Origin of the sequence: Streptomyces sp. DH12 (genome assembly GCF_020873895.1) — a bacterium.
GTDB lineage: Bacteria > Actinomycetota > Actinomycetes > Streptomycetales > Streptomycetaceae > Streptomyces.
Genome location: NZ_JAHWGT010000029.1, coordinates 1 through 57,272 on the forward strand (window position 1 = coordinate 1; position 57,272 = coordinate 57,272).

Annotated in this window: 62 protein-coding genes and 2 pseudogenes (1 of these 64 running past the window's edge); 56 read left to right on the top strand and 8 right to left on the bottom strand. The window is 72.6% G+C overall.

What is annotated here, in order from left to right; translation table 11 throughout:
• Positions 1–167 precede the first annotated feature (167 nt).
• From LPA54_RS23875 to LPA54_RS23895, 5 genes are all read right to left on the bottom strand, one after another.
• A complete protein-coding gene (locus LPA54_RS23875) occupies positions 168–1,748 on the bottom strand; it encodes a hypothetical protein (protein ID WP_228981201.1) in 1,581 nt (526 codons plus the stop codon).
• A gap of 217 nt (positions 1,749–1,965) precedes the next feature.
• The gene (locus LPA54_RS23880) at positions 1,966–2,256 is read right to left on the bottom strand and encodes a hypothetical protein (protein WP_228981204.1); all 291 of its coding nucleotides are present in this window, start codon (positions 2,254–2,256) and stop codon (positions 1,966–1,968) included.
• 197 nt (positions 2,257–2,453) lie between these two features.
• Entirely contained in the window at positions 2,454–3,659 is a 1,206-nt protein-coding gene (locus LPA54_RS23885; RefSeq protein WP_228981206.1) for a helix-turn-helix transcriptional regulator, read from the bottom strand.
• A 204-nt stretch (positions 3,660–3,863) separates the two neighbouring features.
• Positions 3,864–4,211 (bottom strand): GIY-YIG nuclease family protein, encoded by a 348-nt coding sequence (locus LPA54_RS23890; RefSeq protein ID WP_228981208.1) that lies wholly within the window; start codon positions 4,209–4,211, stop codon positions 3,864–3,866.
• A 23-nt stretch (positions 4,212–4,234) separates the two neighbouring features.
• Complete coding sequence (locus LPA54_RS23895; RefSeq protein WP_228981210.1) at positions 4,235–4,471, bottom strand: hypothetical protein; 237 nt, start codon at positions 4,469–4,471, stop codon at positions 4,235–4,237.
• 210 nt (positions 4,472–4,681) lie between these two features.
• Between LPA54_RS23895 and LPA54_RS23900 the strand changes: the two genes are divergently transcribed.
• The 14 genes from LPA54_RS23900 to LPA54_RS23965 all read left to right on the top strand — a co-directional run bounded on the left by LPA54_RS23900 (position 4,682) and on the right by LPA54_RS23965 (position 15,339).
• The gene (locus tag LPA54_RS23900) at positions 4,682–4,975 is read left to right on the top strand and encodes a hypothetical protein (RefSeq protein WP_228981212.1); all 294 of its coding nucleotides are present in this window, start codon (positions 4,682–4,684) and stop codon (positions 4,973–4,975) included.
• Positions 4,975–5,475 carry a hypothetical protein gene (locus tag LPA54_RS23905; RefSeq protein WP_228981459.1) on the top strand — a complete coding sequence of 167 codons (501 nt, stop codon included), beginning with the start codon at positions 4,975–4,977 and terminating at the stop codon, positions 5,473–5,475. The genes LPA54_RS23900 and LPA54_RS23905 overlap by 1 nt, the downstream gene beginning before the upstream one ends.
• A complete protein-coding gene (locus tag LPA54_RS23910) occupies positions 5,475–5,876 on the top strand; it encodes a hypothetical protein (RefSeq protein ID WP_228981214.1) in 402 nt (133 codons plus the stop codon). The genes LPA54_RS23905 and LPA54_RS23910 overlap by 1 nt, the downstream gene beginning before the upstream one ends.
• Positions 5,877–5,968: 92 nt before the next feature.
• Complete coding sequence (locus LPA54_RS23915) at positions 5,969–6,205, top strand: hypothetical protein (protein ID WP_228981216.1); 237 nt, start codon at positions 5,969–5,971, stop codon at positions 6,203–6,205.
• Between the two features lie 100 nt (positions 6,206–6,305).
• Positions 6,306–7,055, top strand: a complete 750-nt coding sequence (locus LPA54_RS23920; RefSeq protein WP_228981221.1) for a hypothetical protein — start codon at positions 6,306–6,308, stop codon at positions 7,053–7,055.
• Positions 7,056–7,089: 34 nt separating this feature from the next.
• Positions 7,090–7,542, top strand: coding sequence for a hypothetical protein (locus LPA54_RS23925; RefSeq protein ID WP_228981224.1), 453 nt, complete (start codon positions 7,090–7,092; stop codon positions 7,540–7,542).
• Complete coding sequence (locus LPA54_RS23930; RefSeq protein ID WP_228981226.1) at positions 7,539–7,799, top strand: hypothetical protein; 261 nt, start codon at positions 7,539–7,541, stop codon at positions 7,797–7,799. Before LPA54_RS23925 ends, LPA54_RS23930 begins: the two co-directional genes overlap by 4 nt.
• Before the next feature lie 37 nt (positions 7,800–7,836).
• A complete protein-coding gene (locus LPA54_RS23935; RefSeq protein ID WP_228981228.1) occupies positions 7,837–8,076 on the top strand; it encodes a hypothetical protein in 240 nt (79 codons plus the stop codon).
• A gap of 43 nt (positions 8,077–8,119) precedes the next feature.
• Complete coding sequence (locus tag LPA54_RS23940; RefSeq protein ID WP_228981231.1) at positions 8,120–9,412, top strand: hypothetical protein; 1,293 nt, start codon at positions 8,120–8,122, stop codon at positions 9,410–9,412.
• A gap of 368 nt (positions 9,413–9,780) precedes the next feature.
• The gene (locus LPA54_RS23945; RefSeq protein ID WP_228981233.1) at positions 9,781–11,742 is read left to right on the top strand and encodes a hypothetical protein; all 1,962 of its coding nucleotides are present in this window, start codon (positions 9,781–9,783) and stop codon (positions 11,740–11,742) included.
• A gap of 80 nt (positions 11,743–11,822) precedes the next feature.
• Positions 11,823–14,261 (top strand): DNA translocase FtsK, encoded by a 2,439-nt coding sequence (locus LPA54_RS42920; protein WP_308112892.1) that lies wholly within the window; start codon positions 11,823–11,825, stop codon positions 14,259–14,261.
• Between the two features lie 33 nt (positions 14,262–14,294).
• Positions 14,295–14,447 carry a hypothetical protein gene (locus LPA54_RS23955; RefSeq protein ID WP_228981239.1) on the top strand — a complete coding sequence of 51 codons (153 nt, stop codon included), beginning with the start codon at positions 14,295–14,297 and terminating at the stop codon, positions 14,445–14,447.
• Positions 14,444–14,836, top strand: coding sequence for an HIT family protein (locus LPA54_RS23960; RefSeq protein ID WP_228981241.1), 393 nt, complete (start codon positions 14,444–14,446; stop codon positions 14,834–14,836). The genes LPA54_RS23955 and LPA54_RS23960 overlap by 4 nt, the downstream gene beginning before the upstream one ends.
• A 20-nt stretch (positions 14,837–14,856) precedes the next feature.
• A complete protein-coding gene (locus tag LPA54_RS23965) occupies positions 14,857–15,339 on the top strand; it encodes a nucleoside 2-deoxyribosyltransferase domain-containing protein (RefSeq protein WP_267487557.1) in 483 nt (160 codons plus the stop codon).
• A gap of 168 nt (positions 15,340–15,507) precedes the next feature.
• Here LPA54_RS23965 and LPA54_RS42450 read toward each other — a convergent pair whose 3' ends face one another.
• Positions 15,508–16,272, bottom strand: coding sequence for a hypothetical protein (locus LPA54_RS42450; protein ID WP_267487550.1), 765 nt, complete (start codon positions 16,270–16,272; stop codon positions 15,508–15,510).
• Positions 16,273–16,377: 105 nt separating this feature from the next.
• On the opposite strand from LPA54_RS42450, the gene LPA54_RS23975 reads away from it, so the two are divergent.
• The 33 genes and pseudogenes from LPA54_RS23975 (at position 16,378) to LPA54_RS42465 (ending at position 48,176) form a co-directional block, all read left to right on the top strand.
• Positions 16,378–16,944, top strand: coding sequence for a hypothetical protein (locus tag LPA54_RS23975; RefSeq protein ID WP_228981246.1), 567 nt, complete (start codon positions 16,378–16,380; stop codon positions 16,942–16,944).
• The gene (locus LPA54_RS23980; protein WP_228981251.1) at positions 16,934–18,532 is read left to right on the top strand and encodes a terminase family protein; all 1,599 of its coding nucleotides are present in this window, start codon (positions 16,934–16,936) and stop codon (positions 18,530–18,532) included. The genes LPA54_RS23975 and LPA54_RS23980 overlap by 11 nt, the downstream gene beginning before the upstream one ends.
• 771 nt (positions 18,533–19,303) lie before the next feature.
• A complete protein-coding gene (locus LPA54_RS23985) occupies positions 19,304–21,211 on the top strand; it encodes a hypothetical protein (protein WP_228981253.1) in 1,908 nt (635 codons plus the stop codon).
• A gap of 65 nt (positions 21,212–21,276) precedes the next feature.
• On the top strand, positions 21,277–22,104 hold the full coding sequence (locus tag LPA54_RS23990; RefSeq protein WP_228981255.1) for a hypothetical protein: 828 nt from the start codon (positions 21,277–21,279) through the stop codon (positions 22,102–22,104).
• 111 nt (positions 22,105–22,215) lie between these two features.
• The gene (locus LPA54_RS23995; RefSeq protein WP_228981256.1) at positions 22,216–22,950 is read left to right on the top strand and encodes a hypothetical protein; all 735 of its coding nucleotides are present in this window, start codon (positions 22,216–22,218) and stop codon (positions 22,948–22,950) included.
• Positions 22,951–22,966: 16 nt separating this feature from the next.
• On the top strand, positions 22,967–24,031 hold the full coding sequence (locus LPA54_RS24000) for a major capsid protein (RefSeq protein WP_228981261.1): 1,065 nt from the start codon (positions 22,967–22,969) through the stop codon (positions 24,029–24,031).
• 3 nt (positions 24,032–24,034) lie between these two features.
• The gene (locus LPA54_RS24005; protein ID WP_228981264.1) at positions 24,035–24,394 is read left to right on the top strand and encodes a hypothetical protein; all 360 of its coding nucleotides are present in this window, start codon (positions 24,035–24,037) and stop codon (positions 24,392–24,394) included.
• Positions 24,395–24,490: 96 nt separating this feature from the next.
• Positions 24,491–24,832, top strand: a complete 342-nt coding sequence (locus LPA54_RS24010) for a hypothetical protein (RefSeq protein WP_228981265.1) — start codon at positions 24,491–24,493, stop codon at positions 24,830–24,832.
• On the top strand, positions 24,829–25,656 hold the full coding sequence (locus LPA54_RS24015; RefSeq protein ID WP_228981267.1) for a hypothetical protein: 828 nt from the start codon (positions 24,829–24,831) through the stop codon (positions 25,654–25,656). Before LPA54_RS24010 ends, LPA54_RS24015 begins: the two co-directional genes overlap by 4 nt.
• Positions 25,656–25,892: a hypothetical protein gene (locus tag LPA54_RS24020; protein WP_228981270.1), complete on the top strand. Its 237-nt coding sequence runs from the start codon at positions 25,656–25,658 to the stop codon at positions 25,890–25,892. Before LPA54_RS24015 ends, LPA54_RS24020 begins: the two co-directional genes overlap by 1 nt.
• A complete protein-coding gene (locus tag LPA54_RS24025) occupies positions 25,889–26,272 on the top strand; it encodes a hypothetical protein (protein WP_228981271.1) in 384 nt (127 codons plus the stop codon). The genes LPA54_RS24020 and LPA54_RS24025 overlap by 4 nt, the downstream gene beginning before the upstream one ends.
• Positions 26,269–26,706, top strand: a complete 438-nt coding sequence (locus LPA54_RS24030) for a DUF6093 family protein (protein ID WP_228981272.1) — start codon at positions 26,269–26,271, stop codon at positions 26,704–26,706. Before LPA54_RS24025 ends, LPA54_RS24030 begins: the two co-directional genes overlap by 4 nt.
• A complete protein-coding gene (locus tag LPA54_RS24035; RefSeq protein WP_228981273.1) occupies positions 26,703–27,092 on the top strand; it encodes an HK97 gp10 family phage protein in 390 nt (129 codons plus the stop codon). The genes LPA54_RS24030 and LPA54_RS24035 overlap by 4 nt, the downstream gene beginning before the upstream one ends.
• Positions 27,089–27,556 carry a hypothetical protein gene (locus tag LPA54_RS24040; protein ID WP_228981275.1) on the top strand — a complete coding sequence of 156 codons (468 nt, stop codon included), beginning with the start codon at positions 27,089–27,091 and terminating at the stop codon, positions 27,554–27,556. The genes LPA54_RS24035 and LPA54_RS24040 overlap by 4 nt, the downstream gene beginning before the upstream one ends.
• A gap of 100 nt (positions 27,557–27,656) precedes the next feature.
• Positions 27,657–28,130, top strand: coding sequence for a hypothetical protein (locus LPA54_RS24045; RefSeq protein ID WP_228981278.1), 474 nt, complete (start codon positions 27,657–27,659; stop codon positions 28,128–28,130).
• A 101-nt stretch (positions 28,131–28,231) separates the two neighbouring features.
• Entirely contained in the window at positions 28,232–28,798 is a 567-nt protein-coding gene (locus LPA54_RS24050; RefSeq protein WP_228981280.1) for a hypothetical protein, read from the top strand.
• A gap of 143 nt (positions 28,799–28,941) precedes the next feature.
• Positions 28,942–29,208, top strand: a complete 267-nt coding sequence (locus tag LPA54_RS24055; RefSeq protein WP_228981282.1) for a hypothetical protein — start codon at positions 28,942–28,944, stop codon at positions 29,206–29,208.
• 12 nt (positions 29,209–29,220) lie between these two features.
• Entirely contained in the window at positions 29,221–33,882 is a 4,662-nt protein-coding gene (locus LPA54_RS24060; protein WP_228981283.1) for a hypothetical protein, read from the top strand.
• Positions 33,872–34,777 carry a phage tail domain-containing protein gene (locus LPA54_RS42925; RefSeq protein WP_228981286.1) on the top strand — a complete coding sequence of 302 codons (906 nt, stop codon included), beginning with the start codon at positions 33,872–33,874 and terminating at the stop codon, positions 34,775–34,777. The genes LPA54_RS24060 and LPA54_RS42925 overlap by 11 nt, the downstream gene beginning before the upstream one ends.
• A gap of 10 nt (positions 34,778–34,787) precedes the next feature.
• Positions 34,788–35,726: a hypothetical protein gene (locus LPA54_RS24070; RefSeq protein ID WP_228981287.1), complete on the top strand. Its 939-nt coding sequence runs from the start codon at positions 34,788–34,790 to the stop codon at positions 35,724–35,726.
• A complete protein-coding gene (locus LPA54_RS24075; protein WP_228981289.1) occupies positions 35,723–36,823 on the top strand; it encodes a hypothetical protein in 1,101 nt (366 codons plus the stop codon). The genes LPA54_RS24070 and LPA54_RS24075 overlap by 4 nt, the downstream gene beginning before the upstream one ends.
• Positions 36,820–38,559, top strand: coding sequence for a hypothetical protein (locus LPA54_RS24080; protein WP_228981290.1), 1,740 nt, complete (start codon positions 36,820–36,822; stop codon positions 38,557–38,559). Before LPA54_RS24075 ends, LPA54_RS24080 begins: the two co-directional genes overlap by 4 nt.
• Before the next feature lie 175 nt (positions 38,560–38,734).
• Positions 38,735–39,550, top strand: a complete 816-nt coding sequence (locus LPA54_RS24085) for a hypothetical protein (protein ID WP_228981291.1) — start codon at positions 38,735–38,737, stop codon at positions 39,548–39,550.
• Between the two features lie 362 nt (positions 39,551–39,912).
• Positions 39,913–40,581: pseudogene (locus LPA54_RS24090) on the top strand (LysM domain-containing protein); the annotation flags it as partial.
• Between the two features lie 18 nt (positions 40,582–40,599).
• Positions 40,600–40,863, top strand: a pseudogene (locus LPA54_RS24095) (peptidoglycan-binding protein); the annotation flags it as partial.
• Positions 40,864–40,905: 42 nt separating this feature from the next.
• Positions 40,906–41,268, top strand: coding sequence for a hypothetical protein (locus LPA54_RS24100; protein WP_228981293.1), 363 nt, complete (start codon positions 40,906–40,908; stop codon positions 41,266–41,268).
• A gap of 39 nt (positions 41,269–41,307) precedes the next feature.
• The gene (locus LPA54_RS24105; protein WP_228981300.1) at positions 41,308–41,601 is read left to right on the top strand and encodes a hypothetical protein; all 294 of its coding nucleotides are present in this window, start codon (positions 41,308–41,310) and stop codon (positions 41,599–41,601) included.
• Entirely contained in the window at positions 41,598–42,320 is a 723-nt protein-coding gene (locus LPA54_RS24110) for a collagen-like protein (RefSeq protein ID WP_228981307.1), read from the top strand. The genes LPA54_RS24105 and LPA54_RS24110 overlap by 4 nt, the downstream gene beginning before the upstream one ends.
• 9 nt (positions 42,321–42,329) lie before the next feature.
• A complete protein-coding gene (locus tag LPA54_RS42930) occupies positions 42,330–44,348 on the top strand; it encodes a GDSL-type esterase/lipase family protein (protein ID WP_228981309.1) in 2,019 nt (672 codons plus the stop codon).
• Positions 44,349–44,892: 544 nt separating this feature from the next.
• Positions 44,893–45,522, top strand: a complete 630-nt coding sequence (locus LPA54_RS24120; protein ID WP_228981310.1) for a helix-turn-helix domain-containing protein — start codon at positions 44,893–44,895, stop codon at positions 45,520–45,522.
• A 97-nt stretch (positions 45,523–45,619) separates the two neighbouring features.
• The gene (locus LPA54_RS24125; RefSeq protein ID WP_228981312.1) at positions 45,620–45,871 is read left to right on the top strand and encodes a hypothetical protein; all 252 of its coding nucleotides are present in this window, start codon (positions 45,620–45,622) and stop codon (positions 45,869–45,871) included.
• Positions 45,868–47,043, top strand: a complete 1,176-nt coding sequence (locus LPA54_RS24130) for an integrase (protein ID WP_228981314.1) — start codon at positions 45,868–45,870, stop codon at positions 47,041–47,043. The genes LPA54_RS24125 and LPA54_RS24130 overlap by 4 nt, the downstream gene beginning before the upstream one ends.
• Positions 47,040–48,176, top strand: coding sequence for a hypothetical protein (locus tag LPA54_RS42465; protein ID WP_267487551.1), 1,137 nt, complete (start codon positions 47,040–47,042; stop codon positions 48,174–48,176). The genes LPA54_RS24130 and LPA54_RS42465 overlap by 4 nt, the downstream gene beginning before the upstream one ends.
• 536 nt (positions 48,177–48,712) lie before the next feature.
• On the opposite strand, the gene LPA54_RS24140 is transcribed toward LPA54_RS42465, so the two are convergent.
• Both LPA54_RS24140 and LPA54_RS42935 read right to left on the bottom strand, forming a co-directional pair.
• Entirely contained in the window at positions 48,713–48,907 is a 195-nt protein-coding gene (locus LPA54_RS24140; RefSeq protein ID WP_228981328.1) for a DUF6011 domain-containing protein, read from the bottom strand.
• A gap of 131 nt (positions 48,908–49,038) precedes the next feature.
• Complete coding sequence (locus LPA54_RS42935; protein ID WP_228981331.1) at positions 49,039–49,443, bottom strand: WYL domain-containing protein; 405 nt, start codon at positions 49,441–49,443, stop codon at positions 49,039–49,041.
• Positions 49,444–49,659: 216 nt separating this feature from the next.
• Between LPA54_RS42935 and LPA54_RS42940 the strand changes: the two genes are divergently transcribed.
• The 9 genes from LPA54_RS42940 to LPA54_RS24190 all read left to right on the top strand — a co-directional run.
• Entirely contained in the window at positions 49,660–50,193 is a 534-nt protein-coding gene (locus LPA54_RS42940; protein ID WP_228981333.1) for a hypothetical protein, read from the top strand.
• An 83-nt stretch (positions 50,194–50,276) separates the two neighbouring features.
• A complete protein-coding gene (locus LPA54_RS24155; protein ID WP_228981336.1) occupies positions 50,277–51,197 on the top strand; it encodes a Rad52/Rad22 family DNA repair protein in 921 nt (306 codons plus the stop codon).
• Positions 51,197–52,939: a DNA cytosine methyltransferase gene (locus LPA54_RS24160; RefSeq protein WP_228981338.1), complete on the top strand. Its 1,743-nt coding sequence runs from the start codon at positions 51,197–51,199 to the stop codon at positions 52,937–52,939. The genes LPA54_RS24155 and LPA54_RS24160 overlap by 1 nt, the downstream gene beginning before the upstream one ends.
• A 77-nt stretch (positions 52,940–53,016) precedes the next feature.
• Positions 53,017–53,844: a hypothetical protein gene (locus tag LPA54_RS24165; protein WP_228981340.1), complete on the top strand. Its 828-nt coding sequence runs from the start codon at positions 53,017–53,019 to the stop codon at positions 53,842–53,844.
• 46 nt (positions 53,845–53,890) lie between these two features.
• Positions 53,891–54,181, top strand: coding sequence for a hypothetical protein (locus LPA54_RS24170; protein ID WP_228981342.1), 291 nt, complete (start codon positions 53,891–53,893; stop codon positions 54,179–54,181).
• The gene (locus LPA54_RS24175) at positions 54,178–55,023 is read left to right on the top strand and encodes a WhiB family transcriptional regulator (protein ID WP_228981344.1); all 846 of its coding nucleotides are present in this window, start codon (positions 54,178–54,180) and stop codon (positions 55,021–55,023) included. The genes LPA54_RS24170 and LPA54_RS24175 overlap by 4 nt, the downstream gene beginning before the upstream one ends.
• Positions 55,020–55,448 carry a hypothetical protein gene (locus tag LPA54_RS24180; protein ID WP_228981345.1) on the top strand — a complete coding sequence of 143 codons (429 nt, stop codon included), beginning with the start codon at positions 55,020–55,022 and terminating at the stop codon, positions 55,446–55,448. Before LPA54_RS24175 ends, LPA54_RS24180 begins: the two co-directional genes overlap by 4 nt.
• The gene (locus LPA54_RS24185; protein ID WP_228981347.1) at positions 55,445–55,864 is read left to right on the top strand and encodes a hypothetical protein; all 420 of its coding nucleotides are present in this window, start codon (positions 55,445–55,447) and stop codon (positions 55,862–55,864) included. Before LPA54_RS24180 ends, LPA54_RS24185 begins: the two co-directional genes overlap by 4 nt.
• A 947-nt stretch (positions 55,865–56,811) precedes the next feature.
• A protein-coding gene (locus LPA54_RS24190; RefSeq protein WP_228981349.1) for a helix-turn-helix domain-containing protein crosses the window boundary here: on the top strand, positions 56,812–57,272 show its 5' portion. It continues 934 nt past the right edge of the window; 461 of the gene's 1,395 nt are visible here — the first part of the coding sequence; its start codon is at positions 56,812–56,814; its stop codon lies beyond the right edge, outside the window.

A 57,272-nucleotide genomic window follows, 5' to 3' on the forward strand; every position in this document is an offset into this window, starting at 1 on the left:
GCTGTATCCCTGCGGCCTTCTGCTTCGCTCGCTGCCTCTTGCGCCGCTGGTCACGCTTCCCCATAGCGTCCCCTCCTGCCGAGTGGCCGACAGGATATCGGCGCGTGCGGACAGTTGGGGCGGCTCGGCGGTACTCCGCGGAGGGGGCGCGGAGTACCGCCGGCCGGTCAGAACGGCGGCTCGCCGCAGTACGCCTCCACCTGCTCCGGCGTCCCGTACTGACGGGCGAGCTGCTCGCGCAGCTGGCGGTCCTTCTCCGCCTCATCAGCGCCTCGGCGGCAGCGCGGGCACAGGGTGTCGTCGCTGTCCTTCGGGATCGGCTCCCGGCACGGGCACTCCCGCAGCGGCCGGTGCTCCCGCTGAGCCGGAACCTGGTCGGCCGCGGCCGGGGCTCCGGCGGGCTGCTGGCGGCGGGCGGCCTTCCGCGCGGCGATCCGCTCCGGGCACACCAGGCAGGGCGTACCGGTGTCGACGTCTTTCCCGGCGTCGCACCGCGGGTTCGCGCACCCGTACCGGTCGCTGCCCTTCAGCGGCCGCACCATGTCGATCGCCGCTCCGACGAGGCTGGTGATGTCGCCGGCGTAGAACCGTGACGCCCAGCCGTGGTCGTTCCACCGCTGCTGGATGCGGGCGCCGAGCTGCTCGACGGTCCGGTCCGCGGCCGAAACGTCCCCGGAGAGCGCGTCCAGGATCGCCTGCGACAGGGTCGGCACGTCCGGCAGCGGCCCGTACGACACCGTGCCGTCGGGGGAGGTCCAGCCGTGCAGCAGGTGCGCGGGGAAGTGGGCTCGTACGGCCCGTACGCGGTCGAGCTGCTCACGGGTGTGCTTCGCCTTGCCGCTGCTTTTTCCGGCCCGCTGACGGAGCGTCTGGGACTTCGGGGCGGGCTGGGCGTTGCTGGACGCGGCGGAGCCGCCTTCCGCCCCGCGCGCGCTACTACCGGTAGATGAAGGGCTACGCCCGTCCACGGGGCTTCGCCCCGAAGGGGCATCACCGTCTGGAGAAGAAGGCTCTGGACCACCGGCTCTAGACAGGGCGTCACCCATGACGCCACCGGTCACGTCACCCATGACGCCACCCGTAGCGTCACCCATGACGCTACCCCCCCTCTCCGCGGCGCCCTCCGGGGTGGCGTCACCCATGACGCCACCCCCCTTCTTGGGCTTCCTCCGGCGGGCCCGCTCCTTGCGCCGCTGCTCCTCGCGCTTGGCCTGCTGGACGCGTGACTTCTCGTCGTACGCGGCCTGCCAGGCCACCAGGTCGAAGTCCGGAGCGTGCTCGCTCACCCACGCCTCGACGTCCAGGCCGGGGATGGTGTGGCCGTACCGGGCGACGAGCTGCGGCGGGGTTCCCGCGGGCGGCGTGACGCCGTGGATCAGCCAGGCGTCGAAGATCTCGTAGAGGTTGGCGTCGTTCTCGTCCGGCTTGCCCTCCACCTTGCGGCGGTGGATCTTCACCAGGCCGATCTCCTTCTCCAGGTAGTCGGCCGCGCGGTCGACGGTCTGCTTGGAGCAGTCGAGGGCGGTGGCCAGGGTCTCGCGGTACGGGTACCCCTGGCTGGTGTCGCGGGAGCTGACGTCCGCGTACGAGACCAGCAGGTCGTACAGCGGCTTCGCCTTGCCCGCGTTGAGGCCGGCGTCCGGGTCGCGCGTCACGCAGACGGCGAACATGCCGAAGCGCAGGCCGGTCGAGCCGGGGCGGCTGACGCCCGGGCGGTGACGGTTGGAGGGGCGGCGTGTCTGGGTCACTGCGCACCCCCGTCGATCTGCTGGAGGAGCGGGTGGTGGCCTGCCGTACGGGCGACGGAGGCGGGGGCGCTACTTGCCGGTACCCGCCGGCCCGGTACTCTCGTGTTCATGGACGGCCTCGCTTATCTGGGGCGGGACGTTCGGTGCAGCGGGTGGCCGCCCGCTGTGGTGCTTGAACGGCCGGTTGAGCTTCCGCTCGCCGGCCGTTCGCGCGTCTTCAGGTGCTGCTGGTGCGGTCGCCCGGGCGCCGGTAGTGCTTCCGGAAGAAGTCCAGGAAGGGGCCAGTGGCCATGATCAGGGCACCGTTCGCCTTGCCGTACGGGTAGGGCTTGTCCGGCCCGAAGGGCCAGGTCTCCTCGTACGTCTCCGATGCGGCGATGTGCCGGACGCCCTCGCGGGTGATGCTCTCGACGATGCCGAGCTTCATGAGCAGGGCGGCGCCGGAGGTGAAGGTGACCGCGGGGGGAAGGCGCGGGTCGTCGGTGTTCTTCGGGTTGCTGGGGCTCATCTGTGCCCCCGGCAACCATCAACGGCACTTCGCGGATCGCGAAGTAGACTCATGGCGGATCTCCTAACCGGGATTCACGTGGCCGCCAGTCTTCGCAGGGCAGCGGCCATAAGGGCGGTCCGGCCGGTTGTGGTGACCGGTTGGACCGTCATAAAAGCGCAGGTCAGCCTACGGGCTCATCAAGATTTCCCCTCTCCTCACGCCGCCAGGTCCCGGATCGCCTCGGCCGTCTCCGCCGCGGTGGCGTTCCCCGCGTACCGGGGCGCGCTCAGCATCCCGGCCACCCGCAGGGCCCGCTTCACGATCCACGAGATCTGCTCCTCTGGAGGCAACGACAGCACCGGCCTGATGGCGTCGGCCGCCGCCTCGACGTCGTCGAGCTGCACCAGGGCCGTCGCCAGGTAGATGTGCGCCAGGCGCTCATCGTCCAGCGACCGCTCCGCCGCCGGCCCGGACTCCCACAGCTCTATCGCCGCCGTGGCCTCCCGCGCCGCGCGCTCCGCGTCGTGCCCGCCGTCCAGCCAGATCAGGCTCGACCCGGCGTAGTACGACTGCTTCGCCCGGGAGAACCCGAACAGCCCGCCGATGCTGTCGCCGCGCCGCATCCGCTCCCGCGCCAGCTCGGCGCCGTCGAGCGCGACGTTCGCGGCCCTCGAGTCGCCCAGGTTCGCCAGACACTGGGCCTCGCCGCAGCGCAGCCGGGCCTCGCCCGTGCCGTGCCCGGATCCGACCCACTGGTAGCCGTCCCGGACGTACTCCAGCGCCCGCCCGTAGTCGCCCTGGAACCGGGAGATCAGCGACTTCGTTCCGGCCACCCACGCGGCGAGCTCGGCGTCGCCCGCGTACTCGGCGCACCGGCCGGCGGCCGTCGCGTGAGCGTGGGCCTCCTCCGGGTCGCCGAGGTCCAGCAGCGCGTACGCCAGCACACCGGACAGCCGGCCCGCGGCGAGGTACAGGTCCGCCCGGTCGCCCGGCCGGACGTGACCGGAGCGCAGCCGGTCGAACGCCTCGCCCCGCAGCGCGTGCGCGCGGTTCATCATCGGCCCGGGCGGCGTGCCCAGGTAGTCGACCGCGGTCGCCTCGACACCGTCCTGGAGGTCGGCGATGTCGAGCTCGGCGAGCGCGGTGAGGTCCTGCGACATCGCCAGCGCCGACGCGCGCACCCGGTGCGTCGCCGCGGCCGCGCGCCGCGCCTGGTCCTCCTGGGACCAGGCGGCCAGCAGGCGGCCACCGGCGCCGAGCGCCTCGTCGGCTCGCTCGGCCACCTCCAGTGTGGCCGGGCGGTACCCGCTCTCGAGGTTGTGCAGCGTCGAGCGGCCGTAGTGGACCCGCTGCGCCAGCTCGGCCAGCGACAGGCCGGCCTGGAGACGCAGCTCGCGGAGGAGTTCCGGGAAGGTCGTCATGCGGTGAGTGTTCCTCCTCTCTCAGCTCAGCGGCACTGCCTCGCGCCGCATATGTGTAGGGATGTGACGGTCACTCGTGTTTGCAGATCGCTCGGGACGGATCTGCAAACAGCCGCTTGGGCTCTGGGCCGTCGGCCCGGTGCTGGCATGGAGTCGGAAGAGATCGCGACTCCCAGGAGCCCTTCATGACGTCGCTCGCACCGGTCACGCAGCGGGATCCTGGCGCTCGGCGAGCCTGTTGCGGTTGGCCTCCAGTCTCGCCATGTAGCCCGCGTACACGTACTGCCCCCAGCCAGGCCGGCCGTGGATGTTGTGCTTCGGATCCTCGTCTCGGATCGCGACCCTCTCCACGCTCGCTGCCTCTGCGCGCGTGGAGAACCACTCGACCCGGAATGACGCTGCCTCGGCCCACCACACGTGCTGCGCAGCGTGCGATGACCACCGGTTCATGGGGTTGTTGCCCATCCCGACGTACAGCAGCGAACCCTGACGGTCGTAGATCCGATACACGGCAGTCTGGCCGTCCGTTCCGACGCCAGGGTGCTCGATCACACCTGCAGACGATTGGGGGAGCGTCACTCGGACTCCTCTGCTTGCCGCCGGCGTTCCTCGCGCTTGGCGAAGTGGACGCCGTGCTGCGGCTGACGGGCTTCGAAGTACTCCTTCACCGGCTCCCAGGGGAGGAAGTAGTAGCGGCCGACCTTCTGCCACTGCTCCTTCGGGACCGGGAAGTCCGGGTCCCGGTGGGCGAGCTGCTGCACGCGCTGCTTGCTGAGCTCAACGCGTCTCGCGATCTCCGCGAGCGTCACCATCTCAGGCGCCCCCCTCTCCTCGGATTCGTTCGGTACAGCCTCATTGTTACCCATGATGTTGACCCAAGTCTATATCAGTGGTCTACTGGAGATACAGCACGACCCCGGGCCAGCTTTTCGCCGGACCGGGGTCGTGTGTCCAAAGCGGTGTTGCGAGCACCGCAGAGGACATGGAAACCGCCCTACCTGCCACAACAGGAGGCCGATCCCATGAAGGATCGTCGCACAGCCACACCCGCTGGTGTACAGAACCCCAGCGACAACGTCCACCGAGTCCAGGCCAACGAGGCTCTGCGCCGGGCGTGTATCGCCGATGAGCGCGTGCTCCGGCCGGCGCGTCGGACGCTCACCGAGATGGTGCCGGGGTTCATCCGGCAGCCGCTGCTGACGCTGCACCGCCCGCAGTTCTCCAACGACACCCCGTGCCTCTTCTGCGACCGGTGGCTGTGCCGCGGGGACTGCCAGGGCTTCACCCCGGACACCGCGCTGAAGGCGGTGGCGTGATGGACAAGGTCACCCTCGCCCTGGAACTCATCGCCCGGCTCCTCCGCCTGGAGAACCACGACGCCGAGCCCGGCGCCCGCCTGTCCCTGCGTACGCCGGACGGCCAGTTCGTCGGGGAGGTCGTCCTCCCCACCGCCGCCGTCCGCGCGCTCACCGAAACGGTCGAGTCGCTCGCCGACTACCGCGACGACCTCGCCACCGGGCAGCGCTTCGACGAGCTGTTCGCCGAACTGACCGCCGCGCAGCCGACGCCCGCCGCCCCGCGCACCGACCCCGCCTCCGGGCCGGGCCGGGGCGCGGACCCGAGCGGCGGCGCCGTCTTCGCCGCGACCCACCCCCAGCTCGCCGCCGACCTCGCCGACGCCTACGCCGCCCTGGACCCGCGCACCATCACTAAGGACGTCCTCGACGACCCGCACACCGCGCCCATCCAGGTCATCGCCGCACTCGACGACATCTACGGCGACGTGTTCGACCCGTACGCCGACGAGGACCAGTGATGGGCGCCCCCGGCACCAACGGGGTGCACACCGCCGACAACGCCGTCCCCCCGCTCGACGACGACTTCGAGGGAGCCCTCGCCGACTGCCGGGGCATCCACCCCGGGATCGACCTGATCCTCGACGGCGTCCGCCACATCGCCCTGGACCGGCTCACCACCGACCAGACCCAGTCGATCCTCTCCACCATCGCCGGCACGGGCGGCGCCGACCTCGCAGAGGTATTCGCCCAACTCGTCCGCCGCCTCACCGACCCCACCCAGAACCCCTGCCTCCGCGCCCTCGACCACGACGTGCAGAAGCAGGTCCAGGCGTACGGCGAGCAGTACGCGTACGAGACCGGCGAGTACACCCCGCGCGACCGCACCAGCGAGGCCGCCGCCCTCATCGACGGCATCTGAACCACCCACCCCCGCGGGGTCCGGCCCGGAAGCCGACACCGGTCCGGCCCCCGCACCACCCGACCGCCCAACCACGCCGAGGAGCGCCCGCCATGTTCAAGAAGCACCGCGACCGCCGTACCACCGCCCGCCGCCACGCCATCGCCATGGCCGCCGCCCGCGCGGCCCAGGCCAAGGCCGTCATCCACGGCGACGGCACCGCCACCACCGACGACGTCGTCAACCTCGCCTACGGCAGCCACGCAATCCGTCTCACCGACGACGAGGCCCGTGACGCCCTCGCCGCCGAGCTGGCCACCGTCGGCCGCCGCCTGGAGACCAGCGCCTGACCCGCCACCCCGGCGGGCCGGCCCGGGAGCCGACACCGGGCCGGCCCGCCCCCTCCCAGACCACTCACCAGGTCTCATCCACCACGAAGGAGCACCCGCCATGCCGCTCGACACCAGCTTCCAGATCACCTCGGACGAGCTGAACGAGATCTACGCCCGCCTCCAGCCGTACTTCCCGAAGTACCTCACGAAGATCGAGCCCCACACCTACGGCATCCGCTTCGAGTTCCAGCCGTTCACCGGCCGCGAGGAGGAGCCGATCAAGCCCCTCGTCCGCGACGACCCGAAGCTCTCCTACGTCGCGGAGTCGGACAACCAGACCGAGTACCTGATCCGGGAGAAGGCCCACGTCATCCTCTCGAACCTGTACTACCAGGCGCGGGAGAAGTGGGGGCACGCCGCCTATGTCGCCGACCTGAAGGACGTCGTCCGGGACACGCCCGACCGCTGGAAGACCTACCAGCACGAGCTGAAGGCCCTCGGAACCGCGTACGACTACCTCCGCACCCCCGACGCCGCCCGCGAGTGGCCCGCCGCCGTCTCCCGCCTCATCGACGCCCAGGACCGCACCCGGGCCGCCGCGCGCGCCTTCGACCAGCGGGCCCGGGAGATCGCCCAGGTCCGCGAGACCCACCTCGGCGCCGAGCTCACCCTGACCGAGGCCCTGGCGGCCGCCGGCTACCCGGACAGCAGGGACTGGGACATCGCCGACGCCAGGGACTACGGCCAGCACTACTACAGCGACTGGGACAGCCACCCGCTGGAGGAGACGACGCGCCGCCTCATCGAGCAGCAGGACAACCACGTCGCCAAGGTCGGTCGCCTCTCCGGCGCCTCCTCCGGCTCCTGAACCCGACCAGCCACCAGCCTCCGAGGACCCTGCCGTGAACCTGCCCGACCAGCGCCCGACCGCCCCCGTCGGGCAGCCCACCCCCGCGCCCGGCCCGTTCGGCCCGGCCCACCACGACGGCCCGCTCGTCTACGTCCCCGACCCCACCCACCCCAACCTGTCGATCCCCGTCCCCCGGGAGCTGGTCCCCATGACCACCCCCACCGCCCCGCGCGACCTCACCCCCCAGCCCCTCCTCGACCCCACCGCCCAACGCATGCTCGCCGCCGGCCTCGGCGCCGGCACCGCCGCCGCCGGAATCGGCTGGGGCGCCGCCCAGGTCATCTCCGCCGCCGCGGCCGGCGCCACCGGCCTCATCGTCCTGGCCCTGCTCCTCCTCGCCGCCCGCCTCACCACCCCCCGCGCCACGCACATCGAGCAGCACGTCACCAACCACGTCCGCGGCCTCGGCCGCGCCACCACCCACATCGAAAGGACACCCCGATGACCTGCTGGTTCTGCGGAGCTGAGAACCCCGAAGGCGCCAACCGGTGCGACTTCTGCTGCCACCGCGCCGAAGACGACCCCAACGCCCAGGCCCCGGCGTACGGGCCCGCCGACTACGACGCCCTCAACCACACGATGCAGCTCCTCGGCGACGACCTCGGCATCGACCACACCCTCACCGGCGACTGGCACGCCGCCCTGCGCGACGCCGCCGCGAAGTGGGCCGCCGAGGGCACCGACCACACCCTCGCCGCCTGACCACCCACCACCGCCCGTACGAAAGGACCCCACCGCGATGACCACCCAGCAGACCACCCCCGAGGGCAAGGGCACCCCCGAGGGCACCCACCACTGGATCATCACCCTCGAGATCCCCGGAAGGGTCTCCTTCACCCGGGACGGCACCTACACCCCCAGGCCCGGGGAGACCCGCTCCGGCGCCCTGCACGCCCTCCTCGACAGCATCACCGAGCAGAAGCCCCACCTCCGCGGCGCGAACATCACCTTCTTCTCCGTCGAGCCCAACCGGCTCTGACCCGCCCCACGGCCGCCTCGACCACGAAAGGACCCCGACCGCCGTGACCATCACCGCACCGCCGTCCGGCGTCACCCACACCGCCAGCGACCTCCTCGAGGAGCGGCCCCTGACCAACAGCCAGATCACCATTCTCGTCGCCGCCGCCATCCCGATGCTCGTCGTCGGCGGACTCGGCGCCTGGGGCACCTACACCAACATCAAGCGCGAGTTCCCCCAGGACACCGCGACCGCCCTCGGTGTCGTCGCCGCCGGCGAAGGCGCCACCCTCGTCCTCGCGCTGCTCATGGTCGGCCTGACCCTCCTCGGCCAGTCCTCCCCGGCCATCGTCCGCCTCGGCCTGTGGCTGCTGCCCGCCATCGCGTCGGGCACCGGCGCGATCGTCGCGGACGGCACCGAGGAAGCCGTCGTCAACGCCGTCACCCCGATGGCGATGTCCGCGGCCGCCGAAGGCATCGGCCTGCTGGCCCGCCGCATCGTCATCTACCGCACCCGCATCGACATGGAGGCCCAGCGCCGCAACGCCGCCATCATGCAGCGCCTGGCGGTCCAGCGGGCCCTGGCCGCCAACCACCCCTGGAAGATGTCCCGCAAGCGGGCGGAGCTCGCCTCGTGGCGCCTGATCCGCAAGGTCGGCGTCGGCGACGACGAGCTGGGCGCCGACCTCGTGACGGTGCAGCGGCAGCAGCTGACGGCCGGCGCGAACACGGCCCTCGCCGGCATGTTCTCCCCGGCCGTGACGCCTGCCCTCACCGCGGGCGCCCCGCGTGACACCACCGACACCCCCACCGTGACGGTCCCGGCCTCCACCGTCACGGACACCGACATCGTGACGCCCGTGACGGGAAGCGTGACGCCGACAGTCACGCAGGTCAGCGCCGATCCGGGCACCGAGCCGTCACACCGGCCGTCACGCCTCGACGACACCGTGACGGACGCACCCGTCACGGAAGAGAGCACCGTCACGGAAGGAACCGTCACGGCCGTCACGGCGCCGCAGGAGATGAAGACCGGCGTCACGCTCGCGGAAGTCGCCGCCGTCGCAGGCGTCACGACCCCCGCCCCCGGCGAGCGGCTCAGCAACGACCAGCTCGTCGTCGTCCTGCGCCACCTGCGCTACTCCGAGGACCCGCCGCTCTCCTACCGGCAGGCCGCCGACGAATTCCGCGGCGCCGGCTACGTCGGCAGCGAGAACCGCGTCCGCAAGGCGTGGGGCGTGCTGATGAGCAACGAGGAGACCGCCGACGACACCAAGCCCCGGCAGGAGGCCGCGGACACGGCCACCGTCGCCGTCGAGAACAGCGACGAGGACGACGACGAGGAGCCCGTCTCCTGACCCCGAAGAGGCCGTTCGACGGTTCCACCGGCCCCCGAGACGTAGCCACCGCCTCGGGGACGCGGTGAAGGCGCCGAAACGCCCGCCCGCAAGCCTCCCACCCCCACCCCTGCCGACCACGAGGAGGGCCCCCGCCCCGTCGACATCCGCCCCACGGGACATCACCGAAAGTCACCAGTCGATCGGCAAGCCCAACGCCAAGACCAACACCAACCAACCGCCAAGACCCCTCCCGACCTAGGGGAAACCGCCCCCGGAGCAGCAGTAACGGAACCGGTTGGCCTTCGGGTTGCCGTTGGCCTTGCCGACCCGAGCAGTCACGCACCGCGACCAGTAGACGCGTCCACGCAACCCCAGTGAGGAACCCGGTGAGCACCGACTTCCACCTGGCACCCGCCCAGACACCCAGCGGTGCCGCCCCCGCCGCCCCCGTCCCCCAGCAGCCCGCCCACCCCCAGCCGGCAGCGCCCCGCACGGCCCCGGCCCCGCAGCGCACCGGCAAGCAGAGCCCGGACACCAGCGAGGGCACCGTCGCCGGCGCCGTCATCCCCGGCGCCGTCCTGTCCTCCCTGATCGGCCTGTGCTGGATGATCCACCAGTTCGGCCTCCCGATCGTCATCCTCGGCATCATGGCCGCCGCCGCGGCCGCCGCCACCGCCCTCGCCCTGAAGGGCCGCAAGGGGCGCCGGAAGGTCCGCGACGCCCGCACGAACGCGCTGAAGTCGACGGGCGGCGGCGGGCCGGGCCGTACGGTGCTGGACCGGCCCGGCAAGCCCCGCAACGGCGGTGGCGGCGGTGGTGGCGGTTCGAGCCGTGACGGCCGCGCGAAGCACCGTGACGGTGGCGTCACGCGCCACACCGGCAACCGTCACGCCCCGGTCGGACCGTCACGCAAGCGTGACGGCGCCCCCGGCCCGTCCGTACCGCAGCGCAAGACGCCGCACACCCCCGCATCGGGGACCGTGACACCCAAGCAGCCCGGCGGACCCGGCAAGACCCTCAAGAACGGCACCCGCAAGGACAAGACCCTCGCCCCGGGGAACACCAACGAGCCGCGCCGGACCCGCCCCGGTGGTCTGGGCTCCGGCCTCACCCCCAAGTCCCGCAAGGACACCACCGCGCCCCGCCGGGACAGTGCCGTCAAGGACCGCACGCCCCGCAAGGCGCCCGGACCGGACCGCCGCCGCGACAAGCCCGGCAGTAACCAACGCAAGCCCTGCGCACCCGCTACCGGCAAGGCGGGCCTCCTCAAGCGGCTCCGCAACCGGAAGAACACCCCGGCCACCGACCTGAAAGGCCCGGCCAAGACCCTCACCCCCGCCACCAAGCTCGCCAAGAAGCTCGCCAAGGCCGCCCGGGACAACACCCGCACCACACCCCGCGCGCCCCGCCCCGACCAGCTGAAGACGAAGACCGCCAAGCCCCTCAGCCCGAAGAAGGCCGCCAAGGGCAAGAAGCCCAAGCTCCGCAAGCACAAGCCCACCGCCCACATGAGCCGCGCGCGCCGCCTCAGCTACCTCGCCGGCGTCAAGCTCCGCAAGCACACCAGCAAGAAGACCCGCCTGCGGATCCGCAAGGCCACCAGCCCCCTACACACCGCGGCCCGCACCACCAGCCGCTACCTGTCCCCGCTCCTCGCCCACGCCTGCCGCCGCGGCACCCGCGCCTTCCTCACCGCCCACCTGCGACTGGGCACCGTCCGATACACCGCTGGCGGCCCGAACTGGGCACGGCCCCTGGCCAAGGTCCTCCACGTCCTCGGCACCCCGCTCGCCCGCACCCTGGCCGCCACCGGCTCCTGGGGCTGGCTCAACCGGTGGATGTACCGGCACACCAGCGGCCCCACCGCCGAAGACCGCCTCAACACCCCTCCGACCACGACCGCTCCGCAGCCCGGGCCCGCCGAGACGTCGCCCGACCGGCCGCACACCCCCGTCACCCTCGCACCCACAGGAGCCTTTGCCGCCATGTCCGAAGCCGCCGCCCCCCTCGAGCAGGCCGTCGAAGCGATCCGCCAGGCAGGCGCCATGCTCCTCACCGACCCCTCCGAGAACATGATCGGCTACGAGGCGATCCTGCGGACCCTGGCCCTCCTCCAGGCCGAGATCGGCAACGTCTTCCACAGCGCCGCCGAGTCGACCCGCGAGAACTTCAAGGTCAACCCGGCCGTCCCCGAGGCGTACGACGACACCGCCGGCTACGCCCTCCAGCTCGCCGACCGCCTCGAGGAGATCCCCTCCCTGTATCGGCAGCTCCACGCCGACCAGGTCGAGAACATCGAGAACCCCACCGTCCAGGCCCGCAAGTGGGACATCTCCGCGAACGAGTAACCAGCCCACCCGGGGCCGGCCCGCACAACGGCCGGCCCCACCACCCCTGACCAACACCCCGACCCGAGGAGCCCCAGCCCGTGTTCACCCGCCCCCGCAACCACGAGCCGATCCCGTGGCGGCACGCCGTCATCTCCACGCCGCTCTACACCGCGGCCACCGTGTACACCGGCGGGCTCGCCCTCGGCGTCGCCGAAGACCTCGGCGCCACCCTCCCCATCAGCTGGATGGCCCTCGGCTCCGCCGCCGGCGTCTGCGCCGCCGCAGCCTCCCGCTGGATCCGCACCGCCTGGACCACCGACGGCACCACCACCCACCCCACCCCCCGCGCCCGCCGCTGGTACCACACCGGCTTCACCGCCACCTGGACCACCGCCGCCTACGCCTGGCTCACCTACACCGCCCACCACACCCCCTGGTCCCTCGCCTCCACCACCGCCATCGCCCTCGGCGCCGCCGCCCTCACCCCCGCCTACGCCACCGACCGCTTCCTCCGCCAGGACGTCATCGCCGCCCAGTGGGCCGCCGAAGCCGCCGCCGACGCCCCGGCCGACCTCAACGAGTGGGAACTCCTCTTCCAGCAGGCCGGCGCCCGCGGCGTCGAAGTCCTCAAGCCCTACGACACCCGCAACGGCTACGCCCTGCCCCTCAAGCTCACCCAGACCCCCTACGAAGGCGTCCTCGGCCTGCTGCGCACCATCGAGACCCGCAAGGGCGACCTGCGCTCCGGCTCCCTCGACCTGCGCCCCGGCGACAGCGGACTCGCCTCCGACGCCATCCTGTACGTCGCCACCCGCAACGTCCTCGACGAGACCGTGAACCTGCCCGACGAGCACCACCCGCTCACCATCACCGAGCCCCTCACCCTCGGCATCCTCGAATCCGGCGAGCCGTTCGAGGTCCGGTTCAGGCAGAACTCCGTGTTCATCGCCGGGAAGAAGGGCTCGGGCAAGTCCGTCCTCCTCCACGTCGTCATCTCCGTCGTCTCCCGCTGCACCGACGCGGTCGTCTGGATGATCGACATGGCCGAGGGCAACACCGCCAAGCGGTGGATCCGCCCCTGGGCCGAGGGCTGGAAGGACTCCCACGGCCGCCTCATCGACCGGCCCGTCCTCGACTGGGTCGCCACCAGCGTCGACGAAGCGGTCCGTCTCCTTCAGGCATCCGTCGCCGTCGCCGACGGTCGAGCCCGCCGCATGAAGGGCTCCAAGATCCGCCCCACCGCCCAGTGTCCCGCCCTCGTCGTCATCACCGACGAGAACCCCGTCCTCATGTCCCGCGTCCCCAACGCCATCCAGGCGAAGATCGACGGCATCAAGAAGGGCCGCAAGGCCGCCGTCGACTACATCGACGCAGCCCAGCGCGGAACCGGCCCCAACAGCGGCGGCGGCGAGATCATGTCCCAGTACGACACCGTCATCGGCGGACGCTTCCCCAAGAAGCAGGAGGGCCAGTTCGTCTTCCCCGACTACTACCAGCGCGTCGACCTGTCCAAGCTCCCCGGCAACGGCGCCTTCTACGTCCTCGACGAGCAGCGCTCCAAGACCGGCATGGGCCCCGAAAAGCTCAAGGCGTACTTCACCTACGACGACGACGAGCACCCCGACGGCACCGAAGCCACCGTCATCGAGCAGCTCTCCGTCGACCGCTGGAACATCCGCCCCGACCTCGACCCGGACTCCCAGGCCGACGCCGAACCCTTCGGCTACTCCACCCGCTGGAACCCCGACCGCATCACCTGGCTCCTCGACGCCCTCAACATGCCCACCCCCGACACCACCAGCCCCGCCGCCGACCCGCGCCCCGCCCGCACGACGGGCGGCCCCATGCCCACCCTGCCGACCCTCCAGTCGTACATCGACCGCGGCAAGCAGTACGCCCAGAAGGCCGCCCCCGCACCCGAGCCGGACGAAGCCACCATCGACCGGGTCCTCAGCGAAGCCGAAGCCCTCACCCGGCAGGCCGCGGTCAGCCTGACCAAGCCCGCCAAGAAGGACACCCGCCACCCCCGCCGCGACCAGTGCATCGCCTGGGTCCGCGACGCCGGCCCCGACGGCATCACGGTCGCCGAGGTACGTGCCCGACTCGAGCAGCTCTACCCCGGCGAGACCCCGCCCTCCGACACCGCCATCCAGAACTGGTACGGCGCCCACGACCACATCACCAAGCCCCGCCGCGGCACCTACGTCTGGACCGAGCAGGACACCGCCGCCGACCCCGAGCCGGCCCCGGCTGAGACCGCGGACGTAGCCGAGGGCACCGAGCCGGACGTCCCGGCCGAGGACCCCGCCTTGCTGGCCCTGGCCGTCGAGCAGGTCATCACCACCCAGTTCGCCTCCCGCGCCATGCTCCAGCGCAAGCTCCGCGTCGGCTGGGACACCACCGGCACCCTGCTGGACCAGCTGCAGCAGCTCGGCGTCGTCGGCCCCGAGCAGGGCGACGCCCGCAGCCGCCAGGTCCTCGCCGGCCCGGACGACCTCGAGACGATCCTCGCCCGCATCCGACCGGCCCAGGGGTAGGCGAACCCCCGCATGCACGAGCCACACTCACCCATGACCGAGGTGTACACCGCCCGCCCCCGCGGCGGGCGGTTCCTCACCGTCGTCCCCGACCCGGCCACCCCCGAAGCCCGCAGCCCGCTGCGCCGGGCCCTGCGCGCCGCCGGCATCCCGCTCCCGCACCCGACGCAACCGGAGGACATGTGACCACCCACCAGCAGGACCCCGACTGCGTGTTCTGCGCCATCGTCGCCGACCAGGCCCCGGCCGCCGTCGTACGCGAATGGGACGACGCACTCGCGATCCGCCCCCGCGGCGGCGTCAACCCCGGCCACGTCCTCGTGCTGCCGCGCGTCCACGTCGCCGACGCCGGCACCGACCCGGACGTCACCGCCGCGGTGGCGCGCCGCGCCGCCGAGCTGATGGCCGAGCACCAGGACGCCAACCTGATCACCTCCCGGGGCGCCGCAGCGACCCAGACGGTGTTCCACCTCCACGTGCACGTGGTTCCGCGGCAGCCGGGCGACGGGCTGCCCCTGCCGTGGACGCCGCAGCAGACCGCCGCTCAGGTCGGGCAGGGCGGGGGCGACTCGTGAGCGGCGGCACCCGCCTGGTCATGGCCCGCGAGCCCATCCCCGCCGGGCCGTCGGTGTTCCTCGCCGGGCCCACCCCCGACAAGGCCGCGCCCGTCCCGTCCTGGCGGCCCGCGGCCGCCGACGCCCTGGCCGCCCAGTGGACCGGCCCCCAGCCCCTCACGGTCCTCAGCCCCGAGTCCCGCGACGGGCGGCGCGCCGACCGCTACGAGGACCAGGTCGACTGGGAGACCACTGCCCGCGCTGGCGCCAGCGTGATCCTGTTCTGGATCCCGCGCGACCTGCGCACCATGCCGGGGATGACGACGAACGTGGAGTTCGGCCTCGACGTCGGCACCGGCCGCGCCGTCCTGGGCTGCCCGACCGACTGCCCCAACCCGGAGCGGAACCGCTACCTGATCTACGTCGCGCGCCGCCACGGCGTCCCCGTCCGCGACACCCTCCACGACACCGCGGCCGCCGCCCTGCGCATCGTCCAGACCACGCGGCAGCCCGCCGGGGGATAGCAGCCCGGACAAACCCCGCCCCGTACGCCACGATCAGAGGTGTCACGGCCCGGCCGGGGGAAACGGTGTCCCCGCGCCCACTCCCGGCCCGGGCCCGTGCCACACCAACCGGCGGCCCCACCACCTGATTCCCCTCGGGTGGCGGGGCCACCGGCACGTCCGGCCCGGCTACTTCACCGGCTTCCACACCGCGCAGTCCCGCGACGTGAACTGCCCGTCGGACGCCCGGATCGTCACCGTGATCTCCTGCGCCGACGTCGCGAACCCGTTGTCGATGATGTCCCCCGACTTGGTCGTCCGCTCCCAGTAGCAGTTCTCCATCCGGCCCTTCGCCCGGTACGTGCCCGGCGGGATCGTCTCCTCCGCCTCCTCGTCGGCCGGCTTCTCGCCGTCCTCCCCGGTGACGAAGTCGTCCGGGTCCGGCGGCCCCGTAGGGCTCGGCGACGCGGTCGGCCCGTTCGCCGCGACGACGTAGGTGCCGTCCTCGAACCACCGCTCGTAGTCCCCTGACGCCGCCGCCCGCACCGTCGCCGCCCACTCCGGGCACAGCTTGGGCACCCCCGTCCGCAGGATGTCCGCACCATCCCCCTCGAGGTGACCGGCTTCCACCAGCCACTGCGGCCGCGACTGGACCCCATCCACGTCGGGGAGCTCGATACACACCGCGCGCACGAACTCGGAGGCGGTCGTGTACGGATCGGCCGGCCCCCAGCCCTTCCCGTCGGCCAGCCGGTCCAGCTCCCCCTCCGGCCCCGGCGGATACGCCGGCTCCACCGACGCCGTCGGCTCCTCCGTCACCAGGGTGCTCGCCGGGTCCGTCGGCACCGCCGACACCGCGGCGTCCACGCCGCCGTCCCCGCCACCGCACCCCGTCACCCACGCCACCGCAGCCAACCCGGCCGCCAGCGCCCCCACCCTGCGCACATGCCTCATGCGCGCAGGATGCCACCACCCGCCAGCCGGGGGAGTCCGAACCCGGGAATCGGGGATCATCGGAGCAGGCGCGGGGCCTGACCGAGAGCGGGAGCCCCGACCGCCATGCCAGCCTCCAAGGCCCAGCAAGCCGAGACCGCCGCCCGCCGCGCCCAGCTCATCCGCCTGCGCCGCACCGGCGTCCCGTTCGACGACGAGCGCGTCCTCGCCCTCGGCTACGCCAGCCCCGGCGCCGCCTCCAAGGACCTCATCCGCGCCCTCCAGGAGCGGCGCGACGAGCAGGACGCCGAGGCGTCCGTGTACCGGCAGCAGGAGAACGAGCGCCTGGACGCCCTCCTGGAAGCGGTGTGGGAGAAGGCCACCAAGCCGAGCCCCGTCCACGACAAGGACGGCCAGTACCTCGGCGACGAGATCGACCTCAAGGCCGTCGACACCGTCCTGAAGCTGATGGACCGGCGCGCCAAACTCATGGGCCTGGACATGCCCGTCAAGGCGGAGCTGTCCGGCCCCGGCGGCGGCGCCCTGCGCCTCAACGCGGTCAGCCTCGCCGAGCTCAACACCCTCATCGCCACCGCCGGCGACCCCGACGACCCCGACCGGCCGTGCCCCGACGACGAGGACGACGACACCACCTACGACCCCTTCGACGACGAGGCCGACGATGACGACTGACGTCACCGCCGAGGACTTCGACGTCGTCTCCGAAGCCGAAGCCCTCAACCGGCTCACCGCCGCCTACCGCCGCCTCAACCGCGCCGAACGGCGCCGCGTCGCCCGCCGCGCCAACCCCGAACTGCGCGCCGCCCTCGCCGAAGTCGAACGGACCATGGCACTGGAGCGGTCCCCCGGCTCCATGGCGGCGATCCTCACCGACGGCCGGGAGATGCAGGCCCCCCACCTCGCGCTCATCGACCGGCTCTTCCAGCGGATCGCCCGCGGCGAACGCATCAAGGCCCTCATCACCATGCCCCCACGGCACGGCAAGTCCCGCCGCGCCGCCCGCTGGGCCCCCCTCTGGTACCTGACCCAGCACCCCGACCACCGCGTCATGATCGCCTCCTACGGCGCCGACCTCGCCGAAGAGCACTCCCGGTGGATCCGCGACGCGATCGTCACCTACGGGCCCCGCATCGGCATCGCCCTCCACGCCGGCTCCAAGGCCGCAGGCCGCTTCGACCTCGCCGACCCCCACACCGGCGACCGACGCGAAGGCGGCCTCGTCGCCGCAGGCGTCGGCGGCGGCCTCACCGGCAAGGGCGCCCACCTCGCCATCGTCGACGACCCCATCAAGGACGCCGCGGACGCCGAGTCACCCACCATGCGCCGCCGCCTGTGGGACTGGTGGACCGCCGTCCTCAACACCCGCCTCGAACCCACCGGCTCGATCATCGTCATCCAGACCCGCTGGCACGAGCAGGACCTCGCCGGGAAGATCCTCGACGGCCCCGACGCCGACGAGTGGATCCGCCTCGACCTCCCCGCCATCTGCGACGCCGACGACGACCCCCTCGGCCGGCCCCTCGGCGCCGCCCTGTGGCCCAAGCGGTACGGCCGCCGCGCCCTCGCCCAGTTCCGCCGCGCCGTCGGCGAACGCGTCTGGTGGGCCCTCTACCAGCAAAAACCCCGCCCCCTCGAAGGCGGCGTGTGGCAGTGGCCCTGGATCACCGACCACCGCATCACCGCCGCCCAACTCCGCGGCGTCGACCTCACCCGCGTCGTCGTCGCCGTCGACACCGCCGGCGGATCCGACGACACCAACGACGAGACCGGCCTCACCGCGGCCGGCCGCACCGCCGACGGCGAGCTGTACGTCCTGGCCGACCGCTCCGGCCGGATGGGCGCCGACACCTGGGGCCACGAGACGTGCCGCCTCGCCATCCAGGTCCAGGCCGACGCCATCGTCGTCGAGAGCAACTTCGGCGGCGACATGGCCGCGCAGCTCGTACGCCAGGCGTGGCGCGAGCTCGAGCAGCAGGGCCAGACCCAAGGACTGCTGATGCCGGCCCTCGTCGAGGTCCACGCCAAGCAGGGCAAGCGCCTACGCGCCGAACCCATCGCCCAGCTCTACGCCCAAGGCCGCGTCCACCACGTCGGCGAGTACCCCCGCCTGGAAGGCCAGCTCGTCACCTGGATCCCCGGCATGGACTCCCCGGACCGCATGGACGCCCTCGTCCACGCCCTCACCGAACTCGCCGACCCGGCCACCCAGGCCACCGGGAGCACCCCGTACGCGGACCGGCGACTGACCGGACGGCGGTGACACGGCAGAAAAATTCCGATCAGCAACCCGCCGCTCAGAGCTCATTCGGCGCCCAGCGAGGCACAGAGGGGCCCGTCCCGGGGCGGCTTCGGCCTCCAGAAGCGACGGTGTGCGCGTAGCAGGCGCAGGAAGGGCCCTGGACGCCGTTCTGACGGACGCACATACCCTTCGTGGGTAGGACCTACGGAACGGTTTGGGAATTTAGAATCCTGCGATACATTGGATTAGCGAAGGCATCTTGAGATGCGTTTCGGTGACAGGAAGTGGAAGCGGAAAACAAGGAAGCCGCCCCCCATTGCGGAAGGCGGCTCCTGTGACTAGGGGTTACTCCTCGTCGGTGCGCCCGTGCAGCCACACGAAGATCGCGAAGACGAGGCTCCAAAACTCCCAGTCGAGGGCGTTTTCCATATCTCTCCTTCCGGTTGATGCAGGTCTTCTGACCTGCGCCTGCCGTGTCTGTGCAGAGACGCAGCAGGGGTCCTGGGGCCCCCAGGTCAAATGCCTGGGGGCCGCCTACCGGAAGTCGGTGGCGAACGCCGTGCCGAAGAGCATACGCCCGCCTGGACTCCCCGAACTTCGCCCACCGGATTGCAACTTGGATCAAGTGCCGCAGTTCGGGTGAATTCCTTCCGAGTTCCCCGGGTGGAGTCACCCGTATGGGTGAACTTGTCGTTCGGCTGGGGGCTGACGGCCGGCCAGCGGGGGAAGCGGACAGCCCACGAGCCCGTACCCTGATGCTCATGGCGCGGGGCCTGTAGCGGAGGGAACTTCGTGGGCCTCATCAGCGGCACCCGGAACCTGGTCATCGACGCCTGGTCCTGGCTGAACTTCAAGCCGGTCTTCAGCGACACCCTCGGCATGCCGCACCGTCGCGCCTTCCCCGAGGCCGCCGCGTCCTGGGTACCAGCAGCCGACGAACGCCGCCTGGCCGCCTACAAGCTCCTCGTCGCGTACGACAACAACCAGGCGGGGGAGCTGGCCGCGTTCCGCGACGGCGACGACGCCCGCGAGCGCCGAGAGTTCGGCGACCCGTCCATGTTCGTCGACACCCTCGTCGCGCACGTCATGGGCCGCGAGCAGCACATCGTCGTCCCCGGCGCCGACCAGACCACCGGCGACGACGGCCCGGCCGCCGCCGCAGCACAGGCCGCACGCGTGCAGGAACTGCTGCGGCAGTGGGCCGAGGACGAGCTGCTGCCCATGCGGATGCTCCAGACCGAACGCAAGGCCGTCCTCCTCGGCGACGGCGTCTACCTGCTGTGCTGGGACCCGGCCAAGCGCCGCGCCCGTCTGCGCACCTACGACCCCGGCTTCTACTACCCCGTCCTGCCCGCCGACGGGGACGCCGCCGACTTCCCCGACCGGATCCACCTGGCCTGGGACCTGCCCGAGGACAAACAGCGGGGCCTGAAGCCGCGCCTGCGCCGCATCACCTACGAGCTGGACTGGATCCGGCCCCGCACCGCCTCCGGCGTCGACCGCACCGGCCGCCCCGTACGCGCCCCCGTCATGACGGACCCGGGCGACGACGACACCCCGTCCGGACCGGTCCTCGGCCTCGGCGACCAGGTCGACGAGGCGGGCGGCATCTGGCGGATGTACCCGTGGAACGACGAGCCGGCCTACCGCACCTGCTACCTCACCGACGCGACCTGGGACCTCGGCGACCTCAAGGGCCCCCACGACGTCGACTCCCTGCCCATGGACAAGGCGCAGTACGCGACCGGCCCGGACGGCGAGGTCCTCGACCGGCTCGACCTGTACCTCGACTTCATCCCGCTGATCCACATCCCGAACACCGTGCCGCCGGCCGAGGAGCACTGGGGCCAGTCCTCCCTGGCCAAGGCCCTCCAGGTGTTCGACGAGCTGGCCGGCACCGACACCGACAGCAGCAAGGCGTCCGCCACCACCGGATCACCGATGATCTTCCTGTCGGGGAAGTCCACCGGCCGCCGGGAGCAGCAAGTCGGGCCCGGCGTGATGGTCGAGCTCGGCGAGGGCGGCCGCGCCGACGCCCTCAACACCGCGCCCCAACTCGCCGAACTCCGCGAGCACCGGCACGACCTCGCCGAGCAGGCCGCCAACGTGGTCCGGCTCCCCGCCGTGTCCCTGGGCACCATGGACCCCTCCAAGGTGCCGTCCGGGTACGCGCTCGAGCTGTCCCTCGGCCCGCTCGACTCCCTCATCTCGCACATGCGGCTCGCCCGCGGCCACAAGTACGCCCTGCTGCTGAAGTTCGTGCAGCGCCTGCACCTAGCCGGGCAGCACCCGGACTGGGTCGGTACGCCGCCGCTGCCCGCACTGCCCGCCCGCCTGGAGTTCGGCCCCTACGCCCCGACCGACCAGGCCGCCGTCCTCGACCAGGTCGCCACCGCCTACAAGGAGGGGCTCATCTCCCTGGAGACCGGGGTGCGGATGCTCACCTCCGCGGGCTGGCCCATCGACGACGCCGAGGCGGAGATCGAGCTCATCGAGTCCCGCTCCTTCGAGCAGGCCCGGCTCCTGGCCGACGCCCTCGGCAACCCCGACGAGGTCGCGGCGTTCCTGCGCCGCGAGGCCCCGGCCGAGCCCGAGACCCCGACCGTGCAGCTTCCCGCCCTCCCGGGCGCCGGACTCCTCCCGGCCGGCGACGAGGACGACGACGGAGACGACCCGGAGGGGAGCAGGGGAACACGATGAGCGATCGTGTGCTGTCCTTGACCCAAGGCGCGGGGCCTGGAACCTCTCTAGGAGGACGTGCCCCCATGCGCCGCCCCGCGCTCCGCCGCACCCACCTCGACGCCGCGTCCGCCTGGGCCCACCCCTACCGCGGCCGCACCGAGGCGCACGCCGTCTTCTACAACTCCGGCGGTGAGCCCACGCCCGCCCCCGTGCCCACCCCGGCGGACCTCGCGCGCCTCGGCCAGCCCCCGGCCCCGGCCCCGCAGACGCCCACCCCCGCACCGGCCGGTGACGACGAGGAGAAGGTCACCCTCACGCAGCGCCGCCTCAACGTGATCATGCGGGACGAGAAGGACGAAGGCCGCCGCGCCGCATACCGCGCCCTCGCCGAAGCCGCCGGCGTCCCCGTCGATGACTTCGACCCCGAGACGTTCGGCAAGCTGTTCAAGCAGGCCGACGAGGCCCGCAAGGCCCAGCTGTCCGAGGAGCAGCGCCGCGCCGAGGAACTCGCGCAGCGCGAACGAGACCTCGAAGCCCGCCTCGCCGAGGCCGAGAACCGGGAGAAGGAAGCCGCGCGCCGCGACCGCGAGTCCCAGGTCCGCGCCGCCCTGGTCCGCCTCGGCGCGACCGGCGACGACCTCGACGACGCCTACGCCCTGCTGCGTGACCGGATCCCCGCCGACGCCGACGCCGACGCCGCGGCCATCACGCAGGCCGCCGAGCAGCTCAAGGAGCGCCGCGCCACCCTCTTCGGCGGCACCGCTCCCGTCCCGCCGCTTCCCCCGGCCCCGTCCGGCGCCCCGGCCGGCGGCCCCCCGCACCGCACCGCGCCCGCCGGGAAGGACGCCCTGCGCGCGGCCGCCCGCCAGCGCGCCATCGAGATGGGCCTGCGCACCGACGACGCCGCCTGACCCCGCGCCGGACCCCGGACGCACACGTAGGGACCACGCCCTCACCCCCGTGGACGGCACCACCCGAGGTGCCCTCTCACACCCCCGCGACACCGCGAAAGGGAGAACGGCGTGGACATCCAGCCGTACAGCACCACCGAGACGCTCTCCGTCGGCCGCCCCTGGCTGATGAGCATGCTCGGCATCGAGGCCAACCAGACCGTCACCCTCGACCTCACCGCGTTCGATGAGACCCTTCACTGGACCGAGGCGTCGAAGTACCAGCCCGAGCGGAAGCTGAAGTCGGGCATCCCCCTCGGCAAGAACACCACCACCGGCCTGTTCGAGCCGTACAACGCCGTCACCAACGAGGTCCAGACCCTCACCGTCACCGGCGGGCCGACCGGCGGCACCTTCACCATCACCTTCTCCGGGCAGACCACCGCCGCCATCGCCTACAACGCGACCGCGGCCGCCGTGCAGACGGCGCTGGAGGCCCTGTCGAACGTCGCGCCGGGCGACATCACCGTCACCGGCAACGCCGGCGGCCCGTGGACCCTCACCTTCGGCGGCCAGTACCTCGGCGAGGACGTCGCCCAGGTCACCACCACCGAAGCCTTCACCGGCGGCACCAGCCCGGACATCACCATCGCCACCACCACCGCCGGCGGCACGGCCGCCACCGCCAACGGCACCGACCTGTTCGCCGGGTTCCTCTTCACCGAGGTGTCCTTCTACCCCGGCGCCACGAAGGTCGCCGCGCCGCTGATGGTCCACGGCCAGATCGACGTCGCCAAGCTGCCGGTCGCCTTCGACCCCAGCGACGTCCCGGCCGGCTCCAACACCCAGTTCGTCTACAAGGTCTGAGCAGGAGACCCACGACATGGCCAACGACATGATGGAGCTCCTGCTCCGTGACCTGAACCCCACTGAGATCCAGGCGTTCGCCCGGGAGGTCCAGACCCCCGGCGACTACGAGCTCACCCGAACGGTGATGCCCGAACGGACCATCGACTCCGTCATGTGGGAGCACCGCGGGACCCGCCGCCGGGTCGCCGCCGCGTCCTACCGCGCATGGGACGCGCAGACGAAGGTCGCCACGCGTGAGATCACGCAGTTCGCCACCTCCGGCAAGCTCCTGCCCCTGGGGCAGAAGTACATCGTCGGCGAGTTCGAGACCATCCTGGAAAGCCTCGACCGCGGCATGGACAGCCGCGACCTCGTCCGTACGGTCTACGAGGACGTCGGTGCGCACGTCCTGTCCATCAAGAAGCGCCTGGAGATCGCCGTCGGTGACCTCCTCGTCGACGGCAAGTTCACTCTGGTCGGTGAGAACGGCCTCACCCTCGAGGCGGACTACAAGGTGCCGGCGGCGAACATGCCGACCGCTCCGACCGCGTGGACCGACCCGACCGCCGACATCCTCGGCGACGAGATGCGCTGGATGGAGACCCTGCGCTCCTCTGGCGCCCCGGCCCCCTCCCGCGCGCTCACCTCATACAAGACGTGGGCGCTCATGATGAGCAACGACAGCTACCGCGCCGCCTACTACGGCAGCGTCAACTCCGCCTCCACCATCCCCACGGCGGTCCTCGCCCCCAACGAGGTCGACGTCGTCCGGGCCCGCTACGGCCTGCCGCCGATCACCCGCTACGACGTCAAGATCGAGCTGGACACCGGCGCCGACGTCCGCCCGCTGCCGGAGAACATGTTCTTCCTCCTGCCGCCCAACCCCACCCAGTGGGCGGAGACCCAGTACGGCCTCACCGCCGATGGGCTGATCCTCGCCCGGAGCGGCAACCCCGCCATCGAGCGGGAGGACGCCCCCGGCATCGTCGTCACCCGTGGCTACCAGGACGACCCGCCGCAGGTCTGGACGAAGGGCTCCGCCGCCGCCCTGCCGGTCATGTACGTGCCGGACATCCACATCGCTGCGACGGTGTGGTGAGCCATGGCCAAGCTCGCAGCCACCGTGTACGTCAAGGACCCGCAGACCCACCAGACCGTGGAGCTCGCGCCCGGCACCAGCCCGGAGCCCCGCCTGGCCGCGCTGGTGACGAACCCGGCCGCGTGGGTCGACGGGAAGCTCCCCCGCCTGCCGAAGAAGCCGGACGAGCAGGGCGCCGACGGCCCTTCCGGCGACGGCCCGGACGCCGGCTCTGGCGGCGCCTCCGGCGCTGACCAGCAGGCCGACACCCCGCCCCAGGACACCCCGGACGGCGGGGAGACCAAGCAGGCCGCGAAGAAGACCGCGGCCAAGCCCCCGGCTCGGGGCCGGGCGACCGCCGGCGAGGGCACCGGCGGTCAGTAAGGCGGTGTGCGGGCCCGCCCCTGGTGGGGGCGCCACGGCGGGCCCGCACCCGCATCCCCCCTTCCCCTCTGACCGCAGCACCCCCGGAGGAGCCCGATGGACACCGCCGTACGGGCCTGGCTCACCGGCCAGCTCGGCACCGCCACCGACCTCGCCGACCTGGAAGCCCGCTACACCCGGCTCGGCACCGCGCGCGCCGTCGCCCTCGAGGTCCTCTCCGAACGGCACGCCGCGCTCATCTCCCAGCCGGCCACCCTCAACGTCTCCGCCGTCCTCTCCTTCTCCCAGGCCGAGAACATCAAGGCCCTCGAACGGAAGATCGCCGAACTGCGCGCCGGGATCCCCCTCGCCCCCGACGAGACCGACCCCGACGGCGACGGCACCGCCCTCGACGGCGGGTTCAACGTCATCCGCCTCACCGCCAGGCCCCGCCGATGACCACCCCCGTACGACCCGGACGGCGCACCCTGCGCGCCCGGCTCCTGGCGTTCATCGCCGACGCCACCGGCCGCCTCACCACCATCTGGCGCCTGCTCACCCGCGCGCAGACCACCCTCCTGCGCGCGCTCGCCGCGATCCGGCCCGGCCGCAACGCCACCTCCCGCATCCGCACCGCCGAGCAGGCATTCCGCCGCGCGCTCGCCCAGTACGCCCGCGACCTCACCGCGTTCATCGAGCGCTGGGCCGCGACCGACCTGCCGATCGCCTACCGCGACGGCGCCCTCACCACCCTCGACCACGCCCGCCGCCCCCACACCCTGTGGTCCTGGACCCCCACCCACCAGGGCGCCATCACCACCCTCAGCGCCCAGTTCTACAGCGACCTCACCGGCCGGCTCCGCGACACCCTCCGCCGCGCCGAAGCGTTCCTGCGCGCCGCCCTCGCCGCCGCCCGCGCCCGCGCCACCCGCTTCGACCCGGCGCCCTTCCGGCCGGCCGCGCTACGCCGCGAGCACCCCCTCGACACCGTCCTGTACGCCGGGAACCGCCGCCACCCCGTCGAAGCGTGGGCGCGCGCCGCGCTGACCTGGCAGGCCGTCACCACCGCGAACACCGGCAGCATCCTCACCGCCGCCGAACAGCTCGCCTGCACCCACGTCGAGGTCCGCGACGGCGCCGGCTGCGGCTGGACCTCCCACCAGGACCCCGACACCGCCGACGGCACCCTGCGCACCATCAGTGACGCGCTCGCCCACCCCACCGCCCACCCGCACTGCATCCGCGAGATGCGCCCCCACCTCGGCACCCCTGGGAGTCCGTGATGCGCCTGACCATGACCTGCGGCGCCCGCCGCGTCGACCTGCGGATCGCCGGAGACGACGTCCACACCCTGGCCGCCGCCAAGCGCGCCGCCATGGCCCTGTTCGCCGCGCCCCCCGACCCGCCCATGCCCCCTGCCGCGCCGGATCCGGAGCCGTTCGGGTTCGCCCTGGTCGCCGACACCGACCTCGCCGCCGACCCCACCACCCCCGACGAGGACGAGGAGTGCCGCGCGTGAACGGCCCCGACCTGTCCATGGACCAGGAGCCCCGCCCGGTCACCATCACCACCGACGGGGTCCGCGCCCGCATCACCGTCGACGGCCGCGACCTGTCGAACGCGGTCCGCGCCTACACCATCGAGCAGCAGGCCGGGCAGCTCCCGCTCCTCGTCCTGTACGGCAGCGGCCGCCAGGACATCGCCCTGGAGGGGCTCGCCCACGTCGCGGTCGCGACCGAGGACCCCGGCCCCGCCGCCGCGGCGTTCCTGCGCACCGTCGACCCCGCCGCGCTGGAAGCCGCGGCCCTGGAGCGGGAAGACCTCGACGACACCCGGCACGCCCTCACCCGGGCGATGCTCACCCAGCTCATCGAGTGGGCCGAAGGACGGACCTCATGACCGGCCTCGACCAGGCGCTCGCCGGCGCCACCGCGTGGATCGTCGACAACCTCCTCGTCGACACGGTCCGGGTGGCCCTGCCCGGCACCGGTGACCCCGTCCTCGACGAAGAGTCCGGCGAGCTCGAGTACCCGGCCGGCGCCATCCTGTACGAAGGACCGGGCGCCGTCCTGCCCGCCAGCAACCCGCCCACCGTCGTCATCCCCGACGCCAACCTCCCCTGGCCCGACGAGACCCGATCCAGCTACCGCCTGATGACCCCCCTCGACGCGCCCGTCCCGCCCAAGGACGCCCTCGTCACCGTCACCGCCGCGCACTCCCCGGTCAGCGCCGCCCTGCTCGGCCGCGCGTGGCGCTGCTCCGACCCGGGCCTGGCCGGCACGGTCTCCGCCGTCCGCATCACCCCCCTCGACCAGATGCGGCAGACCGGATGACCCCCGACGAGCTCGCCGACCGCCTGGAGCAGGCCGCCGACCGCATCGGCCCTGCCGTCGAGCGGCGCATCCGGCACGTCGGCACGCTCGGCGTCGCCGAGGTCCGCGCCAACGCCTCCGGCCGGCCCGGCCCCAACGTCATCACCGGCGCCTACCGGGCGTCCTGGCGGGCGGACACCCGCGGCATCCCCTACGGCGCCCAGTGCACCATCGGCAGCGACGCCCCGCAGGCACGCCGCCTGGAGTTCGGGTTCTACGACATGACCGACTCCCTCGGCCGGCACTACCTCCAGCCGCCCTTCCCGCACGTGCAGCCCGCGCTCCCGCAGATCGGCGCCACCCTGCGCGCCCAGATGCGCCAGGCCCTCGAGGAGGTCTTCGAGTGATCGCGCGCCGCCCCGTGTCTCTCGCCGTCCAGACCCTCCTGGCCACCGCCACCGGCCTGCCCGTCGGCCGCGGCCGCGTCCCCGCCGGGCCCACCCCGGGCAGCCAGGCCAGCCCGCCGTACTACGTCCTGTACCTGCTGCCCACCACCCTCCACGGGCCGCCGCTGGCCGACGAGAACGCCGACGCCACGTTCATCTACCAGGTCACCTCCGTCAGCGGCCCCAAGCCGGGCGTCAGCGGCTCGTCGGGCAGCATCGACCAAGTCGAGTGGATGGCGGACAAGGCCCGCGACGCCGTCCTCGCCCGCGACCCGGGCACCGGCCTGTGGCTGCGCCCCCTCACCGTGCCGGGCGTGAAGAACACCGGCCGGTCCCTCGACATCGAACCGGGGGAATCATCCGCGCCGGACGATGCCATCATCACCTACGTACAGCGGTTCAGGTTCGACCTGACCCCCGCCTGACACTGCGTCGGGCGCGCACGACCGCACCGCGGCGGGACCCCACGCGGACGCCACCTTCTGTGGCCGCCAGCAGCCGTACGCATCACCAAGGGGTCCCACCATGCCGAGGTTTTCCCGCAAGGGCGTCACGAAGGTCTTCTTCATCGAGACGATCGCCGACGCCTCCTACATCCCCACCCGCGCCGAACTGACCGGCGCCACCAACCTCACCAAGGCCATCGCCGCCATCGACGGGTTCTCCCTGGAGAACCAGGAGATCACCACCCCGGACCTCGAATCCACGTTCAACAGCAAGATCCCCGGCGACGACGAGGCCGCCGACTCCAGCATCACCTTCTACGAGGACGACACCTCCAGCCTCATGGAGGAGGCCCTCGCCAAGGGCACCACCGGCTTCATCGTCTTCCTCCGCAAGGGCGACGTCCCCGCCTCCAAGAGCCTGGACAGTTTCCCGGTGCGCGTGGCCTCCCGCTCCCCGCAGATCACCGTGGAGAACGAGGCCGCCAAGTGGGTCGCCCGCTTCAGCATCACGGACACTCCGACGCTCGACGCCGCCGTCCCGGCCGCCACCTGACCCACCCCCCTTGAGTTCCTGGCCGGGCCCGACGGTGTTCGGGAAGGGGCGCCGCACGGCGCCCGGCCAGGTCCCCCCTTCCCCGACGGAGGACCACCCTCATGCCCAGCAAGACCACCAGCAGCCCGAATCCGCCCGCCGAAGCCGTCGCGAAGGACGCCCACTGGGCGGCCAAGACGGCCAAGCTGGAGCGGCTGCGGAGCCGGCAGCGACCGACCACGAAGCTCACCATCTGCGACGACCCCACCGTCCGCCGGGCCCTGGACGACGCCCGCCATAGGCACCTCCTTGCCACCGTCAAGGCCGACGGCGCCCCGGACGACACCGCAGCCCAGCAGGCGCTGCGCGACGCCGAGCAGCGCCTCAGCGAGGCCCAGGCTGCGTTCGACGAGGCGGCGATCTGCCTGACCTTCCAGGCGCTGGAGCGACCCGCGTTCGAGGCGCTGCGCCGCGCGCACCCGCCGACCGAGGAGCAGGCCGAGGACGGGCAGATCGTCAACGTCGCGTCCATCGCACCGGAGCTGATCGCCGCCTCCAGCCTCGACGGAATCACCGTCGATCTCGCCGGCGAGTTCCTCGACACCTGGGCCGAAGCCGAAGCCATTCAGCTGTTCCACGCGGCGTGGGATGTCCAGTCGGTCATTCGGGCTGACGTGGGAAAAGGCTGATCGCCGATGAGCAGCTGCGCGCCGAGCTGGAGCTGTGCGACCGGTGGGGCATCCCCCACAGCCTGTTCCTCGGCGCCGGCGACGGCCGCTGGACACCCCGCGACCGGGAGAAGGCCCTCGCCTACCGGGCCTACCAGCGCACCGTGTGCCCGCAGTGTGGCACCCGCCACGACGAGTGGGACCACGGCGGGCCCGACGAGGAAGACCAGTACGTCGCGGTCGGCCAGCGCTGCGTCGGCTGCCAGGCAATCGCCGACAAACAGCAGGAGCTGGAGAAGCGCGACGTCGACCTGCACGGCATGAAGATCGCGCTCCTGCCCGTCGCGGTGCACGCCGCGATGCAGGCGGAGCGGGAGCTGCACAAGGCCCGGCGCGGGCGTCGCGCCTGGGACGACGAGGACGACGAGTAGAAGGGAGGGCCGGTGTCCAACTGGACCCTGTCGGTGGACCTGCGCGGGCAGGGAACGGACCTGGCGCGCACGCTGCGCCAGAACGCCGGCCACGCCCGCACCCTCGGTGCTGCCGTCCGCAGCACCCAGCGCGACATCCGCAGCCTCGGCACCACCTCCCGGACCGCCGCCGGCCACGTCCGCGCCCTCGGCCAGGCGACCGACACCACACGCAGCGCACTCCTGCGTCTCGACGCCCAGGCTGCGCGGACCGAACGTCGACTCCGCAGCCTCGGCGCCCAGGCCCGGACGCTGCGCACCCAGCTCGCCCAGCTCCAGTCCGACATCCGCATCGCCGTCCGTCTGGACGACGAGACCGGCCCCGGGGCGGCCGCCGTTCGCTCGACGCTCGACGCGCTACGCGCCGAGAGCGCCGGCATCGCCGTCCGCCTCGACGACGACACCGCCACGACGGCGGCCGCCGTACGCACCACGCTCGACGACCTACGGGCCAGCGCCACCAGCATCGCCGTCCGCCTGGACGACGAGACCGCTCCCGGCGCCACCGCCATCCGCGCCGCCCTCGACCAGCTGCGCGCCGAGAGCGCCACCATCTCCGTACGCCTCGACGACGACACCAGCACCGCAACGACCGCCGTCCGGGCCTCACTGGCAGCCCTGCGCGCCGAGAGCCCCGTCAACCTCACCGTCGACGTGCGCCTGCGCAACGCCGCAGCCGCCGAGCGGGCCCTGCGCCAAATCCAAGACGCCGCCCAGGACGCCTTCCGGCGCCTGGCCGTCCTCGAACGTCGAGCCCTGCGCACCGCGAACGCGCTGAACGAGCTGCGCACCGCAGCCCGGGGCGCCGCCGGGGAACTGCGGCGCCTGGACCGCGCCGCGGACGGGGCGAACGGCCGCCTGGGCGACCTGTCCACCAGCACGCGCACCCTGCGCTCCGACATGGACGACCTGGACGGATCCCTCACCCAGGTCACCGGCCGCATGGGCGACCTACGCGGTGGCCTGGGCAGCGTCAGCAGCGCCCAGGCGGGCACCTCCCGGAGCACCAAGGGCCTCATCCTCGGGGCCGTCGCCCTGGCCACCGCGCTCATCCCCATCGCCGCCCAGGTCGGACCCCTCGCCACAGGGTTCGTGGCAGCCGCCGCCGGGGCCGGCGCGCTCGGCGTGGCCATCGGCGGGCAGATCAAGCACATCGCGGACGCCGCCGAGGCGGAGAAGAAGTACCAGGAGGCAGTCGAGAAGCACGGCAAGACCTCGGAGCAGGCCGCCGAGGCCGAGCGGGCGATGCTCCGGCAGATGGCGCAGATACCGGAGCCGACCCGCCGCGCGACCGCCGCCTTCCAGAACTTCAAGGACGAGTACGTCGACTGGTCCGACTCGCTGGCCGGCGACACCATGCCGATCGCCGAGAACACCTTCACGATCCTCACCGACTTCTTCCCCCACCTCACCCCGATGGTCCGCGGCTCCAGCCGGGAGGTGCAGCGCTTCCAGGCGATCGTCGCCGGGGGCATGCAGACCGACCGGTTCGAGGACTTCATGGACCGCGCCGCGGAGTTCTCCACCGAGACCCTCGCCCGCCTGAACTCCGGCATGGTCCGCCTCACCACCGGCATGGACACCGGCGAGGTCGGCGGCGACATCCGCGAGTTCTTCGACTTCGCGGAACAGCACGGCCCGCTCGTCGGCGAGACCCTGTCCGAGATCGCCCGCATGGCCATGCACCTGCTCACCGCCGCGGCCGACACCGGCGTCGGCGTGCTCACCCTCGTCAACGCCCTGGCCAGCCTCATCAACGCCATCCCCACCGACGTGCTGTCCACGATGCTCCAGCTGTACACGGTGATGAAGCTGGTCGGGCTCGGCGCGGCGGCGCTCGCCGCCGTCACCGGCCCCGCCGCCGCAGGCAGGCTCGCCGCGTACTTCGCCGTCATGCGCGCCGCCGGTGTCGCCCCCACCCTGCGCGCCACCGCCGGCTCGATGTCCGCCGTCACCAAGGCATCCATCGGCCTGGGCGTCCTGGCCGTCGCCGCCATCGGCATCAGCAAGCTCGCCGACAAGGCGCGCGGCGCCCCGCCGGACGTCGACCGGCTCACCACCAGCCTCAAGAATCTCGCCGAGACCGGGAAGTTCACCGGCGAGCTGGCCGACACCTTCGGCGACATCGACGGCGTCATCGAGAAGCTGGAGAAGCTCGGGCAGGCGACGAAGGACCAGCAGAAGTACGTCGACTCCTTCCAGGGCAGCGGCATGGTCGGCGCCCTCGACGACCTGCGGGCCGGCGCCAACGACCTGTGGCAGGACCTCACCCGCGGCGAGCAGTCCATCACCGCGCTGAAGGACGACTTCAAGGGCCTGGACGAGGCGCTCGCCGGGATGGCGAAGTCCGGGTACGGCGAGCAGGCCGCCGAGGACTACGCCCTGATCCAGTCCGCCGCGCGCGGGGCCGGGGTCTCCACCAAGGAACTCGCGCAAGCCTTCCCGCAGTACCAGGCCGCGCTGGAGGCCACCGCCGCCGAGCAGCGGCTCGTCGCCTCCGGGATGGGCCTGTTCGGCGAGCAGGCCCTGGCGACGAAGGCCAAGCTCGACAGCCAGAAGGCGTCCGCAGACGGACTGCGCGGCGCCATCCAGGCCCTCAACGACGTCAACCGCGCCGGACTCGGCGGGATGATCGCCTTCGAGCAGGCCATCGACGACGCCGCCAAGGCCGCCAAGGACAACGCCGGCCAGCTCCAGATGACCGAGGGGAGGCTGGACCTCAACAGCGAGAAGGCGCGCAAGGCAGCAACCGGTCTTCAGGACCTCGCCACGGCGACCGACGAGGCCGCGGCCGCCGCACGCGAGGCCAACGCCCCCTGGAGCGAGATCCAGGCCATCCACGACCGCGGACGCAAGGCGTTCCTGGAAGCCGCCGCCGCCATGGGTCTGGAAGCGCAGGAAGCCGAGGCGCTGCGCCAGCGGCTCCTCGACCTCCCCGATGAGCGTTCCACCCGCGTCACGATGCAGACCGAGGACGCCGTCGCCGGCCTCGAGTCCGTTATCGCGAAGCTCAAGGTCACGCCGAGCGGGAAATCCATCACCGTCACCGCCCTGACCCAGGGCGCCAAGGAGATGCTCAACGACCTGGGCTACACGACGAAGACCCTGCCCGACGGGCGGGTGATGGTCACCGCGAAGACCGGCCAGGCCATCGACGGCCTCGCCGCCGTCCGAGCGGCGCGCGACGCCCTCCAGGACAAGACCATCACCATCACGACCCGCCGGGTCGTCACCCAGCAGTACATCACGGAGACCTCCGGCGAGACGCGGCGCAGAGACAAGCTCCCGGCGGGCCACTACGCCGACGGCGGCATCGTCCACGCCGCGAACGGCCTGCTCGTCCCCGGCTACGCCCCCCGCCAGGACACCGTGCTGTCCCTGCTCTCCCCGGGCGAAGGGGTCCTCGTCCCCGAGACCGTCCGCAAGCTCGGCGCCGCCTCCGGAATGGGCAGCCACGGAGTCATCAAGGCCCTCAACGCCTGGGGCCGCTACGGCACCGACATGACCGCGTTCGCCGACGGCGGCATCGCCGCCCCGCAGCGGTTCGCCGACGGCGGGATCAGCACCTCCTACGACCCCACCGAGCTGTACACCCTCTCCGGGATCGCCTCCTCCTCCCGCGACGACAAGGGGAAGTTCTCCCCGGCGATGTTCGGCCGGCGCCTCACCTCGTCCCTCCGCGTGGCGCGCGCCTGGCGCAAGGACCTCGCCACGGTCGCTGCCCGGGCCGGGCAGGACGTCGCGGACGCGCTGGAGGCGATGGGCGAGGACGGCGTCGAGCTCACCCGGAAGATGGCCAACGGCTCCGCGAAGTACACCCGGCAGATGGCCGCGTCCCTGAAGGCTCTCGCCGACGTCTCCAAGGCCACCCTCGGCGACTACACCGGGCAGCTCACCAAGACGGTCAAGGACCAGACCGCGTTCCAGAACAACCTGCTCAAGCTCGCCGCGCAGGGGAACACCGACCTGGCCAAGGCGCTCGCCGAGCAGGGAGACCAAGCCGCCGCCGACCTCGCGGCCGCCGCGGTGAAGGACCCGCGCCGGGCCCGGCACGCCAACACCGCCGCCCGCCAAGCGGCCAACGCCCTGTCCCCGGACCAGGTCGAGCAGTTGGTCGCCATCATCGGCGCCATCGCCACCTCCAAGACGGGCATCCACGACGTCGCCGCGACGACCGGGCTGGGGGAGGACGACATCATCGCCGTCGCGACGAAGGCGTCCACCCGGATCAAGTCCGCTCTCGGCCCGCGCGCATCCCGGTTCCTCGCCGACCTCGCCCGCGCGAGCAAGGGCCTGTCCTACGCCGACGGCGGCATCCGGGAGGGCATCTACTCCACCGTCGGCGGCGCCGTCACCTTCGCCGAGCCCCAGACCGGCGGGGAGGCGTTCATCCCGCTCGGCGCGAACAAGCGCCGCGCCGCCACGAAGGTCCTCGCCGACGTCGCCGGACGCTTCGGCCTGGGCCTGACCGACATCCAGGCATCCCGGCAGGTCGTCGTCGTGAAGGAGGGCGGCGACACCTACGTCACCGTCCCCGCCGTCCGCACCGGCGCCACCGCAGCAGACATCGGCGCGCAGGTCGGCCGGCAGGTCCGCCGAGCCAGCAGGGGAGGGGTGGCAGCCCGTGGCAAGTGAGCCCGTACTGTCCGATGGGCAGGTCGACCTGTGCGGCACCGTCATCGGCCGCGGCACCACCGTCAACCTCATCGAGATCACCGGCCTGGGCCGGCCCCCGGTCCGCGACAACGACCGCGACCAGCCCGGGCACGACGGGTCCTGGCCGGGCCCGGACTACTTCGTGCCCCGGTCCGTGCAGATCGACGCCGCCATCAAGACCCCCGGCGACCCCACCGCGTGCGAGACGATGCTCGCTACCCTCCAGCAGCCCGCCTGGGACCCGACCGTCCGGCTCGCCGGCGGCGCCACCATGCACCTGCGGATCAAGCGCCCCGGCCGCCCGACCAAGCGCCTGGAGGGCCGCCTGCGCCGCCTCGAATCCGAGTACGCGCAGGTCAAGCACGGCTACATGCCCCTGGACATCGAGTTCGTCGCCACCGACCCCACCTGGTACGCCGACACCGAGACCGTCACCGAGATCCCCCTCGGCTGGCTCACCGGGGGCGGCTTCGCCGCGCCCGTGGCCGCACCGATCTACGTCCAGGACGGCGCCACGGCCGCCGACCGGCCCGGCTGGGCCACCAACGCGGGCACCGCCGACGCCTGGCCCATCATCCGCATCACCGGGCCCTGCTCCAACGTGACGATCATCCACGTCGACAGCGGCCGGACCCTCGCCATGCCGACCCTGAGCCTCACCGCCGGGCAGTGGGTGCAGATCGACACCCGGCCCGGGCACCGCACCGTCACCCGGGAGACCGGCGGCAACGCCACCTCCCTGCTCACCCCCGCCTCCCGGATCGACCTGTTCTCCCTGCCGCCCGGCACCAGCGAGATGCGGTGGACTGCGTTCGACCACACCAACACCGCCCGCATGCGCCTGACCTGGCGCGACGCCTACACCGCCCTCTGAGGAGCCCGCCGTGACCCTGATCCCGCAGCCGATCCTCGTCAACGGGGCGACCCACTCCGCGCAGCAGTTCCGCCTGCTCGTCGAGGACCTGTCCCGGGGCAACGAGGGCATCACCCGCGGCACCGACATGAAAGTCACCCAGCTCGGCACCCCCGGCGGCAGCGTGCAGGTCGCCTCCGGCACCGGTGTCGTCCGCGGCCGCTTCGCCGCCTTCCAGGGCACCTACTCGGTCGCGAACGTCGGCTCCACGACCGTCGCCATCGCCGGCACCGGCGGCACCCCGCGCTCCGACCTGCTCATCCTGCGCATCGAGGACCCCCAGTACGAGGGCGTCCTTGACCCGGCCGTCGACGCCGTCGCCTACTTCCAGGTCATCTCCAACGTCTCCTCCACCGCCACCGCGATTCCCGACGGGCGCACCGGCATCCCCCTCGCCCGGATCGACATCCCCGCCTCCACCTCCACCATCACCGACGCGATGATCGTGGACGTCCGGAAGATCGCCAACCCGCGCCGGGAGCGGGAACTACTGCCCCCGCAGTCGCCCACCGCCCTCAGCGCGCTGATCGGCGCCAGCACCACCTACTCCTACTTCTCCACCGCCCCGGGCTGGAACATCGCCGTCCCCTCCTGGGCGAGCACCGCCCGCGTCCGCGTCGACGGGTCCGCGCTGCGCCTGACCACCGCCGACTTCTACGGCGGCTTCCGCGCGACCCTCGGCGCCTCCCTCGTCCTGCAGAACGTCACCATCGACGACAACGGCGGCGCGACCACCCGCCGCGTACAGTCGGTGTCCGCCGACACCCTCACCATCCCCGACGCCTACCGCGGCACCACCCAGCTCCTCCGCGCCCAGGCCGCCGGGTACTCCGGCAACGCCGGCCGGATCGCCGTCGACCCCTCCTCCACCCTGATCGGCGACATCGAGTTCATCGAGGCGCCCCGATGACCAGCCAGGACCGGATCCTCACCCAGCACGCCCTGACCGGCGAGTGGCTGTCCATGACCCTGCCCCTGCGCGACCTGGAGTACGGGCCCGAGCTGTGCGGGCCCGGCAGCCTGTCGGGCACGCTGGCGCCGCGCCTGCTGGCCCAGCACCCCACCCTCGCCGACCCCGGCACCACGAACATCTACGTCGAGTCCGACGGCGAGATCCAGTGGGGCGGCCTCGTCTGGGACGTCCGCACCCAAGGCGATCAGCTCGCCCTCGAGGCCGCGTCCTGGTCCTCCTACGCCCAGCACCGCCACGACCTCGACGGCGAGCTCGGCGGCCGCGGCCCCTACACCAACGCCGACCCCTGCAAGGTCGTCCGCGACATCTGGGCCTACCTCCAGTCGGTACCCGACGGGAACCTCGGCGTCCTCGTCGACTCCACCACCTCCACGGCGAAGGTCGGCACCCCCGCGGACCCCTACAGCTTTCCGTTCTGGGAGCACCCCAACCTCGGGGACCGGATGGACGACCTCGTCTCCGGCGACGCCACCCCCGACTACACCTGCACCACCACCTGGAACGCCGACAAGACGGCGGTGGTGAAGCGGATCCGCCTCGGCTGGCCCCGCCTGGGCGCCCGCCGCACCGACATCTCCTTCGCCTCCGGCGTAAACATCGTCGAGGACCCCGAGATCCAGCTCGCCGGCGACGACTACGCCCAGGTCGTCATCGCCGCCGGCGCCGGGGACGGCCGCGCCAAGCGCCGCCAGATCTCCGCCGTCCGCAACGGCCGCCTCCGCCTCGAACACGTCCTGGACCTGCCCGACATCAAGGCCAACGACGTCCTCGCCGCCCGCGCCTCCGCCGAACGCGCCGTACGCCAGAACCTCGGCACCGTCGAGCAGATCACCATCCGCGACACCCCCGCCGCGCCGTTCGGCTCCTGGCAGGTCGGTGACGACATCTACACCCGCGTCCACAACGCCTGGACCAACTACACCGGCTGGTGCCGCGTCACCGGCTGGACGATCCGCCCCCACGCCGTCGGCGGGCCGCAGGCCACCATCAGCCTCCGCCCGGCCGACACCTACCAGTACGGAGGCACCACGTGACCTACGACATCGGCCGTGAGCTCGCACAGCTCAAGAAGCGGCTGGAGGCAGTCGAGCGGCAATCCCGCCTCGGCTCCGCCAGCGTCGACGACACCACCCTCGAGATCCGCGACGCCACCGGATCCCTCCGCGGGCTGATCGGCCAGCAGGCCGACGGCACCACCGCCGTCAACGTCGTCAACGGACCCACCCCACCCGCCCCCTCCACGCCCAGCGTCACACCTGCGCTCGGCGGCCTCGCCGTCACCTGGGACGGAACCTTCACCGGTGGCGCTCCGGCCCCGCTCGACTGGTCCCGTGTCGAAGTCCACGCCGCCCCGGACACCGGCTTCACCCCGACTCCAGACACCCTCCAGGCCACCATCGAGTCGCCGCAGGGCGGCATCGTCTACCTTCCCGCCACCGAGCCTCTGCACGTACTTCTGTTGTCGAGGAACACCTCCGGCGCTGCCTCCTCCACCACCACGACCGTCGGCCCCTACGAAGCGCGCCCCCTCGCCGACGACATCGGGCCTGGCGGCATCACCGAAACCCACATCGCCGACGGAGCTGTCACGACGCCCAAGGTCTTCGCCAACGCCATCACCACCCCCCTCCTGGCCGCCGGATCGGTGGACGCCGTCGCGCTCAAGGCGGACGCCATCACCGGAAAGATCATCACCGGGGGCGTCATCAACGGCGCCGAGTTCCACAGCGACAACGGCGCCGGCGCACTTGTCGACATCGAGGACGGCAAGGTAACCACCACCGCGTCCAACGGCTGGAAGATCCTCATCGACCCCACCCAGGCGCGGCCCGTCGTGGACTTTCACGACGGCGCGGGCAACATCGCAGGGTCCATCAACGGGTCCGGCGACAACGGCGAGCCCTCCCTCAACATCTCCAGCGGTCCCTTCCCCGATGGCGCCATCACCGACTGGCGCTGGGTCACCGCCCTCGGCCGGGACGCCACGGGCAACGGATGGCGAGTGGCCCGCGTGCGGCATTCCGACAACAGCGTCCAATCCGGCGGCCACATCCACGCCACCCCCACCTACACCCAGATCGGCTACATCGACACCGCGAACCCGACCGACAACGTCAACCTCTACATCGGGTTTCGCCACTTCCTCTTCCACGAGGGCCGCGCCTCCATCCAGCCCCCGGCGAGCGCGGACAGCGCCCTGACCGTGTCCGCGAAGGCGGCCCACACCGGCAAGCTCCTCCACGTCCGCCTGGGCGACGCCGACCGCCTCACCGTTTCGCCGGCAGGAGACCTCCAAGCCGCCGGCAGCATCGCCGCACCAGCCCTGACCGTCACCGGAACAGCAACGGTCGGCCAGCTCGCCGCCGACACCACCACCTGGACGGCCTACACCCCCACCGTCGCCGGCGGCGGCACCGCGACCTACACCGCCCGCACCGGCTGGTACTACAAGCTCGGAAAGATCGTCTTCTTCTCCGCCGAGTTCACCGTCGGGACCGCCGGCAGCGGCGCCTCCCTCGTCACCGTGACGACGCCCACCGCCATCGACCGCACCACCCGCCAGGTGTTCCCCCTGCACGCCAAGGGCGCCTGGACCTCCGGCATGGCTGGCAACGGCAACGCGGTCTCCCTCGAGACCGGCAGCGGCAACGTCATCGACCACCTGTCGATGTCGAACGACAACGCGCAGAACCGCGACGGCGTCCTCGCTGGCGTCAACCTGCTCTCCACGGCCCGCATCAGCATCACCGGCTGGTACCGCGAAGCCTGACCCCACCCCCACCCGGCGGTGAGCAGGGCAATGCCCGCCCGCCCAGGCGCCTACGCTGAACCCGACGGCGACCCTCCGCCGAGCTCCACCCCCCGAGGGACTGCGCGACGGCCACTGGCCGCGCAGCACACCACCCACCAGCTCTGGGCGCGGGGAGATCCAGGAGCTCGGGCGAGTGCCCACCACCATCGACGCCTACGCGTACCCGGTCCAGCCGTCCCTCGGCCGCCACCACGTCCTCGACGGCCGCAGCCTGGCCTACCGGCGCCCCTACGACGGCCACCGGCTGCGCACCGCCGCGTGGGAACCGCGCATCCCCGTCCTCGACCAGCGCAACCTCCTCTCCCAGGGCGTCCACACCAGCACCATGGGCCTCGACACCGACATCGACGCGCTCGCCTCGTGCACCGGCAACGCCGCCGCCGCGCTGCTGTCCGTCATCGCCCCCGACCGCGCGGCCGCCGACGGCCTTGACCTCGCGGACGCGGCGGCCGCCCAGCGGTACGCCATCGACCTGTACTCCGACGCCACCCGCCACGACCGCTGGCACACCGCGTGCTGGCCCACCGACGACTGCGGCTCCTCCGGCCTCGGCGTCGCCAAGGCCCTCCGCGCGCGCGGCCTCATCGACCAGTACGGCCACGCGATGACCGCCGAAGAGCTGTGCGCGCTGCTCCAGACGGGGCCCGTCCTCCTCGGCATGCCCTGGTACGCCGCGTTCTCCGAGCCGGACCGGGACGGGTTCATCGACAACGTCGCCTGGTCCGCCTCCCCCCTCGAAGGCGGCCACGAGGTGTGCGTCACCGCCCTGGAACGGGTCCCGAACTGGGACGGGGTCCTCGACTACGACCACACCATCCTGCGCTTCCGCAACTCCTGGGGCGCGACGTGGGGCGACCACGGCGACGGCCGGCTGCGCCTGTCCACCTACCTCGCCATCCAGGCCCACTGCGACGTCATCCAGCCCCGACTCGACGGAGTGACCCCGTGACCACCTTCCACGTGGCGGTCGACCACCTCGACCCCGACACCCTCACCCCCACGACGACCTACCTGGGCACCTGCGACCAGGCCCACGTCGACGAGGTCCGCGCCATCGCCGCCCTCGACACCAGCCCCCGCCACGTGCGCGAGCACCCCCGCCAGCCGGGCGCGTTCCTGGTGCTGCGCGACGACGGCGACCTCGACGTGTACGTCCCGGTCGACGCCCCCGACTTCACCGTCCGCGACCCGGACCCGGCCCTGCCGGCCGACACCCCCGACGGGGAGACGCCGGATCTGCCGCGCGGCGCCGCGGGGCCCGCCTACATCGCCGGCGCCGTCCGCTTCGGCGCCCAGCGCATCGGCGGTGCCATGGACACCAGCTCCCCGCCCCGGGTCGTGTGGCACACCACCGAGTCCCCGGCCGGCAGCAGCTACTTCTACAGCGTGGCCACCTTCCTCATCCGGGTCGGCGCCGAACCGCAGGTCATCTACGACCCCGTCTCCGACCTCCTCGGCCAGTTCGGGCCGCTCACCTCGAGCGGCCGCGCGCTGCGCAACGACGGCACCCGCCGCACCAACCGCGAGGGGAAGGTGTGCATCCAGGTCGAGGTCCTCGGCCGGGCCCGCTCCCCGTGGACGGACGGCTTCGACCCGGCGGCGAAGCCGAACTTCCGCAAGCTCCTCGCCGCGGCCCGCGCGCACGGCGTGCCCGACACCTGGCCCGCCGGCTCCCCGGCCGCGACCGCTGCTGCGGCGACCCGCCGCGACCGCACCACCTGGCAGACCCGCGGCGGGCACTACGGGCACTCCCAGGTCCCCGGCAACGACCACTGGGACCCGGGCGGCATCGACACCGGCATCGTGCCGGGCAAGCCCGACGCCCCGGGCCCCAGCACCCCGCCCCCGGCCACCGGCGTCCACGTCGTGAAGAAGGGCGAGACCCTCTCCGCCATCGCCGCCCGCCACAAGACGACCGTCCCCGTCCTGGCCAAGCTCAACGGCCTGAAGGACCCGGACGTGCTCAAGACCGGCCAGCGCCTCAAGCTCCCCACCGCCGCACCGAAACCGCAGTACGAGCCGTTCCCGGGCGCCGCGTTCTTCCACACCGGCCGGCGCTCCCCCCTCATCACCGCGATGGGCCGCCGCCTCGTCGCCGAGGGCTGCGGCCGCTACAACCACGGCCCGGGCCCGCAGTTCACCAACGCCGACCGGAACTCCTACGCCGCATGGCAGCGCAAGCTCGGCTACTCCGGCGCGGACGCCGACGGCATCCCCGGCAAGGCGTCCTGGGACGCCCTGAAGGTCCCCAAGCAGCTCTGACCTCCCTGAACCCGCCCGCCCGCTCACCCCTTGGAGACACCTGTGTCCACCCCGAAGTTCTTCGGCCGGGAGCCCGCCGCCTGGCTCGCCCTGGTCGCCGTCCTCGTCAAGCTCGCCGCCGCGTTCGGCTGGGACGCCAGCCCCACCGTGCAGGCCGCCGTCAACGGCTTCGCCGCCGCGGGCATGGGCGTGCTCATCGCCCTCGTCGTGAAGGACGGCCTCGGCGCCGCCATCGTCGGCTTCGCCCAGGGCGCACTCGCCCTCGCGCTCGGCCTCGGCCTCGACTGGTCCAGTGAGCGGCAAGCCGTCGTCATGGCCTTCGTCACCGTCGCCGTCGGCATGTGGGACCGCACCCAGGTCACCGCTCCTGTCCCGCCGAGCCCGGCGCGGCCCACCACGCCCTGACCCGTATCCCGCCCACACCCCCCACCACCCGGAGTTCCCGTGACGGACGAGCCGACGCCAGGAGAGATGGTCAGGAGGCTGGAAGACCGGCTCAACGACGTCCGCGACGACATCCAGCAGCTCGGCCGGCGTCTCGACGAGAAGGTCGACCAGCGCATCTACGACCTCCGCCACGAAGCCCTCGGCTCCCGGGTCGGGACCCTCGAGACGCTGCGGGAGAAGGACGCCGAGAAGCTGGTCGCCACCCGCCGCTGGCTCATCGGCGCCGTCGTGGTCCCCCTCGTCGGCATCCTCCTCCCGGTCATCATCCTGCTGAGCCGGGGAACCTCATGAGGTCGAAGATCCGCGCCCAGGAGAGGCGCTGGCGGCGAGGCGACGTCCTCGCCCTCACCGCCGCGCTCACCCTCGGCGCGGCGTTCGCCTGGATCATGCTGTCCGTGCAGGGGCTCCGCGACGACCTGCGCGCCTCGAACGCTGCCCGTGACGCGCTCGCCGAGCAGGTCCTCCGGCTCGGCGAGCAGCCCATCGCCGGCGGCCCCGGAAGCCGCGGCGAGCCCAAGGCCGTCGCCGGGCCGCCCGGCCCGGCCGGCCCGGCGGGCGTACCCGGCCCCACGGGGCCGCCCGGGCCGCCGGGGGTGGCCATCACCGGCGCGCCGGGACGCACCGGCCCCCCAGGGCCGGTCGGCCCGTCCTCCACCGTGCCCGGCCCGGCCGGGCAGAACGCGGTCGGCGAACCCGGGCCCGCTGGGAACCCGGGACCCGCTGGCCCGCCCGGCCCGCCCGGTCCGGCTGGCGCCGACGGGACCGACGGAGCCGATGGCGCTGACGGAGTTGACGGCCGGGACGGTACGGACGGCCAGCCCCCCGCGGGCTGGACGTACACCGACACCGAGGGCGCCACCTACACCTGTCGGCGCGCCGACGACTTCGACCCGGCCGCCCCCCGCTACACCTGCACCCCCACCAGCACGCCCGCCCCTCCGGCGGACGACACCCCCGGCACCCCGCAGCCGTCCCCGCTGCTCGGCGTGCTCGACCGCCGCCGTCTCTGAGGAGCCGCCGTGACGTTCCCCGCCGGTCTGCCGACCACCCTCCTCACCTACACCGCCGTCAACCCGGCCGGCGGCAGCCCGGCCCAGGGCACCGTGGAGTTCGCACCCACCGTCCCCGCCATCACCGTCCCGGGCCACGATCCCGTCTTCAGCGGCCGCGGCACCTACCCGCTCGACAGCCTCGGCCGGCTCGTCGACGGCGACCAGGTCGGCGTGCGGCTCCTGCCCAACGACATCCCCGGCGCCAACCCGTCCGCCTGGGCGTGGCTGGTCACCGTCCGCATCACCGGCGCGCCCGTCCGCTCCTTCTACATCCGCCTGTCGACCAGCCAGGAGACCGCGGACCTGAAGACCTTGGACCACGCCGACCCCGCCCGCGCCCAGTACGTCCTCGTCCCGGGCCCGCAGGGCGAGCCCGGCCCCGCCGGCGCAGACGGCCAGGACGGACTGGACGGCGCGCCGGGGGAGCCGGGCCCCAAGGGCGACCCCGGTGAGACCGGGCCGCAGCCGCCCCTCGGCGCGGCCGGCGCCGGACCGACCATCGCCCTGCGCTCCGACGACCCCACCACGACGAACGCCCGGACCCCCCTGGCCCACGCCGACAGCCACGCCCCGGGCGGGCCCGACCCGCTCACCGCGGCGACGATCGGCGCCGAGACCCCGGACGGCGCGCAGGCCAAGGCCGACGCTGCCGAGCAGGCCGCCGTCACCGCCGCGGCGAGCGACGCGACGACGAAGGCGAACACCGCCCAGACCGCCGCAGTCCAGGCCGCAGCCACCGACGCCACGAGCAAGGTGAACACCCACACGGCGGCCGCCGACCCGCACGGCGACCGCGCCTGGACCCGCGCCCGCTTCCTCCCCGCGGCCACCTCGCGCCGCCGCGACCTCCCCGACCCCGCCCTCGCCGACGGCCTCCACACCGGCACCGCCCCGACCATCAGCACCGCCCAGACCACCACCCCCACCAGCGGCTACCTCAAGTACGCGCCGCCCGGCGTCGCCCTGACGGGCACCGACGTGACGGGCCCGTTCACCTACGCGGGCGCCGGCGGGTTCCAGATCGGCGCCTCTGGGGCGAACCTCTCCTACGTCAAGCCGACCTCCCGCTACCCGAACACCTACGACTCCGGCCAGTCCGTCTGGGCACTGGAGTTCTTCACCGACGCCGCCGTCTTCCAACTGCGCTTCCAGCACCAGAACGCCGCGATGTACCGCCTGTCCATCGACGGCCGGAAGGTCACCGACCTGATGCAGCCCGTCGGCGGGACCACGGCCGGCTCCGGGCACATGATGACCGTCGACCTCGGAAGCGCGGCGCCGCGCCGGATCCGCTTCGACTTCTCCACCGTCCCGTTCGGCGGGATCTACCTACCGCCCACCGCCACCATGTGGTCCTCCCCGCTGCCGGGCGGCCGCTTCATGGTGCTCGGCGACAGCATCAGCGACGGCTCCGCGCAGAACACCGGCGGCGGCGCCGGCACCTGGTTCGCGCGCGCCGCCCGCCTCCTCGGCGCGGCCGACGCCTGGGAACAGGGCCGAGGCGGCACCGGCTACATCACCGCCGGCGCCTTCGCCACGTTCGGCACCCGGGCCCCGGCCGACGTCATCGCCTGGACCCCGACCCGGCTCGTCATCTGGGGCGGCTACAACGACAACACCGGATCCCAGTCGGCCATCTCCACGGCCGCGGCCGCCCTGTACGGGCAGCTCCGCTCCGGCCTACCGGACTGCGAGGTGTACGTGCTCGGCTGCTGGTCCCCGACCGGCAGCCCGGGCGCTTCGATCACGAACACCGACACCACGCTGCGCATCGCGGCGGCCGCCGCCGGCTACCCGTTCGTCTCGCCGGTGACGGGGTCGGTGTACGACTCGGCGGGCGCCCTGGTGGTGACGCACGGCCCGTGGATCACCGCGGGGAACGCGGCCGCGTACGTCGGGGCCGACGGCGTCCACCCGACCGACGCCGGCCACGTCTACCTCTCACGCCGGATCGTCGCTGCGATCCGGGAGTTGATGCCCGCCTGACCCACCACGTGTCCTATGGATTTTTGACTAAAATAAGGGAGTCTTGCACTCCCAGCAGCCTGCGGCAGGCCGTCGGCACCTACAGCTACGATCGCCGCATGAGCACGACTCCCGATGATGTAGAGGCAGCAACGCTGGTCTGCGGGGCCTGCCGGGCGAGCCTCCTGAAGCCGGCTCCTGTTCAGTGGGAGCCGTTGTGGCACGAAGGGTGGCGCTGGCTCGGCACCCTGGGCTTGGTGTCGTGCCCCTCGTGTCCGCCTGTCGTAGTCGTCGACGAGCACGGCAGGCACGTTCGACCATAGGGGACCGACGAGGGCCCGACGTCGGCTGGCGCCGCGTCGTCTCGTCGGAGGGGCGCGCAGGACAGCGACAATCCGAGCCGAGGCGTCACAGGCTCCTTCGCTCAGAATCGTTCCTGACGAAGTCGTTGATCACGAAACCATTCGCCTGGTCAGAGGCGCGCGCCGGGCAGTACAGGCCCCTCGCTCCAGATAAGGTTTCTTCTCAAGAGCCACGACTTCTGAAGCGGGGGGAGGGCTACGCCATGAGCAAGACCGTGCGCCTCCGAGAACATAGGTACGACATCATCGACGCTTACAAGCAGGGCGCGACCCTGTCCGACCTCGCGCGCCGGCACAGCGCTACGACGACGGACATCCGCACGTTGCTGCTCAGCAACAGCGTCCCCCTGCGTACGGAACGGATGCCAGGCCCCGAGGTCGTTGAGGCGTTGGTGGCGGCGTACGCGAGTGGCGGGACGGTGAACCAACTGGCACGTGACTACCAGCTCGGAACAACGACCGTCAGACGGGTGCTGGTGGAGAACGGTGTCAAGGTACGCAACCAGGGCCTCACTCAGCAGCAGCGCGCCGAGGTGCGCCGCTTGTACGCACAAGGTGAGAGCGCTGCCGCCATCGCCAGGGTCTTCGGCGTAGCCCGGATGACGGTCCAGAAGGCTGTCGAGGAGCACGGTGGCACGATGCGAAGTCATGCCGAAGCCCGAGCCGTTCGACGAGGCGAAGTCCCGGTCCTGTCCGACGAGGAACTCGTGCAGCGGTATCAGGCGGGTGACAGCATGGTCCGCCTGGCCGAGGAGTTCCACGTCGGGACCAGCACCCTTCGCCGTCGATTGCGCGCCTTGGGAGTGCCCAGCCGCAGGAGGGGTGGAGCGTGAACGAGTCGATCATCGAGTTCCTGCGCGCCCGCTACGACGAGGAAGACGGGTGGCTGCTGAAGAAGCATCCCCGGCTCGGCGTGCCGGGGGCCCGCCGGTGACCCCCGATGACGAGGCGACCGCACACCTGCTGGTGACCGCGGCCTTCCACGATGCCGCGGCCGGCGCCGATGAGCGGGGGGACTCCAGCATCGGGGACTTCTCCCGGGCCGTCCTGCGCCGGTTCGAGGAGCATCAGCACCTGGAGGGCTCCCTGTACGCAGTCGTGATGAAGTACGCCCTGGAGCACGCGCCGCCCGAGGACGTGGCGGCGCTGCGCCGCTGGATCGCGGAGGTGACCGGGCCGTGAGCAACGACGACGTAGAGGTGGTGGAGGCCGAGCTCGTGGACGACGTCCGCCTGCCCGCCATCGCCAAGGGTCGGGCGCCTGCCGTACCGGTCCCGGAGAGGGACCCGGATGCGTGGTTGCCGCCGGAGGCGGAGGAGGACGTCCAGGCCGGCATCCCTGCGTCCACGGAGCGGGCGTACGGCGGCGACATGCGGCGGTTCGCCGAGTGGTGCGCGACGGTCGGCCGGCGGGCGATGCCCGCGGCGCCGCAGACGGTGACGGCGTACATGTCGTACCTGAAGCGCACGCCCCGGGAGAAGACCGGGCGGCCGTACGGGCCGAGGTCGATGGGGCGGATCATCGCGTCGATCCGTGCGTCGCACCGGGCGGCCGGGCTGAAGCCGCCGGACACGATGGGCGCGCGGAAGGTCGTACGCGGGTACCAGGCGGAGCTGGCGCTGGCGGAGGACTCGGCGGCGCAGCCGAAGAAGGCGTCCCCCGCCGACCGGGTGGTCCTGCGGGCCGCCCTGGGGGAGCTGGACCGGGAGCGGATCGCGGGGAAGCGGGACGCCGCGCTGATGCTGCTCGGGCACGCCATCGCCTCGCGTGGCAGCGAGCTGGTGCCGCTGGACTGGCCGGCCAGGTTCACCGAGCTACCCGACGGTGGGCTGCGGGTGCGGGTGTACCGGATCAAGCGGAAGCGGTGGCAGGACGTCGACGTGCCGCTCGATCCCGACGCGGAGCTGTGCGCGGTGCGCGCCGTCCGGGCTCTCGTGGAGGCCCTGGCGGTGGAGTACCAGGGGGACGGGCGGCCGTACGCGGGGCCGCTGTTCATGCGGATCGACCAGCACGGGTACGTCGGTGTGGACATGACCCGGCGCGGTGAGCGGATCGGGGATCCGTCCGGGCGCATGACCGCGGAGGCGGCCAGTGACGTGGTGGACCGGTCGGTGGGCCGTACGGGCCTGGCGGGGAACTGGTCGTCGCACTCGCTGCGTCGGGGGTTCGTGAAGTCGGCGCGCCGGGCCAAGGCGGACATCATCGACATCGGCCGGCACGGCGGGTGGGACGATCGGTCGAAGGCGCTGATCGGGTACATCGACGAGGAAGACAGCCAGGGTGAGCGGAACCCGCTGTCGGTGATCGGCCGTGCGGAGACGGGTGACGCGGTGCGGGGCGGGGACGAGGCGTGAACGAACGGCAGTACGGGGCGGCGTCGGTGCGGCGGCTCGCCGCGGTGGTGGAGCGGATCGCGCCCCGGGACCGTGAACGCTGGGAGCAGCGGGAGCGCGTGCCGGGCGCGGGTGGGGTGCCGGTGCAGGTGTCGCGGTCGCGCGCGGACCAGCTGTGGATGGTGGTAGGCATGTTCGATCGGGCGGTGGGTCGGGAGGAGATGCCGGTGCGGGCGGGCCGGTCGGCGGCGCAGCTGTTCACGTGGGCTGCGCTGCGGCCGTTCTGGGCGCTGGCGGCGGCGGGGACGCTGCGGGCCCGGGAGCAGGAGGTGGCGCGGCCGTTGTCGGTGGCGTCGCTGCGGATCGTGCGGGACTGCCTGGACATGCTCGCGCGGGTGGTCGTGCCGGGGAAGGTCGTGCGGCTGCCGGTGGTGGAGCAGGTCGAGCCGAAGGCGGTGGTGGCGCCGCGGTCGCGGGCGGTGCTGTACCGGGAGCTGGTGGATCTGGCCGGGGCGGACCGGGGGGACTGGCGGGCCGGGCTGGGCTTGTCGTGGGAGGAGCGGGCCCGGCTGCTGGCGATGGTGGCGGTCGTGCTGGACACCGGGGCCCGGTCGGGGGAGCTGGCGGCGTTGCGGATGCCGGACCTGGCGGCCGGTGAGGAGGCGGTGGGGGTGCGGCGCCGCGTGCAGCGGGGGTCGTCCCGGGTGGAGGAGATCTCGGCGTTGGCGGAGGTGCACCCGGACACGGTGCGGGCGGTGCTGGGCGGGCGGCTGGAGCGGATGTCGTACGCGAAGCGGCAGCGGGTCCTGGCGGCGGTGGGGAGGTTGGAGCCGGCGCCGGAGGTGGAGTGGTACCCGCTGCGGGATGGGACGCGGGTCGCAGTCCGCCGGTGGCTGGCGGTGCGGGAGCAGATCGTGCAGCAGCTGCCGTTGGAGGGTGGCCGGCCGGGGGTGTGGGTGACGTTGTCGGCGACGCAGGTGGGCCCGCCGGGGGTCACGCTGGGGCCGCGGGGGCTGCGCGACTCCTACGGGCGGGGCATGGCCGCGCTGAACACCGCGATGGCGGGCCGGTTCGGGTGGGAGCCGCTGCCGACGACGCTGGAGCAGCTGCGGCGCGCGGTGGACGTGGAGCCGTTGGAGAAGGCGCCGGTCTAGTAGTCGCCGTCGTAGCCGTACATGTCGGGGGTGTCGCCGCAGCAGGCGGGGCACATGCAGCGGCACGAGTCCTCCCGGCCCGTGCACGATCCCGGGCGGCCTTCCTCGCCGTCCTCGTGCGCTGACCGTCCAGGGCAGTACAGGCCTGGCTCGGGACACTCGCTGACTGCGCATTCGTGTGTCTCGCACCAGGTCCTCATGGCCGTGGCCAGCTGCACGTCGCCCCATACTCCGCCGTAGCGGCGTGCGTTGTCCTTCCATGGGCACTGGGCTTCGACTTCCTGCGGCGGGCAGGAGGGGGCGCTGCCGTCCGGGTAGCTCTCCCAGCCGCCGTCTGTGGGGAAGGACGACCAGTCCCGTCCATCGGGGGCAAGCCACTCCAGCCACTGTCGGGGGCCGAGCTTGTGACTGGAGGTTCGGCGACGCCATACGGTGACGCCGCAGCCGGTGCACCGTCCGGCGTCTTGGTCGCCTTGGAGGCGATGCTGGCCGGTGATGTCGGCTAGTTGGACGTGGGTGCCGTGCATGGTGGTCTCCTACAGGCCGGGTATCGGCTCCTGGTCGACGTGGTGCCGGTCGTGGGTGATGCGGGCGTCGGGGTCGCACTCGGGGCCGAGGCGCCGGCGGCGGGACTCCGGGTCGGTCAGCTCCCGCCGGCACTTCCGGCAGCGGACGCGGGCGCGCGGGGTGGGCGGCAGGTCGGCGAGGACGTGCTGTTCTGGGCGGGCCATGTGCCTAGTCTCCACGGGGGGCTGGCGCGGTGGCGAGACGATTCGTTACGCTGCGCGTGCGCGATGCGTGTGAACCTTTCAGGCCACCACCCGGGTAACGGGGTGGTGGCCTTCGTCGTTGGTGGGCGCGGTCAGGCGGCGAGGGTGCTGGTGCGGTGGATGTGGCGGGCGCGGAAGGCGGCGGTGATGACGTCGCGGTTGAGCTCGTAGGCGATGAGGGCGGCGGCGCTGCGGGTGGGGGCGGGGGGCATCGGGGTCTTGGGGGTGGGGCGGTCGAGGATGAAGGCGATGCGGTGGAGGGTGTAGGAGACGATCCGGGTGAGGTCGAAGGTGCGCTCGTCGCCGCGCAGTCGGCACATGGCGCGGACGCGGCGGCCGCCGGTGGTGGTGGTCTCGATGCTGTGGGGCTCGATGGTGCGGATGGTCTGGTCGCCGTGCTCGTCGAGGTAGGTGATGGTGACGGCGTGGCGTCGGTCGATGGCGCGGTGGAGGTCGGTGGCCGTGGCGGTGGTGGTCTGGCGGTTGGTGTGCTTCACGGTGTCCCCCTGGTGTGCGGTGTGCTTCCACCCTACCCATACCTTCTTGCGTACGCAAGAGTTTATGCGTAGGGTGGGACCCACCAGAACCGGACGCGTCCGCCGCCACGATGGCGTACGCAAGAAGCTATGGAGGACACTGGCGTGGCCAACACCCCCACGCGCCCCCCGACCGCCCGCAGGTCCCGGAGGCGCCCGCCGAAAGGACCACGTCCCGTGCCCAGCACGACGAACGCCGACCTCAAGCTCCGCGACGACCTGACCGCCGCCTCCACCAAGCTCCGCCAGGTCGGCTCCCCCGACCTCGCCGCGGCCGTCGACAAGGTCCTCGCCCCCGGCGGCTGGGGCTCCCTGCGCCGCTCCGAAGCCGCCGCCGGCACCTCGGGCGCCGCCCTGCCCCCCAACGTCTCCATCCCGATGTTCACCACCGACCGCGACACCGCGAAGCGGCTGGCCGAACAGGCCGGCGACCCCCTCACCGGCGTCCTGGAGCGGGGCCTGGCCGACTTCGTCGCCGGCACCTTCGAGCCGCGCGTCGCCCGCGCCACCCGCGGCTCCGGCGCCGCCCAGGCCACCTCGCTGCTGAACCTGCGCCCCGACCCCGAGCTGATGGCCCGCGTCCGGGAACGGATCGCCGAGCTCAACGAGGCCGGCCGCAGCCCCAAGCTCAGCGTCTCCAACGTCGCCCGGGCCGTCATCGAACACCGCTTCCAGCTGGGCCAGTACAAGCCCGCGGACAAGGCGCAGTAGCGCCGGCCGACGGGCCCGGGGGCCGGACGCCGACAACCAGCCCCCCGCCCCGTCCCGCGTGAAAACCACATAGGAGAGACCTCATGGCCACCGCCATCGAGGCCCCCGCCAGCACGACGGCGGAGGGCCCCACCTCGCACACCCTGAACCAGGCCGCCCGCTTCACCGCTCCCCAGCTGCGTCTGCTGCACCGTGGCGTCGACCCCAAGCGGATCGGCCAGGACGACAAGGGCTTCTCGCACATGGAAGCCTGGGACATCAAGCGCTATCTCCTGCGGGTCTTCGGCTTCGCCGGATACGACACGGAGAACCGCGAGCTCAGCATCGTCCGTGAGATCGAGATCCCACAAGGTGGCAGGTCTCGGTGGACTGTGGTGTATCGCGCTCAGGTACGGCTGACCGTGAAGGACGTCCACGGTAACGAGTTGGGGCACTGGGACGGCGAGGCCGCCGGCGGAGCGACGAACCTTCCGTCGCTGGCCGATGCCCACGACATGGCCATGAAGACGGCCTCGTCCCAGGCCCTGAAGAGGGCCGCGACGAACCTGGGCGACCAGTTCGGCCTGTCCCTGTACAACGACGGCTCTCCGCAGCCTGTCGTGCAGTTCTCGGCGGCGCACCCACCGACGGAGTGGGAGGCGTCGAAGGTCCCCGAGCTGAACGACCCTCCCGTAAGGGGAGAGCCCACCCTCACGGCGGACAGCGCCACGGACATCCAGGGCCGGAGGGACGACGGCGTCCCCACCCAGACCGCGTCGGCCCCGCAGCGGTCGTCGCAGCAGCTGGTGCTCGCCGAGTTCCAGCGCAAGGTCCATCGCGGGTGGAACAGCCTCACGGCCATGGAGCAGAGCCTGGCCGAGGCCCGTACCAAGGCCCTGCTCGACGAGGTGGTCCCGGTCGGGGCCGACAGCGTGCCGACCCGCCTCGGAGACCTCCTCCAGACCCGCATCGACCAGCTCAAGGCGACCGCGGGCGACGGATCCCACGGAAGGAGTGCCGCCTGATGTACTGCCACGACAACGACGCGCTGACGGTCATGGACTGGTTCTGCGGGGCCGGGGGGTCCTCGCAGGGCGCGCACGCCATCCCCGGGGTCCGGGTGGAGCGCGCGGCGAACCACTGGGAGCGGGCGATCGAGTCGCACGCCGCGAACTTCCCCGAGGTCGACCACTACCGCGGCGACATCCGGGAGGCCCCGGTCGAGCGGTGGCCCGTCACCGACATCTTCTGGGCGTCGCCCGAGTGCCCGCAGTGGTCGAACGCGCGCGGGAAGAAGCGCGACTTCGCCACGAGCCAGCAGGGCGACCTGTTCGACGACGCCTTCTCCCCGCCGGAGGAGGTCGAGCGGTCCCGCGCGCTCATGGAGGAGGTGCCCATGTACCTGCGCGGGGTGCAGCAGCGCGGCGGGCTGGTGAAGGCCGGCGTGGTGGAGAACGTCATCGACGTCCGGGCCTGGGACCAGTGGGACCGGTGGCTGGGCGAGATCAGGAAGCTCGGCTACTACACCCGCGTGATCGCCCTGAACAGCATGCACGCCGACCCGCGCGCGGTGCACCGGGCGCCGCAGTCCCGCGACCGGCTCTACGTCGCCTACTGGCACCGCTCCCTGAACCGGACGCCGGACTGGGAGAAGTGGCTGCGGCCGCGCGCCTGGTGCCCGACGTGCGACGCGTGGGTGCAGGCGGTGCAGTCGTTCAAGCAGCCCGGCCGGGACATGGGCCGCTACCGGCAGCAGTACGTGTACCGCTGCCCCAACGCGAAGTGCCGCAACGCCGTCATCGAGCCGGAGGTCCTCCCGGCCGCCGTCGCGATCGACTGGACCATCCCCGGGCAGCGGATCGGGGACCGGGCCAAGCCGCTCGCCGACAAGACCCTCGCGCGGATCCAGGCCGGCCTGGACAAGTTCGCCCGCCCCATCACCACACAAAGCACCACGCCGACCAAGGCGCTGGCCTGCGAGCCGTTCATGGTGCCCGCCGGCGGCACCTGGCGGAACGACCCGTCTCCGGTGGGGGAGCCGATGGCGTGCCGTACGACGCGGGAGAACGACGGCCTGGCCATACCGCCCCTGCTGATCCCGGTCGAGGGCCGCGACGGGAAGGAGCCGGCTTCCGCCAACGCCCCGCTGCGGACCCAGACCGCCCGCAACGAGACCGGCCTGGCCTGGCTGCCGTTCATGGTGACCATGCGCGGCGGCGGGGACCAGAAGCGCGGCCGGTCCCTCGCCGAGGCCCTGGGCACCGTCTCCGCGAACGGCAACCACCACGGCCTGGTCACCCCGGACATCCCGGCGATGGTGATGCGGAACAACGGGTCCAAGGGCAACGGCGGCGAGCACTGCACGACCGCCGGGGAACCGCTGCGGACCCTGACCACCGCCGGCCACCAGTCGCTCGTCACCTGGGAGCACCTGCTGGTGCCGTACTACGGCAACGGCATCGCCCGCACCGTGGCCGAACCGGTCGGCACCCTGTCCACCCGTGACCGCTACGCCCTGGTCAAGGGCAGCGTCGACATCGACGACGTCCGCTTCCGGATGCTGGAACCCCACGAGATCGGCCGGGCCATGTCCTTCGCCGACCAGTACATCGTGATCGGCAGCAAGCGCGAGAAAGTCCGCCAGTACGGCAACGCCGTCACCCCGAACGCCGCCGAGGTCATCCTCTGCGCGCTCGTCGAGGCCATCACCGGCGAGGAACTCGACCGCTACGCCCCCGACGTACGCACCGCGGCCCTGGCCGCCTGAACCACCGGCTCTGCGCTCCATCCACCGCGGCGGCGTCATGCCCGGGCGCCGCCGCCCACACCCACCAGGAGAACGCGATGACCGCCACCGCCCCCATCACCACCGACAGCAGCGGCCCCTCCGCCGCCGTCGTCGACGTCACCCCCGACCTCGCCCGCCTCTGGCTGCGCGACAACACGCACAACCGCAAGCTGCGCGAGCGGGCCGTCAACGACTACGCCCGGGACATGGCCGCCGGCCACTGGGCCCTCAACGGCGAGGCGATCAAGTTCGCCACCGACGGCACCGTCCTCGACGGGCAGCACCGCCTGCACGCCGTCGTCAAGGCCGGCGTCACCGTCTCCATGCTCGTCGTCACCGGGCTCCCCCCGAGCGCGCAGGACACCATGGACTCCGGCCGCAAGCGCACCACCGGCGACGTCATGGGCCTGCGCAACGAGGCCAACGCGCCCACCCTGGCCGCGATCCTGCGCCGGGTGTGGCTGTGGAACCAGGGCAACCACCGCCTCAAGGGCCGCGAGACCCCCACCACCGCCGAGTGCGCCGCCCTCCTCGCCGCCCACCCGGAGCTGCGCCGGTCGGCGGAGATCGCCACCAGGGTCCGCAACGTCTTCCCGCACATCCCGCAGTCCGTCCTCGGAACCGCGCACCACCTGTTCAACACCATCGACCCCGACCTCACCGCGGTGTTCTTCCAGCGGCTCGCGGACGGAGCCGAGCTGCCGCTGGGCCACCCGATCCTCGCCCTGCGCGCCCGCGTCACCTCCGAGCGCCTCGACAACGTGCGCATGTCGGAGGACCGCCACCTCGCCTACCTGATCCGCACCTGGAACGCGGTGCGCGACGGCCGGGACCTCGGCCGGCTGGTCCACAACTCCAGCTCGCCGATGCCGACCCCGAAGTAACCGGCCCCCCTTGCCCCGGGGCCTCGACGTCGAAGGAGGCCCCGCCATGGGGACCACCCTGCTCTACCTCTCCCTTCCGCTCGCCGTCCTGGCGCTGCACCTGTACATCGCGTTCCTGATCATCTGCGCCCGCCGGGCCCGCGACCGGCTACGCGACGACCGCCGCCGGACGGCCGCGGCCCGGCTCACCGCCGCAGCCGTCCGCCGCGACACCACCGCGCTCGCCGCCCACCTCCGCCACGGCCAGGACGCCGAGCGCGCCGTCCTGGCCGCCGCCGAGCACATCGTCGACACCGCCTACGCCACGCACACCGCACAGGAAGGGGGACACCCGTGACCACCCCGGCCGCCGCCGCCCGCACCCTCACCGAGCACCCGCACTACCGCTACCGCGGCTGCCAGCCCGACCCCGACCAGCCCACCCGCGCCGCCGGCGACCCCGACCTGACCGTCAACGCCTGGCTGCCGCACACCGGCGACGGCCAGGAGAACCAGGCCGAACGCCACGCCCGCGAGCGCGCCGCGATCACCGTGTGCGGCTACTGCCCCGTCCGCGCCGCGTGCCGCGCCTACGCCAACACCCTCACCGACGAGGGCCTCCTCGCCGAGCCGGAGGGCATCTGGGGCGGGGAGCTCGCCCTGGAACGCCACCGCGCGCTCATCGCCGCCCGCACCGCCGCCGCACCGGCGCCGCAGCCCGCCCCGGTCACCGCCGAGCGGCTCGCCGAGGCCCGCACCCCGGCCAAGCGGACCGTGCTGCGGGCCCTGGCCCGCCACACCGACCCCGAACTCGTCGCCATCGCCGCGCGCATGGACCTGCGCACCGCGAACTGGCACCGCTCCGCCCTCGTCTCCCTGCTGGGCCTGGACAAGGAGACCACCACCCGCGAGCAGCTCCTCGCCGCGGCGGTGGCGCACGGGCTGCTGCCCGACACGGTGCGGATCGTGCCCGACGGCCGCTGGCCCCTGGTCGCCGCCCCCACCACCGACGGCGCCCGGCAGCGGCGCCTGGCCCCCGACATGCCCATCCAGCTCACCATCCCGGGCCTGCCGCACTACCCCCGCCGCCCGCCCGCCCCCGCCCCGCGCCGTCCGGCCGTCGTACGGCGGCTGCGGGTCGTCCCGGCGCCGACCGTCCCCCTCGCCCTTCCCCACCGCGCTCTGGAGCCCGCCGCATGACCACCACCCCCGACACCACCCCGGCCCCGGCCCCGCGCGCGGCCGCCGACCCGACCGCCACCGTCGACCAGGCGCTCGCCGACCGCTGCACCACCCACGGCGCCTACCTCGCCGGCCTCATCGCCGCCGGCATGCTCGACACCGCCGCCCGCCCCGACCGCCTCCCCGAACTCCTCTTCCCCGACGCCGACCCCGCCCTCGTCCGCGCCATATGGGACACCGCCCTGCCCGTCGGCTACCACGCCGGACTCATCGCCGGCCAACCCCAGTGGACCCCCCACACCCTCGACCGCGCCCGCGAGCACCTCGCCCGCGCCGGGTACGCCGCCATGGCCCACCTCACCGCCCGCTCCGCCAACACCCACCGCCCCGCCGCACCCCACCCGGCCGACACCACCACCTACCGGCCCGGGGGACGCCCGTGACCACCCCCCACCGCCGGCGCGGCCGCCCCACCGCCTTCGACGACACCACCCGCCGCGCCTTCCTCGACGCCGTCACCGCCGGCATGCCCCTCGGCCAGGCCGTCCAGCACGTCGGCATCAACCCCGGCCTGCCCAGCCGCCACGCCCGCACCGACCCCGACTTCGCCCAGCAGCTCACAGACGCCAAGGCCGCCGGCCGCGCCGCCCGCCTCGCCGACGCCCCGCACGACGAGAGCCGCTACACCAACCACGGCTGCCGCTGCGACACCTGCCGCACCGCGGCGACCGCCGCCCGCACCGGCCGCCGCCACACCACCGACAGCAGCGGCAACGCCCCGCCGGGGCCGACCCTCATCACCCTCCCCACCACGCCCGGGAGTTCCCCTACTGCTTTCTCGCTGGCCAGAGCGTCTTGAACTTCGACGGGCCCGGGCAGCTGCCTCCCTTATTTTTGACAAATTTCTATAGGACACGGGAGGGGGTTCGTACGGACGTCCGATGACCTGGCTATCTGACGGCAAGTCGGCTGATCCGACACGTTTCGCACGGGAGGAGACAAGCGGTGAGGCCAACCGATAGGCTGCGCCTGGCGCCAGACGACCACTCACTCGAGGTCGGTCGCCAAGCGCGCCGACACAAGCGGGAAAAGGTGAAGGCCCCGCTGAGTTCCTGCCGTTTTCGCGGGCGGCAGGAGCGGGGCCGTTGCCGGACACCCACTCTGCGACAAGTGGTGCCGACGTGGTCGGCGCCTAGGCACTAGGACGATTGGACACCGACGTGGTGAAGCGTACCCGCACTTCGCGGAGCGCGGACAGTGGGACTGCACACTCCGGCCGGGACATCACCCCTGCGCCGTCGAGCATGAGCCCCGCCGCGACGACCCCCACGACGCGATGAGCCCGGCCGGCGGACACACCGCCGCCCGCAGCACCCTCGCGCCCGCCGCCGGCAACACGCCCCGGCCCGGCACCTATACCGCGGTATACGCCCCCCGGACCGGCTCCGGCCGCACGCCGTATTACGGCGTAATACGCAGCGGCCTCACCGACCACCCGCGCGCAGCACGCTGCCGCGGGCTTCTGCCCGTTCGCACACCTGGAGATCGTTTGACGTAGCTCGAATCGCGGCGGGAGGTCTCCCGCTCCCCTGCCAGGGAGCGCTTCCTCTACCGCCTGGCCGCTTCGTCCGTTCGGTGGTGCCACCCACCGGCGGCCTTCACGGCCTCGTACCACGACCCGGCCTGCCAGCCGAGTCAAGGCCCATCGGGTGCCACCCCGAGGGCATTTCAGGTTCGCCCAGAACCAGCACCCACCAGAGCGGGGCTTTTTCGTGCCTGCTCACGTAAGAGAAGGACGGGTACATAGTGCAGCACAGCACGCCGTCTTGTCAGCTTTCGCGCGCCCGCGTGGGCGTTTCGTCCTCAAATTCACTGCTCTCGGGTGACATCCGGTGCCGCGAAACCGCACTTCGGGTGGCACCGGAACACCAGTGGCTCGCCACCACCACGGGCCGGATCGCCACAGATCCGTACTCGTGGATGCAGGCCGTGCACTGGGTCGGTGGCTCCGGGCTGTACATCCCGACCCAGAAGCACGGCCCGAAGTGGGGGCCGACCACGGTCCTCATCGCTCAGGAGATTTCCGCGTTGGGGGAGTGCCGGCCGAGCGTCGGGTACCTGGCGCGCAAACTCGGCCTGTCAGAGCGGACGGTGAAGTACCACCTGGCGATCCTGCGGGAGTCCGGGCTGCTGGTGTACCGCAGCAAGGGCACCCGCATCCAGGGCCAGGTCCGTCAGGCTTCCGTGTACGAGCGGGTCGTGCCGGT

Coding starts and splice junctions, on each gene's coding strand:
- LPA54_RS23885 (WP_228981206.1), bottom strand. CDS start 3,659: ATGACGACCTTCCCGGAACTCCTCCGCGAGCTGCGTCTCCAGGCCGGC.
- LPA54_RS24005 (WP_228981264.1), top strand. CDS start 24,035: ATGGCCAAGCTCGCAGCCACCGTGTACGTCAAGGACCCGCAGACCCAC.
- LPA54_RS24030 (WP_228981272.1), top strand. CDS start 26,269: ATGACCGGCCTCGACCAGGCGCTCGCCGGCGCCACCGCGTGGATCGTC.
- LPA54_RS23880 (WP_228981204.1), bottom strand. CDS start 2,256: ATGAGCCCCAGCAACCCGAAGAACACCGACGACCCGCGCCTTCCCCCC.
- LPA54_RS24020 (WP_228981270.1), top strand. CDS start 25,656: ATGCGCCTGACCATGACCTGCGGCGCCCGCCGCGTCGACCTGCGGATC.
- LPA54_RS23965 (WP_267487557.1), top strand. CDS start 14,857: ATGGCCCGCGAGCCCATCCCCGCCGGGCCGTCGGTGTTCCTCGCCGGG.
- LPA54_RS24180 (WP_228981345.1), top strand. CDS start 55,020: ATGACCACCACCCCCGACACCACCCCGGCCCCGGCCCCGCGCGCGGCC.
- LPA54_RS23900 (WP_228981212.1), top strand. CDS start 4,682: ATGAAGGATCGTCGCACAGCCACACCCGCTGGTGTACAGAACCCCAGC.
- LPA54_RS24170 (WP_228981342.1), top strand. CDS start 53,891: ATGGGGACCACCCTGCTCTACCTCTCCCTTCCGCTCGCCGTCCTGGCG.
- LPA54_RS24120 (WP_228981310.1), top strand. CDS start 44,893: ATGAGCAAGACCGTGCGCCTCCGAGAACATAGGTACGACATCATCGAC.
- LPA54_RS23935 (WP_228981228.1), top strand. CDS start 7,837: ATGACCACCCAGCAGACCACCCCCGAGGGCAAGGGCACCCCCGAGGGC.
- LPA54_RS24155 (WP_228981336.1), top strand. CDS start 50,277: ATGGCCACCGCCATCGAGGCCCCCGCCAGCACGACGGCGGAGGGCCCC.
- LPA54_RS23920 (WP_228981221.1), top strand. CDS start 6,306: ATGCCGCTCGACACCAGCTTCCAGATCACCTCGGACGAGCTGAACGAG.
- LPA54_RS23955 (WP_228981239.1), top strand. CDS start 14,295: ATGACCGAGGTGTACACCGCCCGCCCCCGCGGCGGGCGGTTCCTCACC.
- LPA54_RS24010 (WP_228981265.1), top strand. CDS start 24,491: ATGGACACCGCCGTACGGGCCTGGCTCACCGGCCAGCTCGGCACCGCC.
- LPA54_RS24045 (WP_228981278.1), top strand. CDS start 27,657: ATGCCGAGGTTTTCCCGCAAGGGCGTCACGAAGGTCTTCTTCATCGAG.
- LPA54_RS24000 (WP_228981261.1), top strand. CDS start 22,967: ATGGCCAACGACATGATGGAGCTCCTGCTCCGTGACCTGAACCCCACT.
- LPA54_RS23895 (WP_228981210.1), bottom strand. CDS start 4,471: ATGGTGACGCTCGCGGAGATCGCGAGACGCGTTGAGCTCAGCAAGCAG.
- LPA54_RS24140 (WP_228981328.1), bottom strand. CDS start 48,907: ATGGCCCGCCCAGAACAGCACGTCCTCGCCGACCTGCCGCCCACCCCG.
- LPA54_RS24075 (WP_228981289.1), top strand. CDS start 35,723: ATGACCAGCCAGGACCGGATCCTCACCCAGCACGCCCTGACCGGCGAG.
- LPA54_RS23910 (WP_228981214.1), top strand. CDS start 5,475: ATGGGCGCCCCCGGCACCAACGGGGTGCACACCGCCGACAACGCCGTC.
- LPA54_RS24015 (WP_228981267.1), top strand. CDS start 24,829: ATGACCACCCCCGTACGACCCGGACGGCGCACCCTGCGCGCCCGGCTC.
- LPA54_RS42450 (WP_267487550.1), bottom strand. CDS start 16,272: ATGAGGCATGTGCGCAGGGTGGGGGCGCTGGCGGCCGGGTTGGCTGCG.
- LPA54_RS23975 (WP_228981246.1), top strand. CDS start 16,378: ATGCCAGCCTCCAAGGCCCAGCAAGCCGAGACCGCCGCCCGCCGCGCC.
- LPA54_RS24110 (WP_228981307.1), top strand. CDS start 41,598: ATGAGGTCGAAGATCCGCGCCCAGGAGAGGCGCTGGCGGCGAGGCGAC.
- LPA54_RS23930 (WP_228981226.1), top strand. CDS start 7,539: ATGACCTGCTGGTTCTGCGGAGCTGAGAACCCCGAAGGCGCCAACCGG.
- LPA54_RS24035 (WP_228981273.1), top strand. CDS start 26,703: ATGACCCCCGACGAGCTCGCCGACCGCCTGGAGCAGGCCGCCGACCGC.
- LPA54_RS23990 (WP_228981255.1), top strand. CDS start 21,277: ATGCGCCGCCCCGCGCTCCGCCGCACCCACCTCGACGCCGCGTCCGCC.
- LPA54_RS23980 (WP_228981251.1), top strand. CDS start 16,934: ATGACGACTGACGTCACCGCCGAGGACTTCGACGTCGTCTCCGAAGCC.
- LPA54_RS24165 (WP_228981340.1), top strand. CDS start 53,017: ATGACCGCCACCGCCCCCATCACCACCGACAGCAGCGGCCCCTCCGCC.
- LPA54_RS24050 (WP_228981280.1), top strand. CDS start 28,232: ATGCCCAGCAAGACCACCAGCAGCCCGAATCCGCCCGCCGAAGCCGTC.
- LPA54_RS24160 (WP_228981338.1), top strand. CDS start 51,197: ATGTACTGCCACGACAACGACGCGCTGACGGTCATGGACTGGTTCTGC.
- LPA54_RS23905 (WP_228981459.1), top strand. CDS start 4,975: ATGGACAAGGTCACCCTCGCCCTGGAACTCATCGCCCGGCTCCTCCGC.
- LPA54_RS23915 (WP_228981216.1), top strand. CDS start 5,969: ATGTTCAAGAAGCACCGCGACCGCCGTACCACCGCCCGCCGCCACGCC.